The sequence below is a fragment of the Myxococcus guangdongensis genome, assembly GCF_024198255.1.
Lineage (GTDB): Bacteria > Myxococcota > Myxococcia > Myxococcales > Myxococcaceae > Myxococcus > Myxococcus guangdongensis.
In genome coordinates, this window is sequence record NZ_JAJVKW010000025.1 from 1 (window position 1) to 55,306 (window position 55,306).

Sequence of the window (55,306 nt, forward strand, 5' to 3'; positions counted from 1 at the left end):
CCTACGGCTTTTCATGGAGGAGGTTCTCTCGGAAGTGCGAACGCTCGACATCCACCGAGAGGACTCCTTCCGTAGATTGGTCCCGCTACTCCCATCGGGTCCGTAAAGGGATCGCCGATGACGAACCCTGGTTCAGGTCGCCGGTAGTCATCCGCCGACGTTGTCGTCATGGCGACATGAAGCAAAGAGCGCCGCGCCGTTGAATCGAAGGAGGGATTGAGCCATGACGAGTTGAATCCTGTCTCTTCTCCGACGTTCTTCGAGAACTCTCCGCATGCCCCCCTCCACAAAACTCCTGCTCCTGCCGCTCCTCTCGATGTTCGCCTGCGCTCCGACGGAGGGACCGCCGGACGGTGAAGCCCAGACGGGTGAGGCGGCCCAGGCGGCCGTGACGCCGCTGCGCTCGAAGGCGCTCGGGCGCATGCGGAACGCGGCGAAGTACTTCCACGACAACGTCGCGCGGCGAGGCGGCTACGCGTGGCACCACAACGCCAGCAACCTGAGCGAGCGCTGGGGGGACATCCAGCTCGACGAAGAGCAGATCATGATTCAGTCCCCGGGCACGTCGGACGTCGCCATCGCCTTCGTCGAGGCGGCGCTCGCCGACCCCGCCACGCCCGCGCTCAAGACCTACGCCCTGGACACGGCGATGGCGCTGCGCCACGGACAGGTGAAGTCGGGAGGCTGGCGCCTCTATGCGGACTTCAAGCCGACGCCGACGCTGCGGGCCTGTTACCTCAACACCACCGCCAGCTGTGGCTGCGGCGGCTGCACCACCACCGCCTACGATGACCAGGTCACCCAGAACGCGCTCATCGCGATGATGCGCGTGGACCAGCTCCTCGGGTTCGCGAACGCGGACATCTCCAGCGCCTCGGCGTACGCCCGCGCGCGGATGGAGACCTCGCAGTACCCCACGCACGGCGGCTTCCCGCAGGGGTTCTCCGCCCCCGTCGCCGCCCGGCCCGCGCTGGTGGCCAGCTACCCTCCGTCCATCGGGACCTCGTGCGGTCTGGCCCAGTGTCACGCGAACGCGTACACCACCGAGTACTGGGATGACCCGACGCTGAACGACAACCTGGCGACGGCCTTCGTCGAGATGCTGTACTGGGCCCAGGAGCTCTACCCCGCTCGGGCCGCGACGTATCAATCCATGCGCGCCGCCTTCGGCGACTTCCTGCGCCGCGCGCAGATGCCCCAGCCCCAGCCCGCCTGGGCGCAGCAGTACGACGGCCAGATGCAGCCCCGCTGGGCGCGCAGCTGGGAGGCTCCCGCCATCGCCGGACAGGAGAGCCAGGACGTCATGTGGGCCCTGCTCCGCCTCTACCAGTTGGACCCGAGCGTCTCCGCGAACCGCGACGCCGTCGCCACCGCCCTCGCCTATCTGGAGACAGTCGACTTCGCGAACGACACGCTCATCCACCGCTACATCGAGCTCGACGACACGGCCCCGTCGAACATCGGCTTCTACACGGTGAAGGCCGGCGGCTACCCGGTCCGCTTCTCCTCCGCGCCGCCCACCTACCAGAACTACGCCTGGGAGGTCCCCTCGCAGCTCGCCGCCCTCCGCGCCGAGTACGTCCGGCTGGCGAGTGACACCACCGCGATGAAGCGCTCCTGCCAGCAGCTGCGTTACGACACGGCGCAGGCCGTCGACGCCGCGGTCAACAACGAGAAGTGGCTCACGACCTACAGCCCGGGCGGACCTCGCAGCGGCGCCACGCCCGGCGACTACCTCGACACGAGCACCTTCGTGCGGAACCTGCGCACCCTCGCGGAGTTCGTCACGCGCACCACCACCGACTGCACCGCGTGGAATTACTGATGCATCCCTGATACCACGCTGGGGCCTCGGATTCTGGGCCCTGCCGGAATATTTCCGGCCCCGGAAACTTCACTGGACGCCGTCCATCCATGAGCACCCTCCAGGGCCGGTCCCCTCCAATGCGCGCTTTCTCATCGATGCCGTCGTGGCAAAGTGTCCTGCCGTGCCTGCTGTTCGTCCTGCCGACACCAGGAGCCTGGGCTGCACAGCGCAAACCGGGCGAAGTGGTCATCGAGCGCGGCAGCGTCGAACTCGAGCCGGGCAAGCGCATCGCGTACGAGATGGGCTCGCTCTACGTCCCGGAGAACCGAAAGAAGCCGGACAGCCGGCTCATCGAAGTGGGGTTCGCCCGCATCAAGGCGGCCAAACCCACGGGGGCTCCACCCGTGTTCTGGCTGCCGGGAGGACCGGGCCTGAGCGTGCTCGGCTCGCTCACCGACAACGACCCGGCCACCCGGGGGAAGGCACGCCTGTGGGCGAACTTCAGTGAGCGGAGCGCCGACGTGGTGGTCCTCGAACAGCGCGGCTACACCCGGCGTGGGGAGATGCTCGAGTCGACGAGCGACGCACTTCCCCTGGAGCAGCCAGGGTCCATCCACGCGGAGGCCCAGGCCATGCGCGCGTTGGCGAAGCGGGCCGTCGCCGAGCACTCCGGCAAGGACCTGTCTGGGTACAACGTCGGTGAGCTCGCCGCGGACGTGGACGCCCTGCGGCGCGCGCTCGGCTACAAGAAGATCAGCCTGTTCGGCGGCAGCTTCGGCTCTCAGTGGAGTCTCGCGGTGATTCGGCTGCACCCGGACATCGTCGCGCGCGCCGTGTTGTCCGGCGTGGAGCCCTTGAACAACGCCTTCGACATGCCCTCGCACGCCTTCGCCGCGCTCCAGCGAATCGCCTACGACGCGGACCAGGATGCCGGGCTCGCGCCGTACCGCCCCGCGGGCGGGCTGATGGAGGCGGTGCGCACGCTGCGCAAACGCTTCGCCCAGGAGCCGGTGCGCGTGGAGGTGCGCGACGCGGCGGGGAAGTCCCAGACGGTGGTGCTGGGACTCGAGGACCTGCAGCTCGCGCTGCTCTCCCATACGACGGAGGGCGAGCAATGGCCGGCCTTCATCCTCTCGCTGTACCACGGGCACTACGAGGCGTGGGCACGCGAGGTCATCGAGCAGCGCGCCGCGAGCAAGAACAAGCTCATCGGCCCGCTCATCGACAGCAGCCTGCGCACCACCGCCGAGCGTGAGCACCAGCTGCGCACCGACCCCGCCGTCGAGTTCCTGGGTGCGTGGAACTTCGAGGCGAACTTCGCCTCGGCGGACGACTGGCCCACCCAGGACATCGGCGACGAGGTGCGAAAGCCCATCGCGAGCCCCGTTCCCGTCCTGTTCGTGCACGGCGACTGGGACACCTCGACGCCCATCGAGAACACGCTGGGCCTCCTGCCGTACTTCCCCAACGGCCACGCCATCCTCACCCACCGAGGCGGCCACGACGGCGCCTTCTACCTCCTGCGGAGCGAGGAGGCCGCGAGCCAGGCCGTGTATGAGTTCCTCAAGACGGGGAAGATGACGGGCCTTCCGCACCACGTGACGCTGCCGCTGCCCAAGTTCCCGCTGCCCGCGTTCCCGCCTCCCGCGGGCGCGAAAGCGGGCACGGCGACCCAACGCCCCTGAGTAGAATGGGTTGATGCCGTCCGCCCTCCCCCCGGCCCTCGCGTCGCGAGCCCGGCGCAACTCGCAGAACCCCCAGCTCACCCGCGAGCGGCTGGAGCGATTCGAAGCGGGGCTTCCCCAACCCCTGCCCTCGGACTTCCGTGACGTGCTGGTCGCGTACAACGGCCTCTTCCTGGACCCTTGCGCGACGGGGCTCCGGGACGCGCTCGGGGACGAGGTGCACATCGACGAGCTGCTCGGGCTGCATGACCACGACTGGACTCCGCTCCGGCTCGGGGGCACGGACATCCCCATGGACATCCTGGTCTTCACGCAGCAGCGCGGCAGCGTCAACCGCTTCGGCCTGCAGGTCGACGACCGGCCCGACTCACCTCGGGGAACCGTCTGGTTCTTCGACATCAACGCGGAGACCGAGACCTCGGACCTCTACGTGCCGAGCGTCTGCGCGGCGTCCTTCGGTGAGTTCCTCGCCCGGCTCGTGCCCCTGCCCGAGGAGCCGCGCTTCTTCACCCCGCCCCTTAAGGAGTCGCTCCCTGCCGAATCGCTGGAGAAACTTCCAGCGGACGCCCCCACGCCACAAAGGCCCCTCGTGCTGGCCGGACATGGGCACGCCGTGGAGGCCGCGCGGCTGGACATCCGCGTCACCACGCTGCTCCGCGACGAGGGCACTCCCAGCTACCGCTATCAGCCGGACCGGGCCACTGCGCGGTACGACCTGGAGCTTCGCGTCGACTCGACCTCCGACGAAGACGGACAGCCGGCGCCGTACGCCGCTGCGATGCCGGTCACCGAGGCGAACCAGGGGCGACACCCGACGCTCGCGGAGTGGCCCGGGCTCGTCGTGGGACAGGAGGAGCCCTGGGATGCGTGGTTCGGCACGGACGCCCCCTCGCTGGGAGGCAACCGGCTGACGGTGCTGGAGCGCTCCGGCGCGGACCTGACGGTGCGCTGGGAGGCGCGCTATTCACAGGGGGGCCATGACCTCCCCTTCCTCTTCGAGGGACAGGTCCGCATCGAGGGAATCCGCTTCGACGTGGCGTCCCCCGAGGACATCGACCGCGTGCTGGCCTCCGCGTTCGGAGGCAGGCACCGGGCCGACGAATGGACCCGCATCGTCGGCGAACAGAGGGACCGGGGCCCACGCGCCCCCGAGGAAGGCCGCTACGTCTTCCCCGTCAGGCTCATCCCTCGCTGACGCGCACCACGAGCTTGCCGACGTTCTTCCCCTGGAGCATCCCGATGAACGCCCCAGGTGCGTTCTCCAGTCCGTCGACCGTGTCCTCGAGCAGCTTCACGCGGCCCTCGGCCACCCACGCCTCCATGTCCCGGCGGAAGGCGTCGTAACGCGGGCCGTAGTGGTCGAGGATGATGAGGCCCTGCGCGCGGATGCGCTTCGTCTGGAAGACGGACATCACCATCGGCAACAGGTTCGGACCGGGCGGCGGCGCCTCCTCGTTGTAGCTCGCGATGGTCCCGCACAGCGGCACGCGCGCGTGGTGGTTGAGCAGCGGCACCACCGCCTCGAACACCGCACCGCCCACGTTCTCGAAGTAGACGTCGATGCCACGCGGGCAGGCGGCGGCCAGACGCTCGGCCAGCTTCGGCTCGCGCCGGTCCAGGCACACGTCGAACCCCAGCTGCTCCACGGCGTAGCGGCACTTGTCCGCGCCGCCCGCGATGCCCACCACCCGCGCGCCCTTCAACTTCGCGACCTGCCCCACCACCGCGCCCACCGCCCCCGTCGCCGCGGCCACCACCACCGTCTCCCCCGCCTTGGGCTCGCCGATGTCGAGCAGCCCCACGTGCGCGGTGAACCCGGGCATGCCGAGCACCCCGAGCGCCAGCGACGGCTGCTTCATCGCTCCCAGCGCCACCAGGTCCTGCCCATCCGACAGCGCATGGCCCTGCCAGCCCGCGTTGCCGAGCACCAGCTCGCCGACACGGAACCTGGGATTGCGCGAGGCGACGACGCGATTGACGGTGCCGCCCACCATCGGCGCGCCCACCGCGACCGAGGCATCGGCATACGCCGGAGGGATTTCATTCATCATCGGGCGCATGTACGGGTCGAGCGACAGGTACAGGGTGCGCAGCAACACCTGTCCTTCGCCCGGCGTGGGGACGGCCGTCTCCTCGATGCGGAAGTGGCTGGGCGTCGGAAGCCCACGCGGACGCGCGGCGAGGACGACTCGACGGTTGCGGACATCGCTCTGACTCATGGCTGCGGACTCCTGGGGTGTGGCGGGGAAGACTTCGACGCGCACGAGCCCACGCCGCGGCGAGCACCGCGCGGACCGGCCGACGAGGTGAAGAGACCTAGGTGATGCCCAGCCGCCGCCGCGTGTCGGCCATCGCCGTGTCGAGCGGTGTCCGGTCGCGGGAGATCTTCGCGAGCAGCCCCGCGCCGAGCCACGTCTGGTACAGCGAGAGCGCCAGCGCCCGCGTGGGCTCCGGCGCCGACAGCGAGCCGTCCTCGCGCCCCGCGTCGAGACAGCGCTCCAGCCGGTCGATGACGCCCTTCGTGCCGCGCTCCAACGCCGCGCGCATGCTCTCGGACAAGTCACAGACCTCCGCGCCGAGCTTCACGACGAGGCAGCGGCTCGTGGCCGACGCGTCCGTCTGTGACACGAGCCAGTCCTGGAAGTACGCCATCAGCCGCTGCGCGGACGAACCCGGCGCCGCCAGCAGCGCCTCCATCCGCGACTGGTAGTCGGCGAAGTACGCGTCGAGCACCGCTTCGCCGAACGCCTCCTTGGAGCCGAAGTAGTAATAGAACGAACCCTTGGGCACCCTCGCCGCCGCCAGCACCTCGGCCAACCCCACCGCGGTGAAGCCCTTGCTCACCAGCAACGGATGCGCCGCGTCCAGGATGTGCCGCCGGACGTCCTGTGAGGCCCCGCTCGCGCTCATGCGCCCATGGCTAACGGCCAGTAGACCGGTCGTCTAGTCGTTCTTTCGTAGGGCAGGCAGCCACGAGGAGAGGCGCCAAGGGCTTGCGCTGACCGGATGACCGGATTACATATCCGGTCAATGAGTTCTGACCCACGCACCGCCATCCTCAACGCCGCCGGAGAGGTCTTCGGCCGCTACGGCTTCAAGAAGGCCTCGGTGGAGGACATCGCCAAGCGCGCCGGGGTGGGCAAGGGCAGCATCTACCTGCACTTCGAGAACAAGGAGGCGCTCTTCGAGGCCTGCGCCCAGCAGGAGGTCGCCGCCAGCCTGTCCGAGCTCCGGGCGCGGCTGCGCGACGCGAAGACGCCCGTGGAGCAGCTGCGCGTCTACATCCGCTGCCGGATGGAGCAGAACACCCGCTCCCCCACGGGCCAGCGCATCGAGATGGCCACCCTGCTCGAGCTCGGCGAGGCGGCCGCCCACATGATTCCCAAGATGATGGATGACGAGACCAGCGTCCTGGCGGCGCTCATCGAGAACGGTGTCATCCAGGGCGCGTTCCACTTGAACAACTCACGAGAGGTGGCCCGGGGCATGGTCGAGCTCATCACGTGCCTGGGCCCCTGGATGATGACCTCCGAGCCGGACGAGCAGTCCCAGAAGGCCCTCGACGCCTCCTTCGAGGTCTTCATCCGCGGCCTCACCGTCCCCCCGCTCCCCACCAGCTGAAGCCCTCCCACAGCGCCCCCCTGCCCTCGGGCGGAGTGGGCTTTCGCACGTCCACGACTGACCAGAAAACCAATCCAGTCACTCAGTGCCGGATTCCAGGGCCTCCCAGGCCCCTCGACGAGGAAAGAAGCGATGACGAAGACGACCTTGAAGGCAGCGGTGGTGGTGGCGGCGGTGGTGGCTGGAGCGGCGTGCGGTGGGGGCAAGGCCACGCCTCCGGCGGCCTCCGCGCAGGTGGTGCAGAAGCCCGTGGGCGTGCGCGCCGTGGCGCCCGCGCCGAAGCTGGAGGCGAGCGTCCTGCAGGCCACCGGCAACGTGCGCGCCCGACAGGAGGCGACGCTGAGCGCGGAGGGCACCGGCCCCCTGACCCGCATCGCGGTGGACGTGGGCGACCCGGTGAAGAAGGGCCAGGTGCTCGCGCAGCTCGACGCCACCAACGCGCGCCTCGCCGTCAATCAAGCGAAGGCCTCGCGGGCCGCGGCGGACGCGGCGATGGAGGGCGCGAAGACGGAGGTGGAGCGCGCGCGGACGCTGGCGCAGTCCGGCAGCCTGGCGAAGGCCTCGCTCGACAAGGCGGAGGTCGGCTACCGACAGGCCCAGGCGCAGGCGGAGCAGACCGCCGCGGCGCTCGCCACCGCGCAGGAGGCGCTGCGCGACGCCACGCTCACCGCGCCGTTCGACGGCGTCATCACCAGCCGCTCGCGCAACGAGGGCGACTACGTGACGCCGGGCACGGCCATCTTCGGGCTCGTCAACCCGCACGCGCTCGAGGTGCGCGCGCCGGTGCCCGAGGCCCTGGTGGACCGCGTGAAGGTGGGCACCCTGGTGAAGGGCGCGCTCAACCCGTCCGGCGCGCCGTTCGAGGCGAAGGTGCGCAGCCTGGGCGCCGTCATCGACCCGCAGACGCGCACCGTGGAGGTGCTCGCGGACGTGGTGCCCTCGAAGGGCGAGGGCCCCACGCTGCGCGCGGGCGCGCTGGTGGAGCTCGACTTCTCCGGCACGCTCGCCACCGACGAGGCGCCGGGACAGGCGGGGTTGTTCCTCCCCTCGCAGGCCGTCAACGCGCGCGGTCAGCAGGGCTTCGTCTGGGTGGTGCAGGACGGCAAGGCCCAGCGCCGCGACGTCAAGGTGGAGCGCGTGCTGCCCGGCTACGTGCGCGTGGTGCAGGGCCTGGGCATCCAGGAGCGCGTCGTCGCGGACGCGAGCCTGCCCCTGCAGAACGGCACCGCGCTCCAGGTCGTCCAGTAGCGCTCCTCTTCCCTCCCCTCTTCACCGCTCGCCACTGCCATGCTCAAGACCTTCATCAAACACTCCGTCTTCACCGTCATGCTGATGGCGGCGGTCGTCGTCTTCGGCCTGTACGCCTATCCACGCATCGGCGTGGACCAGTACCCCAACGTCGACATCCCGTACGTCACCATCACCACGCTGCTGCCCGGCGCGGACCCGGCGTCCATCGAGGAGAACGTCTCCAAGCCGCTGGAGGAGGGGCTCAACACGCTCAACGGCGTGGACGAGCTCAACTCCATCAACCTGGAGAGCGTCAGTCAGATCACCATCGGCTTCAAGCTGGGCACCAACGTGGACGTCGCGGCCCAGGACGTGAGGGACCGCGTGCAGGCCACGCTGCGCTCGCTGCCCGCCGGCATCGAGACGCCCGTGGTCGAGAAGTTCGACATCGGCGCGGCGCCCATCCTCACCCTGTCGCTCACCGGCGCGCTGCCCGTGGAGGAGCTGACGCGGGTGGCGGAGGACGTGGTGAAGCCCGCGCTCCAGAGCCAGGCGGGCGTGGGCAGCATCGACGTCGTCGGTGGCCGCGAGCGCGAAATCCAGGTGGTGGTCGACCCGCAGCGGCTGCGCGGCTACGGCCTGGCCGTGGGCGACGTGAGCCAGGCGCTGGCGGCGCAGAGCGTGGACCTGCCCGGTGGCCGCGCCACGCAGGGCGGCCGTGAGCGCATCGTCCGGCTGACGGCCGAGGCGCAGAGCGTGGAGGAGCTGGGCAACATCATCATCGCCAGCCCCAACGGCACCCCGGTGCGCGTGCGCGACGTGGCGGCGGTGGTGGACGGGGCCCAGGAGGCGCGGGGCCTGGCCCGCTCGGACACCGGCTCCGCGCTGGCGCTGGTGGTGCGCAAGCAGTCGGGCGCCAACACCGTGCAGGTGGCCGAGAGCGTCAAGGAGTCGCTCGCCGAGCTGAACGCCTCGCTGCCCCAGGGCGTGGACGTCAAGACCATCAGCGACAACTCCACCAACATCCGCTCGTCCATCAGCGCGGTGCAGTTCGACATGCTGCTGGGCGGCGCGCTGTCGGTGCTCATCGTGCTGGTGTTCCTGCGCAACCTGCGCTCCACGTTGGTGTCCGCCATCGCGCTGCCGGTGAGCGTCATCGGCACCTTCGCGGTGATGGCGATGCTCGGCTTCACCTTCAACATCATCACCATGCTGGCGCTGACGCTCTCCATCGGCCTGCTCATCGACGACGCCATCGTGGTCATCGAGAACATCGTCCGGCACCTGGAGGAGGGCAAGACGCCCATGCAGGCGGCGCTGGAGGGCACCCAGCAGATCGTCGTCGCGGTGCTCGCGGTGACGCTCGCCATCGTCGCGGTGTTCGTCCCCGTGGCCTTCATGGAGGGGATGATTGGCCAGTTCTTCTACCAGTTCGGCGTCACGGTGGCGGTGGCGGTGCTCATCTCCTACGCGGTGTCGATGACGCTCACACCCATGCTCTCCAGCCGCCTGCTCAAGGGCCACTCGCACGGCCCCACCAACAAGGTGAGCGCGGCCATCGAGCGCGTGCTGGTGGGCATGGAGAACGGCTACCGCCGTATCCTGGAGGGCGTGCTGCGTCGGCGCGGGCTGACGCTCGTCGCGGCCGTGGGCGTGCTCGTGCTGACGCTGGGCATGGCGAGCTTCCTCAAGTTCACCTTCATCCCGCCCGCCGACAACGGCGCCGTCAAGGTGACGCTGGAGCTGCCCGTGGGCGCCACGCTCGAGGACACCGAGCGGGAGCTCAATCACGTCGCCGCGCAGGTGCGCACGCTGGAGGGCGTGAAGGAGACCTTCAGCACGGCGGGCGGCGGCACGCTCGAGGAGGTGCACAAGGGCGAGGTGCTGGTGAACCTGGTGCCGCGCAAGGAGCGGGCCTTCGACCAGGAGACCTTCAAGGTCCGCCTGCGCGAGGCGCTGCCCGGGCGGTCCGGCGTGCTGACCTCCGTGCAGGACGTCTCCGACATCGGCGGTGGCAGCCGCAACCAGGAGGTGCAGTTCATGCTGCGCGGCACCGACTGGCAGCAGCTCGTCGCCTCCAGCGAGAAGCTGGTCGCCACGATGAAGACGAACCCGAACTTCACGGACGTGGACTCGACGTACCGCAGCGGCAAGCCCCAGTTCGACGTGAAGATCAACCGGGAGCGCGCCGCGCAGCTCGGCGTGCCGGCCGCCCAGGTGGGACAGGCGCTGCGCGCCTATCTGGGCCGCGACGAGTTCATGACCTACCGCGAGGGCGGTGAGACGTACGACGTGAAGCTGCGTCTGCCCGAGGCCACGCTCGCCTCCGAGGAGGCGCTGGGGCAGCTCACCGTGCGCACCTCCGGCGAACAGCTGGTGGAGCTGCGCAACGTGGCGGACATCATCCCGTCCGAGGGCCCGGTGCAGATCGACCGGCAGAACCAGAAGCGGCAGATCACCCTGCTCGCGAACCTGGCCCCGGGCTACTCCCTGGGCGAGGCCATGACCTACCTCACCGCGCAGGCCGAAGAGACGCTCCCCGCGGGCGTCGAGGCGAACTTCGCCGGCAACGCGAAGGAGATGGGCAAGACGGCCGCCGCCTTCGGCATGGCGCTGGGGCTGGGCATCCTGCTGCTCTACATGATCCTGGCGGCGCAGTTCGGCAGCTACATCCACCCCTTCACCATCATGCTGTCGCTGCCCTTCGCGCTCATCGGCGCCATCGCGGCGCTCCTGTTGTCGGGCAGCGCGCTGTCCATGTTCGCCCTCATCGGCGTCATCATGCTGATGGGCCTGGTGGTGAAGAACGGCATCCTGCTGGTCGACTTCACCCAGCAGCTGCGCGAGTCCGGAAAGAGCGCGGGACAGGCCCTGCTGGAGGCGGCGCCGGTGCGTCTGCGCCCCATCCTGATGACGACCATCGCCATGGTGGCCGGCATGGTGCCCGTGGCGCTGGCGCGCGGAGACGGCGCCGAGATGCGCGTGCCCATGGCGCTCGTCATCATCGGTGGCCTCATCAGCTCCACGGTGCTGACGCTGGTGGTGGTGCCCGTCGTCTACTCGCTGCTGGACGGGGTCGTCGAGCGATTCAAGCGCCGGGCGCCCGCCACCGACCCGGTGACGACTCCGGGCGCGGCCGGCGTCCAGTTGCTGGAAGAGGGCTCGCACTGACCTGAGCCCCTCCGCGTCCGATTGAAGGCGGAGCCCCGCTCAGGGCTCCGCCCCTTGCACCTCTCACGTTCCATCCCTCGGCTTCCTTTCCGGCGCCGCGACGCCCGTCGTGCGCCCGCTTCACCCCAGGCTCCACCATGTTCCTCCATGCTCTCGTCACCAGCGTCCTGCTGACCCAGGCCCCCGTACCGGCACCCCAGGCGGCGCCCGATGCGCCGGTGCGCTCCGCGCCCGCCCAGGAGCAGGCTCCCGCGGCCCAGAAGGCCACGCTCCCCCTGCTCTCCTTCACCGAGGCGCTCGAGCTCGCGGAGAAGCAGAGCCCCAGCCTCGACGCGGCCCGCGCGCGGCTCCAGCAGTCGCGGGAGCTGGGCAACAAGGCCTGGTCCGGATACCTGCCGAGCATCACCGCGAGCGGCTCGTACACCCGCTTCCCCATGGAGCTGACCTTCACGCTCCCGGGCGTCCCGGACCCCATCCCGCTCCAGAAGCAGAACCAGCTCGCCGGGCAGCTCAACGCGCAGCAGGCGCTGCTGGTGCCCAGGCTGTGGCCCGCCATCAAGAACGCCTACCTGGGTGAGCGCGCCGCGGAGCTGACGGCGGAGAACACCCGCCGCGAGACCCTCTTCGCCGTGGCCCAGGCCTACCTGGGCGCCGCCAGCCTGCGCGAGGCGATGGCCGTGCAGGAGCAGCTGCTCGAGGTCCGCCGGGGCTTCGAGCGCGACGCGCAGAACCGCTTCGAGGTGGGCGACGTGGAGCGGCTGGCCGTCCTGCGCGCGACGCTGGACCGCAAGGAGGCCGAGCAGGAGGTGGTGCGCAGCCGCAACGCCTACGCCACCGCGAAGAGCGCGCTGGCCGCGCTGCTCGGGCGCCCCGTGGACTTCGACGTCGCGCCGCCCCAGGAGACCGCCGTCGCGGTGCCCACCGAGGCGAAGGACGCGGCCTCCGCGGAGAAGACCGCGCTGGAGCGACGCCCGGATGTCGCCGCCGCGCGCATCAACGTGGACGTGGCGCGGGGCGGCCGCAAGCAGGTCCTGGCCGAGTACCTCCCCAGCCTGCACGCCACGGGCGCCTATTCGGCGACGAACACCGCGGGCCTCACGGGGCAGACGACCACCTGGACCGCGGGGCTGGCCCTGTCCTGGAACCTGTTCGACGGCGGGCTGCGCGAGGCCAACCTGCGCGAGTCCTCCGGCAAGATCGCGGAAGCCAACGCCGACCTGCGGGGCGCGGAGGAGCAGATTCGCGACCAGGTGCGCAAGGCGCGCGGCGAGCTGGAGACGGCCGAGGTCAACCTGGCCACGGCCGAGGAGCGGGTGAAGCTGGCCGTGGAGAGCGCGCGGCTGGCGAAGGAGAGCTTCGATGCCGGCGCCTCGACGTACCTCCAGGTGACGGACGTCAACGCGACGCTCGCCGGCGCGCAGCTCTCCTCCGTGGCCGAGGCGCTCAACGTGCAGCTGTCACGCCTGGCCCTGGCGCGGGCGATGGGCCTGTTCGACCCCACCGGCCACTCGCTGGCGAAGCCGTAGTCCGAAGACTCCAGGAAGGAGGCAGCCCGCCATGACATTCGACCCGGAGGTCGCCGCGCGCTTCAGGGCGCGCCGACGCGTCCTGAATGGCGCCATCGTCGTGACGACAGGCCTGCTGAGCCTGTCCTTCCTCCCCTGGCCAGAGGAGCACGCGTCACTGCTCGGCGCGTTGCTCATGGGCGCCATCGTGGCGACGGTGGTGCCCGTGCTCCTGGTCTGGCGCTGCCCCCGCTGCAACACATACCTGGGTGGAGCGGCGAGCGCCCGGACCTGCCCCGCGTGCGGCGTCCCGTTCGTCGCGCCCCGGGGAGACGACCTGTGAGAGAATCAGCAGTCGCCCGTCCGCCGAGCAACCATGTTCCTCACGCCCTTTCCCGACGCCCGCTTCGACCACCCCCGAGACCTCGAACACCCCCACGCATACTGGTGCGCATGGTGCTCCACCGAGGTCTCGGCAACGCGAGGCACCCTCTCCCAGGGCGTGCAGGACTCACGAGCGCTGGAGTCGCTGCTCGTCATCTGTCCCGCCTGCACGCGTCCCACGTACATCGAGAAGCCCCGCGAGCTCGCGGAGGAGGAGGTGCATCGGCTCTCCATGCAAACCCCCGCGCCCCCGCCCGGGCCGGCGCTCCCCTTCCTCCCGGCCGCCATCCAGTCTCTTTCGCCATCAAGGCCTACGCGGCCACCGAGCACTTGTGTCGCAAGCTGATGCTCCATGTCATCGACACCAGCAACACGCGCGAGGAGAGCAAGGAGCAACCCCGGGACACCGTCGGATTCATGGAGGACGCCCGCGCCCGCCTCATCGAGGAGGCAACCTCGCCCGACCTCGTGCCCTCCACGGAGGCCAGCACGGCGGCGGCGCTCGTCCACACCGCGTCGATGCTGAGGATGCTCTACCTGCGGCCCGACGGAGCGCAGTAGCCTCACGCGGAGCGGCGGCCCCAGAAGACGAAGAGCGAGAGCGCGACGAGCAGGACGTTGAAGGGCGTGCTCGCCGCCTCGCCGCGTGACACGTGGAAGACGATGGCGCTGACCTGGAGCGCCGCGCAGCCCAGCGCGGCCCAGGCCGTCAGCCTCGGGCGGATGCCGGTGAGCGAGGGCAGCAGGACGCCGAGCCCGCCCAACAGGTCCACCACCGCCGTCAGGTGGAACAACGCTCCCGGCACCTGTCCCGCCCAGGGAATCATCGCGGCCAGCTGGGAGACGGGCGTGAAGAGCTTCCAGAGCCCCGTGCCCACGAACAGCAGGGCCAGCAACACCTGGACGCTCCACAGCCCCACCGAGAGCGCCCTGGACGGCTTTCCGCCGCCGACAGCCCGAGTCGTCATGGCCTTCCTCCTGGCGCAGCGGATGACTTCCGCGCACCGGACCCAGGCTCTGTCGCATACCGTCTGGCGCCGGCCAAGGAGGCACCTTGAAGTCACCAGGTAACGGAAAGATGACCCTGAGCTACGAGGACTGCGTCGCGATGCGCGAAATCCTCAGCCTCATCGGCGACAAGTGGAGCGTGATGGTCATCGTCAACCTCTCCGAGGGCGCCGTGCGCTTCAGCGACCTCAAGCGCGCCATCGAGGGCATCTCCCAGCGGGTGCTGACCCACACCCTGCGCGGGCTCGAGCGCGATGGCCTGGTCAAACGCACCGTCCATCCCACGAAGCCCCCCAGCGTGAACTACGTGCTGACGGCGCTGGGACGCACCCTCATCGACCCCGTCAGCGCCCTGGCCCGCTGGGCCCACCAGAACCGGCCGGAAATCGAGCGCGCCCGCGAGAGCTTCGAGCGCGCGACGCCCTGACCTCACGCCGCGCGCTGCAAGCGGCGCTTGTACCGGTCTCCCCAATCGCGCAGGCCCAGGAGCACCGGCTCCAGCGAGCGGCCGAACGGGGTGAGCTCGTACTCCACGCGGTGCGGCACCTCCGGGTAGACGGTGCGCTTGACGAGCCCGTCCTCCTCCAGCTCCCGAAGCTGGAGCGTGAGCATGCGCTGGCTGCAGTTCGGCAGCCGCTTGCGCAGCTCTCCGAAGCGATGCGTACCCTTCAACAACCAGTACAGCACCACGCCCTTCCAGCGCCCACCGATGACGCCGAGGGCGGCCTCCACCGCGCAGTTCGTCTTCGAGTCATCGTCGCGCTTGCGAGCCATGGTTCCCTTTTTGTGCGTACTGACCAAACTTGTGCGTACTTGCGGAGAAATAACCCGAAACGTACGTCTGCACCATGAAGACATGGGAACTGCAGCCGAGGCCGGGGTTCGATGCACTCACGCGGGCCGAGCGCCCGTCTCAGAGCGTGGGCGCGCACGAGGTGAAGGTCCGCGTCAGGGCGGTGTCGCTCAACTACCGCGACCTGCTCATCACCCGGGGGGCCGAGAAGAACCTCACCTCCCCACGCGTGCCCGTCTCGGATGGCGCGGGCGAGGTGGTGGAGGTGGGCTCGGCCGTCACGCGCTGGAAGGTGGGCGACCGGGTGATGGCCAACTTCTTCCCCCACTGGGTCGACGGTGAGCTGAGCGACGCGCACCACGCCAGCGCGCTCGGCGGCTCGCTCGCCGACGGCATGCTGCGCGAGGAGGTGGTGCTGCCCGAGCACGCTTGGGTGCGCATCCCGAAGGGGTACTCGTTCGAGGAGGCGGCCACCCTCCCCTGCGCCGGGCTCACCGCGTGGCAGGCGCTGTTCGAGGTCACCTCGCTCCGGCCGGGTGAGACGGTGCTGCTCCAGGGCTCGGGCGGCGTGTCCGTGTTCGCGCTCCAACTGGCGAAGGCCTCGGGCGCGCGGGTGCTGATGACGTCGAGCAGCGCGGACAAGGCGGTGCGGCTGCGCGAGCTGGGCGCGGAGGAGGTCATCGACTACCGCGCGGACGCGAAGTGGGGCGAGCGGGCGAAGGCGCTCACCGGCGGCCGGGGCGTGGACCTGGTGGTCGACGTGGGCGGACAGGCCACCTTCGACCAGTCCTCCGCGGCGCTGCGCTACGGCGGCAGCATGAGCATGCTCGGCGTGCTCACCGGAGGCCGGGGTGAGGTCAACCTGGGCGCGGTGTTCCAACGGCGGCAGACGGTGCACGGCGTCTACGTGGGCTCGGTCTCCATGTTCGAGCGCTTCGTCGCCGCCCTGGAGCACAACCGCATCAAGCCCATCATCGACCGCGTGTTCCCCTTCGAAGACGCCCGCGCCGCCTGGGAGTACCTGGCCAGCGCGCAGCACCTGGGCAAGGTCGTGGTGAGCCTCCCATGAACGTCCTCATCGTCTACGCCCACCCCGAGCCGCGTTCACTCAACGGCGCGCTGAAGGACCTGGCGGTGAGCCACCTCACACAGCTCGGGCACACGGTGCGGGTCTCGGACCTGTACGCGATGGGCTGGAAGGCCACCGCCGATGCGGGTGACTTCCTGGCGCATCCCGAGGGGGAGCGGCTGGCCTACGCCCGGGCCTCGAAGGTCGCGTTCGCGGGCGGCACCCAGCGCGCGGACGTCGTGGCCGAGCAGGAGAAGCTGCTCTGGGCCCAGGCCGTCATCTTCCAGTTCCCGCTGTGGTGGTTCTCGATGCCGGCCATCCTGAAGGGCTGGGTCGACCGGGTCTTCGCCTACGGGTTCGCGTATGGCGTGGGCGTCCACGGCGGTGAGCGCTGGGGAGACCGCTACGGCGAGGGCACCCTCACGGGCCGCCGCGCCATGCTCTCCGTCACCATCGGCGGGCGGGCGCCGCACTACACGGACCGCGGGGTGAACGGCGCGCTCGACGACCTGCTCTTCCCCATCCAGCACGGCGTCATCTACTACCCGGGGATGGAGGCGCTCCCACCGTTCAGCCTCTACATGTCGGACCGGCTCACGCCCGAGGAGTGGCCCTCCGTGGAGCAGGCCTACAAGGCACGGCTGGAGGGGTTGTTCACGGACGCGCCCATCCCGTTCCGCAGGCAGAACGGCGGGCACTACGACACCCAGCAGGTGTTGAAGCCCGGCCTCGGACTCGGCGCGGCGGGCACGCGCATCCACCTGCTCCAGCCGGGGGAGCCGGAGCAGACCCGCCTCACCTCGACGATGTCTGGCTGAGCTGCGCCGACCCGTTCACGAGGAAGTCCGCGAGCGACGCCACGTCCGACGCACAGTGGCCGCCATAGAGGGGATGCCACTCGGTCTGGATTCCCCGCTCGCGGGCAAGTCGGGCCAGGCGCTCGGTGCCTTCGTAGTTGCCGTAGGCATCGTAGAGGCCGCAGGAGAGGTAGAGCTCCGGAGCGTCGGGCCCCAGTCGCGTGACCAGGTCCAGGGGCGCGACGCGGCGCCACTCGGCTTCGTCCGCCACGTACTTGCGCGCCAACAGCCAGACACCGAACACGATCTTCGGACTGGCCCCGGTGCGCGCCATCGTGGCCCGGATGGCGCCCAGCGAGGAGAACGGCGTGTCGGTGTAGACGCCCGGACACAGCGCCGCGACCTTCGCGAACCGCGTCGGATGGGTGAGGCCCGCGATGAGGACATTGAGCCCGCCCATCGACTCCCCCAGCAGGATTCGCCGCCGGGGGTGTCCCACCTGGTCCTCGAGCGCGGGCAGCCGTGACATGAAGTCCTCGAGCAGGCCGCTCTGCGCCTGCTTCCCCTTCGGCGTCAGGAGCCACGTCGGACCGTAGGACACGGTGATGACCGTGGGAGGCAAGACGCCCGCGGTCTGCCAGCGCGCCTGCAACATCCCGGTGAAGTAGGTGTCGTCGTTCCAGAGGGCCTCATCGAGGTTGCGCCCGTGGAGGTGATAGACGATGTCTCCGTTGGTCCCCCCGACGGCCGTGTTGACGCAGTAGCGCAGGGGCCCTTCCGAATCACATCGCTGACTCGCGGGCGTGAAGGAGGAGCGTTGGTCGCCACGGCTGCGCGTGAGCTCCGTCCAGGTGAACCCGAGCACGAGGGAAAGCAAGACGACGGGCAGCAGGTATCGAACCCGCCGCCCAAGGCGAGGCATGGTCATGGATGGTCATCCGGTGGGAGGGGTGCTGCTACGACGGATGCGCGTGTCCCCGCCGGGGCCGGCTAGGCCAGCGTGAGCTTCGTCTGGAGGTCGCGCGACGGCAGCGGCTTGTCGGGCGCCGCGCTCGTCGAGCCAGCCCCCTGTCGTCGCACGGGCCTCGGCAGGAGCGCGAGGCTCAGGAGGTAGCCGAGGATCGCGCTGCCGCCGTAGCCCACGAGCGGGGTCGGATGATTTCCGAGCGCGGCGGCGAGGATCCCCGCGAGCCAGGTCGCCCCGAAGGTGAAGCAGGCCGTGCGGCCGTCCTCTCCACACACACGCCGCATCATCACCGGGACGAGCAGGAGGCCCAGGCCGGCCACGACGGCGAGGCCCGCGAGGGCGTGGACCGCGAAGGAGGAGAAGAGGATCTGGTCGACGAAGGGAGTGGCCGGGAGCGCGTCGGGGCGCAGCAGCGTCACCACGAACGCCAGGAGGCTGGCCGCGAAGGCGCTGAGCGTCGACCGGTCCACACGCGTCGCCGCGACGGTCGCCAGCGCCAGGGTCATCATGGCCGCCATCGCCCGGTCGGGCTGGAGCGCCATCGCCAGCGCGGCGACGACCATTCCGAGGGTCGCGAGCGGCGTGCGCGTCCGGGAGTAGCCGACGAGCATGAGCGGCAGCAGGATGAGGCTCGGTTGCAGGAACACGCCACCGAACCCGACCCAGCGAGAGGCGCCCTCGACGCGGAAGCCGAGGAGCGAGGTCGCGAGCAGCAGGCCCGAGAGCCCGAGAATCAGCGCTCCGGCCCCGCGACCGACGGGCGCCGAGGCGCGACGGACGAGGGCCCACAGGACCAGTCCGATGACGAGCGCCCCCACGTTGCCGCCGAGGTAGCGGGCGGGCGCCCCCGCGAGCGTCATGTAGACGAGCCCCAGACAGACCGCGCCGACCGCGCAGAGCACACCGACGGCCTCCGGGCCGAGGCCACCCCGCGTGCGTGACACCCGGACGACGACGCCCAGCAGGGAGAGGAAGGGCTGAAGCAGGAGCAGGCCGATGGCACGCGGCGCCAACCCACGGAAGCTCTCCAGCGCGAACCACAGCGCCTGGGAGTCCTCGGCAATCTCCGCGAGCTCCGCGCGGATGGCCAGGCCCCAGTCGCGCTGCTTCGGTGGCAGGAGGAACTGCAAGGCGGCGCACAACAGCTCCGCCACGCGACGCTGGAAGCGGACGCTCATGTCGGCACCTCGCGAAGACCGCGGCGGGTCGCCACCTTGCCGTCCGGCGGATTGTCCCGCGCGAGCTGGACCCCTGTCTGGGTCAGGCGATAGGCGTGCCTCGGCGGCCGCCCACCCTCCTCCGGCTGCTGCCACTCGGCCTCGAGGTAGCCCTGCGCCTCGAGGCGAATCAGCAGCGGATAGAGCGTGCCCGACTTCACCTCCGCGAGCCGACACAGCTCATACCCGTGCGACCAGCCCTCCCCTGCGTCCAGCAAGGCGGCGAGCACGGCGCGGGCGTGGTTCGACAAGGCGCGGGTTCGTGGCATGCCCCTTAAATCTACCTATGTAGATTTAAAGTCAAGGCCCCCTCCCCGCCCTGGCTCATCGACCCGCGATGAAGGCCGAGACCTGGTCGACCACCCGCGCGTCCACGTGCCCTGGCCGCTGGTACTCGGCGGGGTTTGGCTTGCCGGTGCCCTGGATGAACAGGTGGTTGCTGCCTGGAATCGTCACCACCCCGGCCGAGGGCAGCCCCTTGCGCCACACCGCCAGGTCCTCCTCGACGACCTGGTAGTCGCGCTCACCGCGCAGGATGAGCGGAGGCCGCGCGAGCTTCTTCGCCATCGCGACGCCATCTCGCGATGCCCAGTCCCGCCAGTACGCGGCGGGAGCGCCCAGGAGCTTCTTGTCGCCGAGCTTCCCCGCCTTCAGCAGCGCCACGTCCTTCTCGACGCCCGCGATGAGCTCCGGAGGCTGCTCGAGGTAGCGCAGCTGCGCGAGGACCAGGTCCCAGGGCGTGCGCCCTGGAGGTGCCAGCAGGACGGCTCCAGCGACGGGGGCGGCGCGGACGGCGATCTCCGGTGCCAGCAAGGCCCCCAGGCTGTGCCCCACCACGAAGATTCGCTTCAGGTCGATGTCCGCGCGGGCCTTGAGGACCTCCACGGCGGCGACGGCATCGACGACGACCTCGTCATCCATCGAGATGCCGTTGGCGAACTGACTGGCGTACCGCAGCGTCCGCTTGTCGTAGCGCAGCACCGCGATGCCTCGCGAGGAGAGCCCCTCGGCCAGGTCCTTGAACGGCTTGTTGGGCCCCAGCGTCTCGTCCCTGTCATGGGGCCCGGAGCCATGGACCAGGATGATGCCCGGGAAGGGCCCCGCGCCCGCGGGCACCGTCAGCGTCCCCTGCAGCTCCCACGGCGCCTTCCCCACCGAGACCTCCTCGCTCCGGAAGGCCGAGGCATCGACGTACGGCGCGACGGACACGGTGGCCGGTGGCGCGGCCTGCGCGGGGACGAGGTGGATGGCGGCGACCTCCTGCGTCTCGGGGACGATGGCGAAGACGGCGTTGAGCTCGCCCCGCTCGAACTTCAGCAGCGCCACCCGGACGTCGTGCTCCCCCTTCTTCGCGCGCTGGACGATGGACCACGAAGACAATGGGCCCAGCGCCGTGAGCTGCGTGTCCCAGGCCAGCGCGAGGTTCTCCGGCGACAGCGCGGCCTTCGCCCTCGCATCCAACCTGGAGGTCGCGGCCACGAAGTCTCGACTCCCCATCGCGGTCAGGAAATCGCCCGCCGTCGTATCGGCGTCACGCATGACAGGGGCCACCACCTCGGGAGCATGTGACGACGACGAGCTCGCGCAGCCACCGAGCAGCACGCAAGCCGTGAGCATCGACCCTCGAACGCGACGCATGTTTCCTCCCCTCACAGAGACCGCGGGGTGCCTTCGTCATTCGTCGAACCGCCCTCGAGGCGACGCGAGATGACATACGAGTAGACGACCGGAATCACGACCACCACGCCCACGAGCACGAGCACCCATTCCGGCCCGGCCCCCATCAACCCCGTGACGACGAGCGCGAGGCCCGCGAGCACGAAGAGCTTCCCGCCCAACCGATGCGTCCGCAGCCAGACCTCGTCGTTCGCCAGCGTCCAGGGCGTGCGGATGCCGAAGAAGAAGTTCTTGGTGACCTTCCCCATGAAGTTGCCCAGCGTCATGAAGAGCAAGCCCGTCCCCGCGTGGAGCGCACGCGCCATGGGCACCTCCACGCCCAGCCCCGCGAGCAGCACCAGCCCGTTCACCAGGAACAGGAACGCGAGCAGCATCGCCACGACGAACTCGTAGACGGACTGGAACCGCTCCATCCGATAGCCCCGGGGTGAGATGCGGGGAAGCACGCGCATCAACAGGTACACGCCCGCCATCACCAGCGGCTGCATGAAGGGCCCCCAGGGCTTCGCCGTGTAGCCATCCGCCACGCCCTTCGCGTTCCAGTGCGTGGGGATGGAGTCTGGCAGCCGCTCGTAGAACACCGCCGCCATCGCGAACGACACGATGACGAACCCCAGACCCACTGCGTTCGCGCGGCTGATTCGCATCACGGCTCTCCGTTCTTCTTCTCGACCTTGAAGAGGTCCATCAACAGCGCCGCCACGTCCTCGAACACCGTGGTGTTGAGGGAGTAGACGATCTGCTGTCCCCGTCGCTCGCTGCGCACCAGGTCCGCCGCCTTCAAGACGTTGAAGTGATGCGACAGCGAGCCCTTCGTGATGTCGAACGCCTCCGCGAGCTCACCGGCGCTCTTCGAGCCCCCCTGCAAGAGCTTGAGCACCTTGCGCCGCGTTGGATCCGAGATCGCCTTGAAGACCTCCTGCGTCCGCATCAGGACCTTTCGATTGTTTGACGACTTTCAAAATAATGATTTCCGAACCCCTGTCAAGCCACGGAGGCACGGGCTCAGCCGGCCGATTCGGCGGAGACGACGGCGACGAGCAGCTCGGACACCTCGCGCATGAACGAAGGGTCCAGCGTGTCGGGGGTGTCCGTGGCGCGGTGGTAGTGGGGGTTGCGGAAGTTCGCGGTGTCGGTCCAGAGCACCGCCGGGCGGTCGGCCAGCCAGAACGGGACGTGGTCGCTGCGGGCCAGGTCGGGCAGCAAGCGGTAGAGCGGTCCCCACGTCTTCGCGCCCATCAACCGCAGCCCCGCCGCCGCGTCCGAGCCCAGGGCCCGGTCCACCGCGACATTGGAGCGCCCCTTCGCGAGCAGCCCGAGGAAGTCCGGCGAGCGCAGGCCCTTGGGCACCCACGGCAACGGCAGCGCCTGCGCCACGCCCGAGCGCTCGCGAAAGCCGACCATCTCCAGCACGTGCGTCGTGCCGAGCCCGCACGGCAGCGCCGGCACGCCATGGGTGACGAAGTCGTAGCTGCCCAGGAACCCGTCCTCCTCCGCGTTGAACGCGAGGAAGCCGACGCCCTCCCCCGCACCGCTGAGCGCCAGTGCGCGGGCACACTCGAGCATCACCGCCAGCCCGCTCGCGTTGTCGTCCGCGCCGGGGCAGTTCGGCACGCTGTCGTAGTGGGCGGCCACGAACGTCACCGTGCGCCCCTTCGCGCCCCGGGGCAGCGCCACCACGTTCCCGTAGCGCCCCTGGAGCTGGACCTCGAGCCCCATCCGCTCGAACGCCTTCGCCAGCGCGTCTCGAACCCAGGCGTTGTTGCGCGCGTTCACGACGAAGTGACGGGGGATGGCCAGGTGCTCCACCCACCGGAGCAACCGCGTCTCGGCCTCCACGGCCGCCCTGTCGGGAGATGGCACCACCGCTTCCGCTGCTCGCTCTCGAATGACCATGATTGACTTACAACGTAAGCTTATGGCGTAAGTCCGTCAAGCCGACATGAAGCAGACGAACAAACGAGAACCCCTTTCGAGGGAGCGAATCCTGGGCGCGGCGCTCGACATCGTCGACCGCGAGGGGCTGGAGGCCATCTCCATGCGTCGGTTGGGTCAGGCGCTGGGCGTGGAGGCGATGTCGCTCTACAACCACGTGCCCAACAAGGCGGCCATCCTCGACGGGCTCTTCGAGACGGTGCTCGCCGAGGTGCACTCCGCGAAGCGCGCGGGGACCTGGCAGGTGGCGTTGAGGGAGCGGGCCCAGGCGCTGCGCAAGGCCCTGCGCACGCACCCCAACACGCTGCCGCTGTTCGCGACACGCGCCGCCGTCACGCCCGGGGCCATCGCCCACGTGGAGGCGGTGCTCGACACGCTCCGCACCGCGGGCTTCAGTCCGGACGAGGCGCTCAGCGCGCTACAGGTGTTGATGGCCTTCGTCGTGGGCCACTCGCTCTCCAGCTACGCGCCCCAGCCCGAGGACGCGCAGTCACACCCCGCCTATCAACAGCTCAGCGAGAAGGACTTCCCACGCGTCCACGAAATCGCGCGCGTGCTGGACAGTCACGACGTGGAGAAGGAGTTCGAGCTGGGCCTGGAGGCGATGATGACCGGGCTCGAGGCAACCCAGGCGCGCCGCAAGCCCGCCCGGAGATAGCCCGCGGCCTCAGGCGCCGATGAGCCCCTGGCCGCAGACGCGCACGGTGTTGCCCGTCACGCCGTGGGCGCCGGGGCTCGACAGGAAGGTGACGAGCTCCGCGACGTCGCGCGGCTGTCCACCCTGGGACAGGGAGTTGAGCCGCCGCCCCACCTCGCGCGTCATCAGCGGCATCTTCTCCACCATGGCGGTCTCGATGAAGCCCGGGGCCACGGCGTTGGCGCAGATGCCCCGCGAGGCGAGCCCTGGCGCGAGCGCCGCCACGTAGCCGATGAGCGCGGCCTTGCTCGTCGCGTAGTTCGTCTGGCCGAAGTTGCCCGACACCCCGCTGATGGAGGACAGGTACACCAGCCGCCCCTCGTCGCGCAGCGTGCCGGTGCCCAGCAGCGCCTCGTCCATCGCGACGATGGCCGCGAGGTTGACGGTGAGCACCTGCTGCCACTGCTCGGGCGTCATCTTCGCGAGCGTGCGGTCGCGGGTGATGCCCGCGTTGTGCACGACGATGTCCACCCCACCCGAGCCTTCCCGCAGCGCGGCCACCAGCTTCACGGGCGCATCCGGCGAGGTGACATCCAACGCGAGCGCCTCCCCGCCCACGCGCGCGGCGGTCTGATTCAGCGCGTCCCCGAGCGCGGGCACATCCAGGCACACCACGCGCGCGCCCTCCTGGGCCAGCCGCTCCGCCGTCGCCGCGCCGATGCCGCGCGCCGCGCCCGTCACCAGGGCCACCTTGCCGCTCAACGCCGCGTGCAGCGGCACGGCCGAGGGCGCGCGCACGCCGCTGGAGAGGTGGAGCGCCTGGCCCGACACATAGGTGCTCCCCACGCCGCAGAAGAAGCGCACCGGGCCGGCCAGCCGCTCCTCCGCGCCGCGCGCCACGTAGGCGACGTTCGCGGTGACACCGCGGCGGCCGACCTCCTTGCCCAGGCTGCGCACGAAGCCCTCCACGCCGCGCGCCGCCGCGGAGGCCGCGGGGCTCGGGGCCGCGTCCGGCACCGCCGCCAGCACCAGCACCCGCGCGTTGCGCGCGAGCCGGGGGAGCAGCGGGTGGAAGAAGTCATAGAGGGCGCGCATGTCCTCGGGCCCGCCCAGGCCCGTGGCGTCGAAGAGGACCGCGTCCACGCGCTGGGAGGCGTCCGAGGGGGGACCATCCAGCACCCTGGCGCCACCGTCCGTGAACGCGGCCTGGGCGCTCCGCGCGGCGAAGCCACCCGGGGCCGCGCCCACCACCACCACGCGGTTCGCGAAGGGCTGCGCCGCCCAGCCCCCTTCGGCCCGCGCGAGCTGCGTGGGCTGGGGCAGGCCGAGGGCCTTCACGAGCCCACGGGTGAACGGGTTGTGGGCCAGGGACATGAGCCGGTCGGTCATGGTGAGGGGGACTCCGGAGACGAAAGAAGAAGAAGCGCCGGGGACCGTAGCAGGAGTCCCCGGGCCGAGCGGACCTCGCGCTCAGCGCTTCGGCTTGTAGCGCAGCCAGAGCAGATCGCCCGAGCGCTTCTCCACGGAGACCAGCTTCAGGTGACGCGCGCGGCCCCGCTTCCCCTCCACGTCGAACAGCGCGGGTGTGCCCACGCCGCCGTCCGCGATGGGCGCCACCAGGATGCTCAGCTCGTCGATGAGGTCCGCGGCCAGGAAGGAGCCGTTGATCTTCCCTCCCCCCTCCAGCAGGAGCTTGCGGATGCCGAACACCTTCCGGAGCTTCTTGAGCACCTTCTTCAGGTCCAGCGAGTCCTTGCCTCCGAACAGGTACGAGACGCCCTTGCCCTGGAGGAACGCCAGGTAGTCGTCGGAGACCTGCTCGGTGAGGATGGCGATGACGTGCTCGTCGTCGATGGAGCCCGACTTCCAGGTGAGCTTCCCCGACGGGTCCAGCGCGATGGCGTAGGACTCCGCGTCGCGCCGCGCGATGAAGTCCTCGCGGGGAATCGGCGCGCCCGCCTTGCGCGCGGGCACCTTCGCCTTGCCGGCGTAGGGCTCCATGGAGATGCGGCCAATCATCCACGCATCCGCGTCGTAGGTCTCCGCCGTGCGCTCGTACTCGGACATCGCCCGGGGTGGCAGCTTCCACCCCTTGGTGACGATGCGTCCGTCGAGCGACGGGACCATGTGGCAGATGACATACGGCCGCTTCGTGTCCTTCATGGTCCGTCTCCTCTCAGAGCTTGGAGGCCACGAGCTGGGAGAGCTCGATCATCCGGTTCGAGAAGCCCCACTCGTTGTCGTACCAGGCGAAGACCTTGGCGAAGCGCTCGCCGAGCACCTGGGTGAGCGTGGCGTCGAAGATGGAGGAGCGCGCGTCCCCCAGGTAGTCGCTGGAGACCAGCTGCTCCTCCGTGTAGCCGAGGATGTTCGCCATCGCCCCCTCGCTCGCGGCCTTCATCGCGGCGTGAATCGCGTCCTTCGTGAGCGGCCGGGTGCTCTCGAAGGTGAGGTCGACGAGCGAGACGTCCATCGTCGGCACGCGCATCGCCTGACCGTCGAACTTGCCCTTGAGCGACGGGATGACCTCGCTCAGCGCCTTGGCGGCCCCGGAGGACGCGGGGATGATGTTCTGCGCGGCGGCGCGCGCCCGGCGCAAATCCCCCTTGCGGTGCGGCACGTCGAGCAGCGCCTGGTCGTTGGTGTACGAGTGCGTCGTCGTCATCAGGCCGCGCTCGAGCCCGAAGCCGTCCAGCAGCACCTTCGCCACCGGCGCCAGGCAGTTCGTCGTGCACGAGCCACACGAGATGACGTGGTGCTTCGCCGCGTCGTAGTCCTGCGTGTTCACGCCCAGGACGATGGTCGCGTCGTGGCCCTTGGCCGGCGCGCCGATGATGACCTTGCGCGCCCCGGCGGCCAGGTGCGCGACGGCCTTCTCCTTGTCCGTGAACAGCCCCGTGCACTCGAGCACGATGTCCACGCCCAGCTCCTTCCAGGGGAGCTTGCCCGGGTCCTTCTCCGCGACGACGCGAATCTCGCGGCCCTGGATGACCAGCTTCCCGTCCCGCGCCTCGGCCCGGTGCGTGGCCCGGCCATGGACGGTGTCGTAGTTGTACAGGTGCGCGAGCGTCGCGGCGTCCGTCAAATCATTGAGCGCGACGAGCTCCAGGTCCTTGATGCCGCGCTCGAACATCGCGCGGACGATGCAGCGGCCGATGCGGCCGAAGCCGTTGATGGCGAGTTTCCGGGTCATTGCGTCAGGTCTCCTTGCAGGATGGGGGAAGAGGGCGTTCACCGAACGCGGCGAAGAGCTTCCGGGCGATGCGGTCGAAGTCCTGGAGGTCGCGCGCGTCGAGCACCCCGACGACGCGCGCCGCGAAGCGCCCGCGCGCCTGTTCGACCTTCCGGCGCATGCGCTGGCCGCTCGCGCCCAGCCCGAGCAGGTACTCGCGGCGGTCCTCGTCGCTGCGCGCCCGCTTCACCAGCCCCCGCTGGATGAGCGTGCGCAGCAGGCGTCCCGTCAAGGTCGGGGCCATGTCCATGGCCCGCGCGAGCTCCACCTGCGAAATCCCCCGGTGCTGACCGATGTACCGGAGGAACCGCGCCTGGGCGCTGAAGAGCTTCTCGTCCGCGTAGGCCTCGTCCGACAGCGCCATCAGGCAGCGCCACAGGCCGGCGAAGGTCTCGATGAACTCGATGGGGTCACGGCCAGGGCCGGGAGCAGCCGACATGATGCACCCGGTATAACAACGATGCTGCACCCGGTATATCAATCGGGCGGACGTGGGCCGGGGACGTGCCCGGAATCGGACGGAGACCACCCGCCCCGGGGCCACACGGCAGGGGCTCCCCCAGGAGGGGGAGCCCACCGCCGGGCTCACGAGGCGACCTTCGCTACTCCGTGGCGCGGACCCAGTGCTGGGTGCGGCCCAGGAGGGACATGCCGATGTAGCCGCGCACCTTCAGCTTCTTGCCACCGTCCTCGACGGCGACCTTGCACTTGTAGGTCTTGCCGTTGGCCGGGTCGAGGATGGTGCCGCCCGTCCACTCGTCGTCGTCCTTCTTCAGGTTCTGGAGGATGGTCATCCCGATGATGGGCTGGTCCTTGAGCGAACCCTGGCACTTGTCACAGAGGGGGTTCTGGTCCTCGGTCGGCTCGCGGAAGACCTTCTCGATCTTGCCGAACAGCTTGCCGTCCTGCTCGGTGATGACGATGACGGACTTGGGCTTCTTCGTCTCGTCATCGATGGTCGTCCACCGGCCCGTGGGACCGGTCGCCGGGGCGGCGGCGGGGGCCTTCGCGGCGGGCGCGGGAGCCTCGGCGGCGGGGGCCGCGGCGGGAGCCGCGTCCTGGGCCAGGGCGTTCGAGGCCATCATCAGACACAGGGAAGTGAGTCCGAACCACCGGGTTGCTTTCATGTCTTGAGGTCCTTGCGCGCGGGGCTCACGTCAGCGGGGGCTTGCGCTCGAGCGTCCCACCAGCCCGGTTGTACTCCAACGTCACACCAGGAGGCAGCCCCACGTGACGCGCGCGGATGCCGCTGTGCGGCATCGACACCTGGCATGAGGTGCCACCCGTCAAGCCCAGGGCCTACCCCCCAGGGGTGAGCGACAGTCTCCAGGCGCGCGCCTATTCAAGAACCCAGGCGCAGCACGAACCTGGAGGACGTTCACGGCGATGCACTTCACGTCGAAGGAACTCGAACTGAGGGAGAGAATCATCACCGCGCTCCACAGCTCCCTGTCGCTCCCGCTGGTCCTGGAGGCGACGCGGGCCCCGCTGCTCGAGCTCACCCCCGCGGACCACATGGGCCTGTGTGTGATGACGCCGGGGCCGCCCCTCGACTACCAGTGGCTGGTCCCCGGCCACCGGCTGACGCTGCTGGACGAGTACCCCAAGTGGGCCGACTCGGACTTCGTGCGCGCGCCCATCTTCGCGCGGCCCAACGTGGTGCTCCGGGACACGCAGATGCTGGCGCGCAGGGAGCTGGAGGAGAGCGCGCTGTACCGGCGCAGCCAGGAGCTGGACCTGCGGCTGGAGCACGTCATGGCCGTGCTGCTGCCCGCCCGGGAGGACTTCCTGGGCGCCTTCACCCTGTACCGGGACCGCCGGATGGAGTTCTCCGAGCACGACGCCGCGCTCCTGACCAGCCTCACGCCCCACCTGGCCAACGCGATTCGCAACTGCCGCGACATGCAGACGGCCAGGAGCGGCGCGAGGCTCCTGGAGGAGCTCTACAACCGGCCGGACGCGGGCTTCCTGGTGGTGCTCCCGCCGAGCCGCGAGCTGCTGCGCTCGGAGCGCGCCAGGGTGCTGCTGGACAAGTGGTTCACCCCGTCCGACCTCCACGCGTCAGGCATCCCGGGCGTGCTGCTCGAGCGTCTGCACGCCCTGACGCGCATGCACCCGGATGAGCGGCTCAAGCACAACCCGCTCGTGTCGCTGCGCGGCGAGACGTACTTCGTCGTCCGCTTCATCGAACTCCCCCAGGCCGAAGGCCCCGCCCAGTGGGCCCTGTCCATGAACGAGGTCCCCATGTCGATTCCCCTCCCGCAGAACATGCGCCAGCAGCTCACGACCCGGCAGGTCGACATCGCCCAGGGCATCCTGCGCAACTGGTCCAACGAGCAGATCGCCGAGCACCTCGGGCTGTCCGAGGACACGGTGAAGACGCACGTGCGCGACATCTTCGGCCGGCTGAAGGTCGACAACCGCGCGGACTTCATCTACCAGGCCTCGCACCTCAACCGGCCCATCTGAGCCGTCGCCCCTAGAAGCGCGGGAGCGTGAGCAGGTTGTCGGTGGAGATGCCGTTCGCCTTCGTGCGCAGGTACGGAGGCGTCGCGTCGACGACCTCCACCTTCACGTCCATGGGCCTGTTGCGCACGCGCGCGTCCCCGCCCTTCTGGACCCACAGCACCAGGTCCGCGCGGCTGCACTCTCCCGCCTGGGTCGCCTCGACCCAGCGCAGCCGGGTGATGTGCTCGTGGAGCGTGCCTCCCTCGAGTCGTATCTGGGTGATGTAGCGCATGAGGTCACCTCCGGTTCGAATGCCACGGTTGAGTGGCGGAGGATCGCCGTCCAGGCGGTAGGTGTCTCTACCTCCGCGGAGGTAGAGGGCCGCATCAGCCCTCGCGGAAGATGCCCGGGTAGAGGGTGCGCGTGGTGCGCGCGGAGAGGACCACCGCGGCCTGCTCCTCGGGGTCCGTCAGTTCGCGCAGCACCGTGTTCATCTCCGCCACGTGGCCCTCATCCAGCGCGCCGTGGCTGCGCAGGAACGTCACCGACTCACGGATGCGGGGGATGGCGTCCACCGCGAGGAGGCGCTCCACCGCGCCGCTCGCGCGCGTCTGGGAGAGGTACTCCAGCACGTACGCCGTGCCCAGCACCGCCGTCGGCACGCCTGAGCGGGACGTGAAGAAGTTCCAGCCGTTGTACGCCTCCACGGCGGGCGTCTTCACCGCGCGCTCGACGCGCTCCGCCCCGACGCCCAGGTTGCGCAGGTCCGACAGGAGCCACTTCTCGTGCCCGCGCTCCTCGTCCGCCTTCTGCAACAGCAGCTCCGCCAGCCACGGGTGCGTGCCCAGCCGCCGCAGCCGGCGCCCGGCGTCGCCCAGCATGGGCGTGCTCCAGCGCGCGTAGTGGTACGTCTGGACGAGGTAGTGGATGTAGCCCGCCTCGTCCAGGGTGCCGTCGAAGAGCCGACGCGCGTCCGGGTGCGCGTCCAACACCGCCACCAGCGCCCTCGCCTCCTGGTCCAAGAGCTCCACCCACCCCATCGGGACCTGCGTCTGCGTCTGCACGTGCGTCTCCTCTCCGAGCCACATCCGGCCGTCCATGCACTCCTTTCGTGGCCAGGGCCCGGAGTGCGCCGGCCGCCCTTCCACTTTCAGTACGAGACACACTGAGGGTGCGTGCGCTATGGGGGGGCCGCGAGAAAGAAGGTGGAGCCCAACCGTGCGCCGAACGTCCAACATCCTCCGAGTCCTGCTGGGAATCAGTCTCTGTCTGTCCATCGCCTGTGGCGAACCGAAGTCCACGGAGGTCCTGCGCCCTCCCCCGCCCCCTCCGGGTGAGGACATCGGCACCGACCTGGTGATCCTCGTCGAGCGCCAGGTGGAGAGGGACGGTCCCTACGTCGCGGGCGCGACGGAGCACTTCAAGGTCGTCGCCTCGAACGAGACGCTGAAGTCCGTCCAATGGAGCACGAGCGCCGGGAGCATCGCCCCGAGCTTCGAGCGCGTCGCGTGGACCCTGCCGACGACGGCGGGCAGCGCCTCGCTGTCCGTGTCGGTGGAGACGGAGTCGGGGAGGAAGACCCAGGGCTCCTTCACCTTCAACGTCGTGGCGGCCCCCGTGGCCGCGGAGACGGACATCGACCCCACCCCGGACGAGACGGGCCGCTTCTGTGAGCTCGCGTTCGACAACTCCGGCAAGGCGCACCTGCTCTACTCCAACGACACGCACCGCACCCTCTGGTACGCCACGTTGGACGGCACCACGTGGACGCGGGAGCAGGTCGACGGCCCCGGGCCCGGCGCCGAGACGAACTTCACCTGGAACGCCGCGATGGCCCTCAACCCCGTCACCGGCGTGCCCCACATCGCCTATTTCAAGGGGCTGGGAAGCGCGGATGGGGCGGCGAGCGTGCGCCCCTGGTACGCCACCCGCGTCAATGGCGCGTGGACCACCGAGAACGTCGAGACCCTCGCCCGCACCGTGTCGAGCACGGTGAGCATCGCCCTGAACCCGGCCAAGGACCAGCAGCCCACCCTCGTCATCGGAGACAACCAGACGACGACGCTCCCCGTGTCGGTCCGCACGGGCCCCAACGCCTGGAACAACACGAAGCTGTCATTCGCGTCGGGCGCCAAGACGCTCAAGGGCGACATCCGGTTCGACGCGGCGGGGACGCTGTACATCCCCTTCGTCTTCTCCCTGGGCACCGCGCTCCAGTTGGGGGCGTTGAGGGAGGGTCAGCCCTTCGAGTACCTGCAGATCGAAACCTTCACCTCCGCCACCACCTGGTTCCCCACGGCCATGGGGCCCGGCAACCACCTGCTCCTCATCAAGAGCGGCAGCGCGGACGCGTCGCCCGGTGGCTACACGGACGTCACGCTGGGCACGCCCCTGTCCACCAGCGCCTCCGCCCGCTCGCAGCTCGTCTACGAAAACGACGCCACGGACATCGCGTACGCGAATGGAATCTTCATCGCCAACCGCCACGAGACGAGGCTCGAGCTCATCACGAGCAACGCACGCAACCTGTGGGACTACACCCAGTGGGGCTCGGTGCAGGCCGGGCCTCGCCCCAGCATCGCGGTGCGCCCCACGGACGGGACGCCCCACGTCTGCTACCAGCGCGGCGGCAAGGTGAGCTTCCAGTAGGAGCCCGCCCCACCCGGCGCGGCTACACCGCGCCGTCCTGGTAGTGCTGTTCGTACTGCTGACGGAGCACGAACTTCTGGGCCTTGCCGGTGGACGTCTGCGGCATGGCCTCCAGCAGGACGACGGACTTGGGCACCTCGAAGCCTCCGAGGTGCTGACGGCAGTGGGTGATGATGTCCGGCGCCGTGGCGGAGGCGCCGGGCTTGAGCACGACGAAGCCGGTGACGGCCTCCGCCCAGCGCGCGTGCGGCAGGCCCACCACGGCCACCTGAAGGACGGCGGGGTGGCGCAGGAGCACCTCCTCCACCTTGATGGACGGGACGTTCTCCCCACCCGTCTTGATCATGTCCTTCTTGCGGTCCACGAAGAGCAGCTGGCCGTCGGCGTCGAACATGCCGAGGTCCCCGGTGTGGTGCCAGCCGAACGCCCGCGCGCGCTCGGTGGCCTCCGGGTCCTTGTAGTAGCCGAGCATCACGTTCGGCCCGCGGTGGACGATTTCGCCCACCTCGCCGCGGCCCAGCAGCCGGCCCTCGTCATCCATGATGGCCGTCTCGTTCGTCACCACCGAGTCGCCCCAGTACGAGCCGAACCGCTTGAGCTGCTGCTCGGCCTTGAACATGGTGGTGGCCGGGTACATCTCCGTCTGCCCCGACGCGAGCGCGAACCCGCCCGGACAGAACTTCTCCAGCAGCTCCACGAGCATCGTGCGCGCCATGGGCGCCATGACGTACAGACACATGCGCAGGCTGGACAGCTTCGTCGTGGGACGCGCCGGGTGCGCCAGCATGGCGCCGTACATGATGGGCAGGCCCAACAGGAAGGTGACGCCGCGCCGCTCGATGGTGGCGAGCATCGCGCCGGGCTCGAACACGCGCCGCACGATGACGGTGGCGCCCGCCATGAGGAACGACACGGAGACGGCGTGCTGCGCGCAGTGGAACATCGGCAGCACGCACAACGTCACGTCGCTGGGACGCAGCTCCAGCTCGAACAGGTTTCCGCTGAGCGCCGAGTGGATGGACGCGTGCGAGTGCATCACGCCCTTCTGCTGGCCGGTGGTGCCGCTGGTGTACATGATCTGCGCCAGCTGCGTGCTCTCGATGTCCACCGCTGGCGGCGTGCCGTGCTGGCCCTTCAGCGTGTCCAGGAAGGTGACGGTGTTGCCTCCGGGCGAGGCCTGTCCCTCGGGGACACAGACGATGAGGCCCAGGCCCCGCGCCTCCAGCATCGCGCGCAGGTCCGGCTTCGCGAGCAGCTCCAGGTCGATGACCACCCGCGACACCTCGGCGTGCTCGAGGATGTAGCCGATGGCCTCCACCGAGAGGCCCGTGTTGATGGGCACCCAGACCAGGCCCGCCTTGTAGATGCCGAAGAAGGCGGTGACCATCTGCGCGGAGTTGCCGCAGAGCATGGCCACGCGCGCGCCCGGCGCGAGCCCCTGTCCGAGCAGGTGGTGGGCGAACGCGTTGGCCCGCCGGTCCAGCTCCGCGTAGGAGAGCTCCAGCTCACCGTCGATGAGCGCCGTGCGCTCCGGCCAACGCAGCGCCGAGCGGCGGATGACGTCTCCCAGCGAGACGCGGCTGATGTGCTTGTAGACGGCTTCCGGGGTCTGTCCCATCGTGTGCTCCTTCCCGCCCGACTCGGGCGCGCGAGTGGTCCCCCCCGTCGAACACCTCAGCCCCGCGACTTGCGAGGCAGGGTGCCCATGGCCTTGCTGATGATGCCGAGCATCACCTCGTCGGCGCCGCCGCCGATGGACCCCAGGCGCAAGTCGCGGTGCGCGCGCGCCAGCGGGTTGTCCCAGGTGAAGCCCATGCCGCCCCAGTACTGCAGACAGCCGTCGACCAGCTCCCGGGCGAGCCGCCCCGACTTGAGCTTGCACATGGAGGCGAGCTTCACCACCTGCGGGTCGTCCTTGTTCTCGATGTACAGGGCGACGGTGCGGTAGATGAGCGCGCGCAGCGCCTCCACCTCCGTCTGCAGCTCCGCGAGCCGGAAGTGCACGGACTGGTTGTCGAGGATGGACTGGCCGAAGGCCTTGCGCTCCCGCGCGTACTCGGCCGTCTGGGCGATGAGCCGGTCGAACGTCACCAGGGTGCTCGCCGACACGAAGAGGCGCTCCTCCTGGAACTGCTGCATCTGCATCGCGAAGCCGCGGCCCTCGTCGCCGATGCGGTTTCTCACCGGCACGCGCACGCCGTCGAAGAAGAGCTGCGCGGTGTCGGACGCCCACATGCCCAGCTTGCGAATCTTCGCGCGGGTGATGCCGGGCCGGTCCATGGGGACGATGATGAGCGACTTGTTCGCGTGCGCCGGGCCGTCCCCCGTGTTGGCGAGCAGGCAGACCCAGTCCGCCTGCATGCCGTTGGTAATCCACATCTTGCCGCCGTCGATGACGTAGTCGTCGCCGTCGCGGCGCGCGGTGGTCGTCACGCTCGCCACGTCGGAGCCGGCGCCGGCCTCGCTCACCGCGATGGAGCACACGCGCTCCCCGGCGAGCGTGGGCGCGAGGAACTCCCGCCGCAGCTCGTCACTGCCGAAGCGGGCGAGCGCGGGCGTGGCCATGTCGGTGACGACGCCGATGGCCATGGGCAGCGCGCCGCAGGTGCAGTGGCCCAGCTCCTCCGCGAAGGCGACCGAGAACGAGGCGTCCAGCCCCAGCCCGCCGAACTCCGTGGGCTTGGTGATGCCGAGCAGCCCCAGCTCCCCGAGCTTCTTGAACACCTCCCGCGCCGGGAAGAGCTCCGCGTCCTCCCACGCGTCCACGTGCGGGTTGAGCTCCTGCTCGACGAACTTGCGGACCGTCTGACGGATGGCGCGGTGTTCCTGGGTCTCGTGCATGCGCTGCCTCGGTGGCTCGGAGCCGGAGAAGGGTCAACGAAGAGAGGGCGCCACCCTGGCGCGGCGCGATGCGCGCATCCAACGAGCGTCCAACACCCTCCCTACCGATGAGACCCGAGTCTGCATCCCGCCCTCCTAAAAAAGCAAGCGTGCTTGCTTTTTTCGAGAACCAGACGAGCGGACATCCCAACAACCCTCCAAGAACTCCTCCCTCGCGCCTCTTCGGCTCACCGCGTCATCCATCGAGGCTCGTGGCTCGCGCGTGCACGGTGGCCCACGTCGCAGGCCCACGACGGGTGCGAACCCTGCGGGACGAGGAACATTCCGAGGCGCCGGGACTCAGCGCCCCGGAGGCCCTGCCTTCGCCAGCAGCTCCACGAACGAGGTGACGTGGGGCGCGGACTGCCCCACGCGCGGCCACACCGCGTGCCAGTGCCGGAGCCGGCGGACCTCGACGCGGCCCTGGCGCGGGCCGAAGCCCGGGGACGCCCCCGCATCATCCAGGGACATGGCGGCGTGTCCCCCGCGAGCACCCTGCGCGCCGCCCGACACTCCCTGCGCGCGCTGGAGCACGCGGTGCGCGAGGCCCGGGAAAACCCGGAGCGGATTCTCGCCATCGAGTTGCAGGAATGTCTTCCCACGGGTGCGCCGGGGGCCAACACCGAGGCATTCTTCCACCGGCGGAATCTGGACGTGGTCCTCGCGCGACATCCGTGGAGTGGACGGTCACCGTGATGTGACTTCGGACGGGCCTCTCCGTCGCCGCGCTCGATTCGTCGCGACATTCTCCCGGACGGGACGTTGACGAGGACAACGCCCTTGGGCGCCCCGCCCCGGAGAGCCAGGCATCATGCGAGCATTCATCATCCTGCTGACAGCGACGACCCTCGTCGGCTTCTCGGCCGTGGGCTGCGGTGGAAAGTCCTCCGAGGACACCCCGGGCCCCGGCGATTTCGTCCCCTCCGACGCGGGCTCCCGCGATGCGGGCAAGCCCGAAGAGCCCGACGCGGGTGAGACGGACGCGGGCACCACCCCGGATGCCGGAGCCCCCGACGCGGGCGCACCGGACGCGGGCCGCGCCGATGCCGGAACACCTGACGCGGGCCGGAGTGACGCGGGCACCGCGACGCTGACCGCGCCCACCGACGTGACGGCCACGGCCGGCATCCGCGAGATGACCGTCGCGTGGGGCTACACGCCGTCCACCACGGGCAGCGCGCTGGCCTCCTTCGAGGTCGCCACGTCGCCCACGAACCTCAAGCTCACCGTGGGCGCCGCCGCCAGGACGGCCGTCGTCACGGGCCTGGCCAACGGCACCTTCTACCGGTTCACCGTCACGGCCATCTACGCCGACGGCACCCGGCAGATCTCCAACCAGTCCGCCTCGGTGCGCACGCCCGACGTCCCGGCCACGCCGTCCTGGACCCGTCAGAAGGGCGGTCCCCAGCAGGTGGAGCTGGAGTGGAGCCTGCCGGCGGACGGGGGACGTCCCATCCAGGGCTACAGCCTCACCGTCGCCCCGGGTGGCCAGGTCATCAACATGACCGAACGCTCCGCGCTCGTCACCGGGCTCACCAACGGCACCAGCTACGTCTTCACGTTGGTGGCCACCAACGCGGTGGGCAACTCCCCCGCCACCACCAGCTCCGCCATCCGCGCCGCCGCCCTGCCGAACGCACCCCAGAACGTCACGGTGACGCCGTACATCCGCGCGGCGGAGGTGCGGTGGACCGCGCCCGTGAACAACACCGGCGCCCTCATCACCGGCTACGTCGTCACCACGAATCCGACGGGCGCGACCCAGACGGCGTCCTCGACGGCGACGAGCCTCTACGTGACGGGCCTCGCCGATGGCGCCACCTACAGCTTCAGCGTGGCCGCGCAGAACTCGTCGGGCGTAGGCACTCCCGCCACCACCGCCTCCGTGACGCTCGCCGCCCCTCCTTCGGCCCCCGTCAACCTCACCGGCGTCTACCACGCGGGTCAGCTCGAGCTGGACTGGCAGCCGCCCGCCAATGACGGCGGCAGGCCCGTCACGGGCTACCGGCTCATCTCCACCCCCGCGGGCGTGGACCAGAGCCTCCCAGCCTCTCCCACAGTGGCCCGTCTCTCGACGCTCACGCCCGGCGCCACCTACACCTTCACGTTGACCGCACGGAACGACGCCGGCTCGGGCCCGGCCACCACCTCCGCGCCCCTCCTGCTGCGCGCACAGCCGCGCGCGCCCACCGACGTGCGCGTGCACTCCTCCACCGCGGGCGCCGTCGTGCGCTGGAACCAGGCCTCCGCGCCCGCCACGGACCCCGTCACCGAGTACGTCGTCACCGCCACGCCCGGCGGCGGCTCCGTCACCGTCCCCGCCAGCGCCCGCGTGGCGACGGTTCCCGGGCTGACCACCGGCACCCGGTACCTGTTCCAGGTGAAGGCCCGCAACAGCGCGGGCGACGGACGTCCCTCCGCGCCGGCGTACCACCGCCACGTCGTGCCCCTGGCCTGCACGACGCCGTCCTTCGCGCCCGTGTCCCAGTTCCCCTACTCCCCCAGTGCCCAGTTCCTGGGAGCCGGTGACTTCAACGGCGACTCGCGCCAGGACGTCCTGGTGGGCAACCTCTTCGACCTCACCGTGCTCACCAGCGGCCCCGGACGCAGCTTCACGCGGCTGGCCAACTCCACCAGCGCCGGCAACATCCTCAGCACGGAGCCGCCCGTCGTGGCGGACTTCAACAACGACGGGAAGCTGGACGTCGCCGCCATCCTGGGAACCGACAGCACCAACAAGACGGGCGGCTTCACCGTCTACCTCGGCCGGGGCACCGGCACGTTCCAGGCCCCCCAGTCGACGCCCCTGGGCACCAACGTCACCACCAGCTTCAACTGCCTCACCGCCCGCGACTTCAACGCCGACGGCATCCTCGACCTGTTCGCCCACGTCCACATCGGGCGCACGCTGCTCTACCGCGGCAAGGGCGACGGCACCTTCCAGGCCCCCACCACCATCGTCTCCGCCGACACCCATGACTGCCCCGTCGTGGCCGACTTCAACGGGGACGGGTACATGGACTACGCCCGGCTCGACACGGCCAACAACCGCATCATCCAGGCCAACGGCACCGGCACCGGCTCGTTCCGGGTCCCCGTGTATGCCCCGTGCACCAGTTGCTACGGTACCTTGGTGGCGGGTGACTTCGACCACGATGGCGCGGTGGACGACCTGGCCCTGCTGCACCCGGAGAAGGTCCGCGTCTTCAGCCCCTCGGGTGGAACGCTGGCGCAGGTGTCGGAGACGGTGTTCACCCGCCCCTTCGGCGAAACCATCCGGCGACCCATCCTGACGGACGTGAATGGCGACGGGCTCCAGGACCTGTTCTGGACGAGCAGCCCGGGAGGACAGCTCAACATCCTGCCGGGCAGCACGGGGCCCACGCCGTTCTCCAAGCCTCGCAGCCTGGGCTACAACGGCGACCACTACGCGCCCGCCGCGGGTGACTTCGACGGCGACGGACGCACGGACGTGGCGTTCACCGGATACATGGCCATCCAGATGTTCTGGGGCTCGGACTCGCTGACGGAGAGCCTCCAGCTCGATGGCGCCCCGGGTGGGCTCGCCAGCGGCGACTTCAACGCGGACGGCTTCGTCGACCTGGCGGCCGGCAGCAACGAGAAGAACGCCATCCTGCTGTCGCTGTCGGGCAGTCCGGAGCGGAGCACCTCCGTGCTCTCCCCCGTGTTCGTGCCCCCCGCTGGGAAGAACGTCACCGGGGGCGTGCAGGACCTGGTCTCCGTGGACCTGGATGGCGATGGTCGGGAGGACCTGGCCGCCCTCACCACGTCCCTGACGCCGTCCACGGGCGTGCTGCCCCAGTTGGTCATCTTCAAGCGCCTGCCGGGCGGAGGCTTCGCGCCCGCCGAGCGCTATGACGAGGACTGGTCCCAGACCGAGCTCATCGCGGTGGACCTCAACGAGGATGGCCGCTTCGACCTGGTGACGACCGAGCGCTTCACGTCCTCGAAAATCCAGCTCGGCGTGTGGCTCAACCTGGGCAGCGGGAAGTTCGCGCCCGCCACCACCGTGGAGGTGAGCGCCAACTACGAGGTGCACACCCTGGTCTCCGCGGACCTGGACCGGGATGGCCACATGGACCTGGCCCTGCTGCGTCCCGGCAACCCCAATCTCGACAAGGGCGAGGTGTACGTCATCTGGGGCAACGGCGACGGTACCTTCACCGGACAGACGAACTTCACCGGCGAGTACACGCACCGCGCCATGGGCCGCGCGGACCTGGATGGCCAGGGCAACGTCGGCCTGCTCATCGACCGGGGCGAGGTGGGGCTGCTCACCTACGACTCGGCCCGTCAGCCCACGCTGACGCCCAAGCACAGCCTGGGCATCCGCGCCGGCAACGGCATCCTCACCGCGGACTTCAACGCCGATGGCCTCACCGACACGTTCTCGTTCGAGCCGTTCGGGGCCAAGGTGGTGATGCAGACCGCGCCCAACACCTTCGCCCTGGGCCCCGTGCCCGGCTGGGGGCTCACCGCCCGGGACGGGCTCGTCGCCGACTGGAACGGGGATGGCCTGCCCGACCTCGCCTTCAGCAGCGTGAACGCCAAGGCGGCGACGATGGTGCACAACGTCTGCCTGCCTCCCTGAGCGGACCCGCCTTGACACCGGGGCGGGCCACGAACTACGGGTTGGTTGAGCCTCCGCTCGATAACCCCATGGCCCGCCCCGTCTCCATCCGCGACGAAGACATCCTGGACGCCGCGCGAGAGGTGTTCCTGGCGCACGGCATCCGAGCAACCTCGGCGATGGTGGCCGAGCGGGCGCGTGTGTCGGAAGGCATCATCTTCCGGCGCTTCAAGACCAAGGAGGGGCTGTTCCGGGCCGCGCTCGACGTGGACCTCAAGACCCCTCCGGAGGTCGCCGAGCTGGTGGAGCGCGCCGGCACGGGCTCCGTCGTGGAGAACCTCCATGACACGGGCGTGGCGCTCGCCAGCCTGCTCCGGGTGAACATCCCCCTGTCGATGCTCGCGCTGACCAATCCGGACACCCAGGACAGCCAGCAGGGCCACACACGGAACCGGCAGACACGGGAGAGCTACTTCAAGCTCATCGAGGACTATGTGCGCGAAGAGGTCGCCCTGGGCCGCCTGCGCGCCGTGGCCCCGGACGTGTTCGCCTTCGCCTACGTGGGTGGCATCAAGGACTACGTCGTGGGGAAGATCTTCCGCGCCCCCGCCCCCCAACAGCCGTCGACGCCCGCCTTCGTCCGCGCCCTCCTGGACCTGCTGCTGCACGGCGCCCATCCCCAGGCCACCACGCCCCCTCGCCGCTGACCCTGGCGCCCACACCCTTCCCCACTTCGCGCGCGGAATTAGTGAGTATGAAATCAATAACCGTGGGCGCCAGGTTATCTCATTGGATTCTTCCGCTGACTCCGGCCACCCTGCTGCTCGGGTTGCTGTCGCTGTCACCCCCTCTTCAGGAGGACTCACCCCCTCCACCCCAGGTCCGGCCGGAGACCGACATCGCGGAGCGCGCCGTGGCCCGGGAGCGCACCGCCCCTCCAGGATTCCCGCTCACGTGTGGCCCGGGCGTCGTCGACGCGCCGCTGAAGTGAGCCCGCCGCGGCACCTGCCCGGCCCTTCTCGCTGAACCCTCACACCACCGGCACCCGACCTCTCCGCATGTCCATCTCGCGCGAGCAATTAGTGAGTAGAATCTCAATAATCTGGTTCATCACCTGCGCCTCGGCGTTGACGCCCCGGGGCGCCCAGGCGCTCCAGCCCCTGGCCGCCTTCGTGGAGTCCTCGCGCGGGGGGAGCCCGGACAACCAGGAGGCGCGGGCGCAGGCCGAGCAGCAGCGGGCCCAGGCCCAGGTGGCGCTGGGGGGCGCGCTGCCAGGCCTCACTGCGCGCGGGACCTACACCCGCAACCAGGCCACCGCGGAGATCAACCTGCCGTTGGACCCCAACGGTCCGCCCATCCGCGCGGTGCTCACGCCCGCCAACCAGCTCGAGGCGCTCGTCACCTTGAACGTGCCGTTGGTCGATCTGGCGCGCTTCCAGCGAATCGCCGCGGCGCGCACCAGCGCTCGCGCGGCCGAGCACCAGGCCCGGGCCACCGCGCTCCAGGTGGAGGCCGACGTGGTGCAGGGCTACTACCAGCTCGTCGCCAACGCGGCGCTGGTGCGCGCCTCACACCAGGCGCTCGACGTGGCCCGCGCCAGCCTGACGCTCACCCAGGACCGCCAGGAGGCGGGCACCGTGTCCGCGCTGGATGTGGACCGGGCCCGGGCGGAGGTCGAGCGACAGGTGCAACAGCTGGCTTCGTCGGAGCTGGCCCTGGCGCTCTCCGTCCGCGCGCTCGAGTCCCTGTCGGGCCTGGCGCCGGAGCTGGACGGGTCCACCGGGGCGACGGTGGCCACGACGCTCCAGGACGACGACCTGCAGCCCGAACCCGGGCTGGAGACCTACCTGCCCCAGGAGCCGCGCCTGCCCTCGCTGGCGGCGGCCCACGAGAGCACCCGCGCCGCCGAGCAGCAGGCCCGCGCCCAGCGCCTCACGCTGCTTCCCTCGCTGGCCGGCAGCATCACCGAGCGCATCAGCAACGCCGCGGGCTTCGCCGGCAACAACGCCGCCTACACCGCCAGCCTCTCGCTGAGCTGGGCGCTGGACTACACCTCGTTCGCGAACCTCCGGAGCCAGGACGCTGCGCTGGCGGTGGCCCGGGCCCGGGAGGAGCGCGCCCGGCGTGGCGTGCTCGACACCGTCCACCGCGCCTGGAGCCAGGTGGCCGCGAACATCGCGAAGAGCCGCTCCGCGCGGGCCCAGGTCCAGGCGAGCCACCGCGCCGCGGAGCTGGCGTTGGACCGCTACCAGGTGGGCGCCACCACGCAGCTCGACCTGCTCCAGGCCCAGCGGGACGCCTTCACATCCGAGGTCTCCCGCATCCAGGCCGACGCCGAGCTGGCCAACGCGCGCGCGCAGCTGCGCATCGCGGCGGGCCAGTCCCCGTTCGCCTCCCCCAACGATTCCGACTCCTGAACCCGAGCCTCGTCATGAAGATTGCCTTCTCCACCGGCAGCGCGCTCGTCCTGCTGTCGCTGTCCGCCTGCTCCCGCAAGGAGGCCGAGCCGCCCGCCGCGCCGCCTCCCGCCGCCATCCACGTCGACACCGTCACCGTGCAGGCGCACCCCATGCCCCGCACACTGCCGCTGACGGGCTCGCTCGTGTCCCACCAGAAGTCGGATGTGGCCGCGAACGCGTCCGGCGTCGTCATCAAGACCTTCGTGGAGCGCGGCGCCCTCGTGAAGGAGGGCCAGCCGCTGGTGCAGCTCGACACGCGCGGGGCGGAGCTGTCCCAGGCCGAGGCCCGGGCCAACCTGGGCAACCTCCAGGCCCAGCAGGAGCTGGCCCAGTCCCAGTGCGAGCGCTACGAGAAGCTGCTCGACAAGGGCGCCATCAGCCGAGACGAGTGGGACAAGATCGCCAGCCAATGCAAGGCGGCCGCTGGCAGCACCGAGGCCGCGCGGGCGCGGATGGAGCTGGCGAGGAAGACGCTCAGCGACGCCATCGTCCGGGCGCCTTTCGCGGGCCGGGTGGACGAGCGCCACGTCAGCGTGGGCGAGTACGTGCAGCCCAACTCCAAGGTGGCCTTCATCGTGGAACTGGACCCGCTGCGCATCCAGCTCTCCGTGGGCGAGTCGGACATCCAGCGCATCCAGGAGGGGCAGCAGGTGGCCTTCGACGTGTCGGCCTTCCCGAAGGAGCGCTTCCGGGGCACCGTGAAGTACATCGGCCCCACGGTGCGCGCCGACAGCCGCGACCTGGTGGTGGAAGCGGTGGTGGACAACCCGGACCGCAAGCTGCGCCCCGGCATGTTCGCCACCGCGCACCTGCAGCTCCCCGAGCAGTTGCTGCCCTCCGTACCCAGGACCACGCTCGTCACCCAGGGCCAGGTCACCCGCCTCTTCGCGGTGGTGGACGGCCACATCGAGGAGCGCGTGGTGCGCACGGGCCCCGAGTGCGACGGGCTGGTGGCGGTGCTGGACGGGCTCCAGCCCGGCGAGCGCGTCGTCAATCAGCCTGGCCCCCAGGTGAAGGACGGCACGCCCGTCGACTGACGGAGCCCCCGCCTCGCCCCACTCCCTCAAGGACCTCCCGTCATGCAATGGCTCGCCAATCTCGCCGTGCGCCGCGCCGTCTTCGCGTCGGTGCTGATGATCGCCATCCTCGTCGTCGGCGTCGCCGGCTACCTCAACCTGGGCGTCGACGCCTTCCCCAAGGTCGACGTCCCCGTCATCACCATCACCACCCGCCTGGACGGCGCCTCGCCCGAGGTCGTCGAGTCGGAGCTCACCGAGAAGATAGAGCAGTCGGTCAACACCATCTCCGGCATCGACGAGCTGCGCTCGGTCTCCAGTGACGGCGTCAGCCAGGTCACCCTCGGCTTCACGCTGGAGAAGGACATCGACGTGGCGGCGCAGGACGTGCGCGACCACGTGGCGGTGGTGCTCAACGAGTTGCCGAGCGGCGTGGACCCGCCCGTCATCACCAAGATGGACCCGGATGCCTCCCCCATCCTCTACATCGCGCTGAAGGGCCCCCCGGGCGCCACGCCGCGGGAGGTCACGGAGCTGGCCGACAAGCGCCTCCAGCGCGAAATCGAGAACGTCTCCGGCGTGGGGGAGGTGAACATCGTCGGTGGGCGGGAGCGCCAGGTGAGCGTGTGGCTGGAGAGCGAGGCCCTGCGCGCGCACGGCATCACCGCGGCGGACGTGCAGCGGGCGCTGGCGAGCCAGAACCTGGAGGCCCCTGGAGGCACGCTCCAGACGGGCCCTCGGGACTTGAGCCTGCGCGTGCAGGGCCGGGTGGAGTCCATCGAGGCGCTCGGCCGCATCGTCATCCGCAACGTGGAGGGGCGCCCCCTGCGCATCCAGGACGTGGCGCGCGTGGAGGACGGCGAGGTGGAGGAGCAGACGGCGGCGCGGTTGGATGGCGCGCCCACCGTGGTGCTGACGGTGCGCAAGCAGAGCGGCGAGAACACGGTGGCGGTGGTGAAGTCCGTGCGCGAGCGGCTGGGGCGGGCACAGGCGCTGTTGCCCCAGGGCTACACGATGGAGGTGGTGCGCGACACGTCTGGCACCATCCAGACGCAGGTCCACTCGGTCATCGAGCACCTGATTCTCGGCGCGCTGTTCTCCGCGCTCGTCGTGCTGTTGTTCCTGGGCAACGTGCGCTCCACCCTCATCGCCGCGCTGGCCATCCCCATCTCCATCATCGGCACCTTCGCGCTGATGTGGCTGCAGGGCTTCACGCTCAACATCATCACCCTGCTGGCCCTGGCGCTGGCGGTGGGAATCGTCATCGACGACGCCATCGTCGTGCTGGAGAACATCGTCCGCTTCATCGAGGAGAAGAAACTCAAGCCCTTCCCGGCCGCCATCCTCGCCACGCGGGACATCGGCCTCGCGGTGCTCGCCACCACGCTCAGCCTGATGGCGGTGTTCGTGCCCGTGGCGTTCATGACGGGCATCGTCGGGCGGTTCCTCAAGGGCTTCGGCCTCACCATGGCGTATGCCATCGGGGTGTCGCTCATCGTGTCCTTCACCCTGACGCCCATGCTGGCGGCCCGGTGGCTGGACCCTGCCCCCGAGAGCGGGCACTCGAAGAAGACGGTGCTCCAGAAGCTGGTGGACCGCTTCTACCTGCCCATCGAGAACGCCTACATGGCCATGCTGCGCTACGTGATGCGCCACCGCTGGCTCGTCGTCGTCGTGTGCGTGGCGACGCTCGGCTCCTGCGTGCCGCTCTTCAAGGCCGTGCCCGTCAGCTTCCAGCCGCCCAACGACGAGGCGAACTTCGCCATCAACCTGCGCACGCCCGAGGGCACGAGCCTCCAGGCCACGCTCATCGCCGCCGAGCGCATCGCCCGCGAGACGCGCCGCATCCCCGGCGTGGCCCACACCCTGACCACCATCGGCAACAACGCCCAGCGCACGCCCAACGTGGCCAACATCTACGTGCGACTGGTGGACCCCGTCGAGCGAGCGCAGAGCCAGCAGGAGCTGGCCGCGCGGGTGCGGCGGGACATCGTCTCCAAGCAGCCCCCGGGGCTGCGCATCGACATCTCCGACGTGAGCGCCTTCTCGGGGGGCTCGAACAAGTCGGTGCAGTACATCCTCAACGGGCCGGACCTGGAGAAGCTGGGCGAGTACAGCCAGCGCATCGTGGAGCAGCTGCGCGAGTTCCCCAGCGCCGCGGACGTGGACTCCAGCATGGTGCTGGGCAAGCCCGAGGTCCGGGTGCACGTGCTGCGCGACAAGGCGGCGGACCTGGGCGTCCAGGTGTCGGACATCTCCAACACCCTGCGGCTCCTGGTGGGAGGCATGGACGCGTCCACCTTCCAGGACGGCGGCGAGGACTACGAGGTGCGGCTGCGCGCCCAGGCCTCGGACCGCGACGACGTGGAGCGGCTGCTGCTGATGACGGTGCCGTCCAGTCGGCTGGGCGCGGTGCCGCTGCGTGACGTGGTGGAGCTGACACAGCAGACGGGCCCGTCCGAAATCGCCCGGCTCAACCGCCGTCGGCAGGTGACGGTGTCCGCCAACGTGCAGCCCGGCGTGGGACAGAGCGTGGTGACCCGGCGCCTGGAGGAGATCGTCCAGACGCTGGAGCTGCCGGCGGGCTACTCGGCGGCGGCCACGGGCCAGTCGCGCGAGATGGGGCGCACGATGACGTCGTTCCTCACCGCCTTCGCCCTGTCGTTCATCTTCATGTACCTCATCCTGGCGGCGCAGTTCGAGAGCTGGCTGCACCCGTTCACCATCCTCTTCTGCCTGCCGCTCACCATGCCGTTCGCCCTGCTGTCGCTGCTCATCTTCGGGCAGACCTTCAACCTGCAGTCCGCGCTGGGCCTGCTGGTGCTCTTCGGCGTGGTGAAGAAGAACTCCATCCTCCAGGTGGACCACACCAACAACCTGCGCGCCCAGGGGATGCCCCGGGCCGAGGCCATCCTCGAGGCCAACCGGGACAGATTGCGGCCCATCCTGATGACGACCATCGCCTTCGTCGCGGGCATGGTGCCGCTCGTCACCTCCCAGGGCATCGGCGCGGGCATCAACCGCGCCACCGCGGGCATCGTGGTGGGAGGCCAGACCCTCTCGCTGCTGCTCACCCTGCTGGCCACGCCGGTCCTCTACTCGCTGCTCGACGACGCGGTGGAGTGGTGGCGCGCGCGGCGGTCCGGGCGCGGCGCCGTGGACCGGGGGGAGCAGGAGCTGGCCCATCTGGAGCGGCGGGAGCACGCGGCCCCAGCACATCCCGTGGCCTCGGCCTCCCGTGGCACCTGAGACGCGGAGCGGGATTGAACCTCGCGGGCCCTGGCTCGCGCTCGAGCACACCTTGGATGTCGGAAAGCACCTGAGCCCGGAGACCCTCCACCATGTTCGTATTCTCGCTGCTCATGCTGTTGCCGCAGGGGACACCTCAGGACAAGAAGCCTCGCCGGGGCGCCGGGCCTTCGCCCCGCGGCACCTCGACGCGAGGCGCGACCTCGAAGAGGCGGGGCGCGGCGACGACGAGGGCGCCCCACCCGCCGACCCGACCCAAGGCGCATGGGGGGCGCGTCGGCCGATGAGCTTCGACGCCTCCCGAGCCCTCCCCGCCAGGGGCCTGCTCCTCTTCGCCCTGCTGGTGACGAGCACCGCGAGCGCGCAGACCTCCGACGACCGTGCCTATGTGGGCTTCACCACCAAGCGGGGCACGTCCATCGGCTCACATGGCGTGAAGCTGGAAGAGCAGCTCCAACTGGAGCTGCGTCCGATGCTGCCGTCCTTTTCGCTGGGACACGCGCGGCTCGTCCCCATCCTGGGCTTCGAGACCCGCTGGATGGGGATGCAGCCACGGACACCGCCCCTCATGGCGCAGGAGGACCAGATGCATGGGGCGCTCCATCGCTTCCAGCTCGGGCTCACCCTGGTGCAACCGCTCGCGCCGCGCTGGCTGCTGATGGTGGGTGCGACCGGGAGCGCGCGCACGGACTTCTCGATGGACTTCGACTTCGAGAAGGACACGTCCTGGGCGGCCTTCGTCATGGCGAACTATTTCCTCGGCGGGGACCCGAGGATGACGCTCACGCTGGGGGCCGTCGCCCAGTATCCGTTCGAACAGGTTCCAATCTTCCCGCTGGTGGGCTTCGCCTACCGCAAGGACCCGTTCATCCTGGAGCTGGGCGTGCCGCGCGCCACCCTGCTCATGAAGTGGGGGAGCCGGCTGGAGCTGGGGTTCACCGGCGCCTTCGAGCGGCAGATCTTCCGCATCGACCTCCCGGGCGACCTCGAGCAGCTGGGCGCCCACTATGCCCAGGAGACCAGCCTGCGCTTCGGCCCGACGATGAACGTGCGGCTGGGCTCCGGACCGCTCTGGCTCAGCTCCTCCGTCGGCCTCGACTTCATGAATGACTACGCGCTGCTCGACCGGGACCGAGAGCGCATCGCGCCCGACATCGCCGCGCCGACGAAGCCCGCGCCCTACCTGCGCTTCCAGGTGAGCTGGCGGCCTCCCCACCGCCCCGCGGCGGATGCGCGCCCGGCCGGGGTGCCCGCTCCCGGGGTCGAGAAGCGTTGAGCGAGCACCCGGAGGCGCGTCAGTGCGACTCGGACAAATGGCTGGTGGCGGTCCAGCGCTTGCCATCGAAGCGATAGAACCAGGTGGCGTTGCCCTCGCCCCAGTCCACGAGCGCATCCCGGCTCGTCGCGGGCACGCCATGCAGGCCGGGCTTCTTGTTCGGGAGATAGAGCTGCAAGCAGCTCACCTCGCGAGGCAGCGACTGGACCTCACGCACCAGGCCCTTGCGCGTGAAGAGGATGCGCACGGGCACCGAGCCGTTGCACGAGAAGCCCTTGCCCGGGAACGCGTAGTCCGGCGCCCCGTCCTTGTCGAAGTCACCCCGGATGCAGGGCACGCCACTCGTGCGGAGCACCTGCGCATCCAACCCGAGCTCGCGCAAGGTGGACTCCGCCGAGCCCACGCTGCCCACGCAGAGACACTGCCGCGCCTCCACCGGATTGCAGCTCGGGTCCTGATAGGACAGCTCCACGCGCCGCGAAGCCTCCGGCGCGGGGGCCCCCTGGGTGCTCGGGGTCACCACGGCTTGGGACGACGCCTCGGCATAGCCGAGGGCAACCAGCGGAAGAGTCCAGCCCAGCATCCAGCGCACACCCATGATGTATCGGTTCCTTCCAGGCCCAGGGATGAAGCGGGCACCCGCCTATACGGCGGGCAGCGCGCGCTATTCAATGCGCCCGCTCACGAAGCGCGTTTCCCGCCGGCGCGAGGCGTCTGACGGGCCCGGGCGGCGAGGATGCGCGACAGGTTGTCCTCGATCCAGAGCGTCAGCCCCTCCACCTGCTGGGCCACCTCCTCGCCCAGCGGCGTGAGGCTGTACTCCACGCGCGGCGGCACCTCCGGGAACACCTCGCGCGTCACGAAGCCGTCGGCCTCCAGGGCCTGGAGGGTCTGCGAGAGCATCTTCTCGCTCACGCCGGCCACCTTGCGCCGCAGCTCGCTGAAGCGGTGCGTGCCTTCCTCCAACAGGGCCACGAGCGCCAGCACGCCCCAGCGGCTCGTCACGTGCTCGAGCACGCCTCGCGAGGGACACATCGGGGCGTACACATCACCTCGCGACGGGCCCTGGGCCTGCCCGCTCAACCGCTTCAACACTTCCGTGTTCCGCTTCCGCGTCGCCATGATGGGTAAGTACCTTACTTCAAGGTGGGTACTTACCAACAGAAAGCAAGGTCGTTAGGGTGACTCGCGTCATCTCACCCCCATTCGGGAGGACCCCTCATGATTGCTGTCACCGGAGCCACCGGCCACCTGGGCCGCCACGTCATCGACCAGTTGCTGCGCAAGGTCCCCGCCACCCAGGTGGTCGCGGTCGTCCGCTCGCCCGACAAGGCCAAGGACCTGGCCGAGCGGGGCGTACAGGTGCGCCAGGGCGACTACGAGAAGCCCGCGACGCTCGACGCCGCGTTCCAGGGCATCGACTCGCTGCTGCTCATCTCCTCGAACGAGGTGGGCAAGCGGCTGTCCCAGCACGAGGCGGCCATCGCGGCGGCGAAGAAGGCGGGCGTCAAGCACGTCGTCTACACCAGCCTCCTGCACGCCGACACGTCCGGCCTCTCGCTCGCGCCAGAGCACCTGGGGACGGAGAAGGCCCTCCGCGCCTCGGGGCTCGGCTTCACGCTGCTGCGCAATGGCTGGTACCTGGAGAACTACACCGAGAACCTGGGCTCCGCGCTCCAGCACGGCGTGCTGCTGGGCGCCGCGAAGGAGGGCCGCATCGCGGCCGCCGCCCGCGCGGACTTCGCCGCCGCCGCGGTGGCGGTGCTGACCACGCCGGGGCACGAGGGCAAGGTGTACGAGCTCGCGGGGGACGCGCCCTTCACCATGGCCGAGCTCGCCGCGGAGGTGGCGCGCCAGTCCGGCAAGCCCGTGGCCTACAACGACCTGCCCCAGGACAAGTACGAGGAGACCCTGCGGGGCTTCGGACTGCCGGGGCCGGTGGCGCAGATGCTCGCGAGCGCCGACGCGGGAATCGCGCGCGGTGAGCTGGATGACCGAAGCGGGGAGCTGCATCGACTCATCGGCCGGGACACCACGCCCCTGGCCCAGGCCGTGAGCGTGGGCCTGAAGGGCGCCTGAGCGCCCTCGGGACTCAAGACCACACGAGCGTCTGCGTCGCGGAGAGGCTCGACAGGCCCTCCTCCGTGTCGCAGGCGCCGTGCTGGAGGCTGGCGTAGACGAACGTCCGGACGGCGGTGGCGCCCTGGAACCTCCCGGACATCACCGTGCCCGTCTGGACCACGGTGATGAGGGTCGGCTCGGGGGCCACCGTGACGTCGGTGAGCACGAAGGGGGGACGTCTCCCCCGTGTTCCACGTCAGCGTCGCGGTGACAGGCAGGGATTTGAACCGCGTGGCGCACGAGTCGTCCGGGACGACGATGGTCGACGCGTTGCTCGCGGACGTCACCGGGTCTCCCATCACGGTGACGCAATTGCTCGAGCGACCCTGCGGGGCGGCTCCACCTCACCCTCGTCTACATCACCGGCCACCGGGGCACGCTCTGGGTCGGCCAGGGGAAGACGTGGAAGCGACTCCAGGACGGAGGGCTCCTCGTGTCGGAGCTCCATGACAGCGCGCGATTCGCGGGTGCGCGCTACCGTGGAACCCATCAGGGCCTGTGGGTGAAGGCCCAGCAAGGACGGCTGCGACCCGTGCGCGAGGTGGACTCGAGGATGAAGGCGAACGTGGCGACGTGCTCCGGCCGCATCGGAATCCGCCCGGATGGCACGCGGATGCGGAGCGCGAGCCTCCGAGGCGCCGCCCTCTTCGATGGCGGGCGCTGGACATTCTCGTTCCAGACTTCCCGCACCTCCAGGGTCCCACGGCGCAAGATGGCCCCTCGGAGGAAGCCATGAAGCACCCCACCCGTCCCCATACACGCCACCCGAAGCCTCGGGGCCACTCGCGCGGCCTGCCGAGCCTCGGGCTTGGACTCGCGATGTCGATGACCGCGTGCCGGTCCTCCTCACAGACGATGGACGACAGCGCCGCGCAGCTCGTCTCGTCGGAGTCCGCGCCCTTCGTGGCGGCCCCGGCCCAGACGCCCTCGTGGCTCGGTGTCCCCGCGGCCGACTCGCGGGTGCAGGTCATCGGGCGTGCGTACCGCTCCGGGACTCGCGTCGTCTTCTCCCACCCCGGCGTGACGATTCGCGTGCGGTTCTGGGGAGATGCCCTGCGGATGCGCCTCGACGACGCGGGGCTGGGTGGCGACACGAAGACCAACTACTTCGACGTCATCGTCGACGGGGGCGCGCCCCAGAAGCTGGAGGTGAAGGGCGGCCCGGCCACCTACCCGCTCGCCACCGGACTCCCGCTGGGGCTCCACACGGTGGAGGTCCTCAAGCGCACCGAGACCTCGGTGGGCGTCACCACGCTCGAGGCCCTCGAGGTCCACGGAGAGCTCCGGGAGCCGCCGCCTCGCGCGCCGCTGCGGATGGAGTTCGTCGGAGACTCCATCACCTGCGGCTACGGCACCGACGTCTCCATCATCCCGCCCTCCCCCTCGTGGCGCGCGCCCACCTTCACCTCCAAGAACGAGAACCCCACGCGGACCTACGCGTGGCTCACGGCCCGACAGCTGGGCGCGGAGGCCTCGCTCATCTGCCACTCGGGTCACGGCGTGTACCGCAACCTGGACCTGTCGACGTCGGGGCTCCTGCCCGCCCTCTATGAGCTCGCGGTCCCCGGCCACAGTGCACCTTGGGACTCCTCCGGTGAGTCACCCCACGTGATTGTCATCAACGCGGGGAGCAACGACACCCTCGCCGGTTACGGCACGGAGGTCTTCCTCCCGGATGAAACGGCCTTCAAGTCTGCCTATCGGACGTTCCTCACCCGCTTGCGTGCGCTGCATCCGCAAGCACACCTCGTGTGCACGCTGGGCAGCATGACGGATGGCTACAAGCAGCAGGAACAAGGCGGCCCTTCCGTCCACGTGGGCGACTGGCTCACCGAGCTGGTCGCCGAGCGGAATCAACAGGGCGACGCGCGCGTCCACCGCCATGTCATGGCCGTGCAGAACCCGTCCGTGGACGGAGTCGCCGAGGACTGGCATCCGTCCGCCGGCACCCACGCGAAGATGGCCGAAGCATTGAGCCGCTTCATCCAGGACGTCATCCGCCAATAAGACATTTGCCAATAAGCAAAGCCGTGGACAGGAGAATGCTCTGTCCTCACTGAACGACACACGTGTCCAACGGCAGATGGAGCAACCTGACAGGCCATTGGGCACACTCCCTCGGTGTGCCATGCTTTGGTCATGGCGGACATGCTCGAGTCAGAAGCCCCCGTTTCCGAGGGATTGGACCGGCGTCGCTTCCTGACGTGGGTCGTCGCCTCGCCCACGTTGATGATTGCGGCCCGACTGGGGCTCGACGTGCCCGAGGCCGAGGCCGCGCAGCCCGAGGCAGCGACGGCGATGAGCCTCTACCTGACGCTCCAGGAGGACGGACGCGTCAGCACCACCCTCCCACGCACGGAGATGGGCCAGGGCATCACCACCGCCGTGGCGATGCTCGTCGCGGAGGAGCTCGACGTCGCGCTCGACGCGGTCGACATCCACAGCGCGGACGTGGACGCGCGCTGGTTCACCCAGCTCACCGGCATGTCCTCCACGATGCGCCTCGTGTCCGGGCCGCTTCGCGCCGCGGCGGCGGACGCGCGGGCCCGGCTCGTCACGGCGGCGGCGCTGCGCTGGCGGGTCCTCGCGCCCACGCTCACCACCGCGCGGGGCGTGGTGAGCGCGCCCGATGGTCGCCGCGCCGGCTATGGCGAGCTGGCGCAGGACGCCGCCCGGGTGGTGCTGCCCCTGGTCTCCACGCAGCCCAAGCCGGTGAGCCAGTACACGGTGGTGGGCAAGCCCACCGGGCGCATCGACGCGCGGGACATCGTCACGGGGGCGACGCGGCACTCCATGGACGTCGACCTCCCCGAGGCGCTCCCCACGGTGGTCGCGAGGCCTCCCACGCTGCGCGGCACCGTCCGCACCGTCGACGCCACGGCGGCGCGAGCCATGGGCGGCGTGGTGGACGTGGTCTCGCTGGGCACCGGCGTGGCGGTGGTGGCCCGGACCTTCGGACAGGCGCTCGCGGCCCGCGCGGCGCTGCGCATCACCTGGGCGCCCGGCCCCGCCAGCGCGCTGTCCGACGCGGACATCCGCACGCGCCTGCGCGACGGCATCGGCGCGCGGCCCCTGCCGCCGCTGTTCACGACGCGCACGCTGGAGGGGAGATTCGACTTCCCCTACCTGGCGCACGCCCCCATGGAGACGCAGGGCTGCGTGGCGCGCGTGCAGGGTGGGCAGGCGGAGGTCTGGGTGGGGACGCAGGACCCGAAGCATGCCCAGCGCGAGGTGGCTCGGGCGCTCGGCTGGGACCTGACGCCGTGGAAGGTGACGGTGCACACCACGCGCGCGGGCGGTGGCTTCGGTCGCAGGTTCTTCAACGAGGCGGCGGTGGAGGCCGCGCTCGTGTCGAGGGCCCTCGGCAAGCCGGTGAAGCTGATGTGGAGCCGGGACGACGACATGCGCCACGGGCGCTTCCGTCCCGCGAGCCACCACCGCATCCTCGCCCACCTGGGTCTGGGCGGGCGCATCCTGGGCTGGCACCACCGCGCCGCCATCCCCACCCTGGAGGTGCCGCACGGCTTCGGCGACGTCATCACCGCGCTCGTCGGAGAGGCCCTCCCGGAGGTCACCGGCGCGGTGTTCTTCGCGCTGTCGCAGAAGCTCCCCTATTCGTTCGGACAGGTGAGCCACGAGCTGCGCGACATCTCCCTCCCGATTCCCACCGCGTCCTTCCGCTCGGTGTTCACCAGCCAGGTCGGGGTGTCGAACGAAGTCTTCGTCGACCAGCTGGCGCGCGAGCTCCAGGTGGACCCGGTGACGCTGCGTCGCGAGCGGCTCGATTCGAGCCGGCTCAAGGCGGTGCTGAACAAGGTGGTGACGGAAGGACAGTGGGGGCGCGCGCTGCCGCCCGGGGTGGCACAGGGGGTGGCCGTGCTCGAGGAGTGGGGCAGCGCCATCGCGCACCTCATCGAGGTGGACGTCACGGGAGAGACGCCGCGGGTGCTGCGCATCGTCATCGCCGCGGACGTGGGCCTGCCCATCAACCCCAAGGGCATCGAGGCCCAGCTCCAGGGCGCCGCGGTGGACGCGATGTCCACCACGCTGAGCGCGGGCATCCACATCGACGCGGGCGCGGTGCGTGAGAGCAGCTACGCGAACTATCGCTGGATGCGGATGAAGCACGTCCCGGCCGACATCCAGGTGCACCTGGTGCGCTCGGATGACCGCGTGGGCGGCGTGGGAGAGCTGGGCTACCCCAGCGCCGCGGCCGCGCTGACGAACGCGATTGCACGAGCCCAGGGCACGATGCCCACCCGCTTCCCCATCCTCGACGAGGGAGTCTGAGCATGCCGGCCCATCAGTTCATCCTCAATGGCCAGACGGTGTCGGTGGAGGCGCCCGAGGACCTGTCGCTCCTGTGGGTGCTGCGCGACGTGCTGGGCGTGACGGGGCCCAAGTATGGCTGTGGCGTGGGCGTGTGCGGCGCGTGCACCAGCCACCTGGACGGGGAGGCCTTCCGGCCCTGCATCCATCCGGTGGGCACGCTGTCAGGCCGCGAGGTGATAACCATCGAGGGCCTGGGCGCGCAGGGGCTGCACCCGGTGCAGCAGGCGTGGATGACGGAGGACGTGGCCCAGTGTGGCTTCTGTCAGCCGGGGCAGATCATGGCCGCCGTCGCGCTGCTGAAGAAGAACGCCCACCCGTCCGACGCGGACATCGACGCGGCGATGAGCGACAACGTCTGCCGGTGCGGCACCTACGTCCGCATCCGGGCCGCCATCAAGCGCGCCGCCCTGCTCCTGCGCAGCGGCGCGGTGGGTGGGTGAAGGCTCGTGGGTGGACGCCCACGAGCCTTGCGAGCGCTCAGCCGAGCTTCTTGCGCAGCCAGGTGTCCAGGGCGAAGCGGCCGGGCCCCACGGTCATCAGCAGCACCGCGATGACCAGGTAGAGCAGGGGCAGCTCATAGCTGCCGGCGTGGCCGACGAACGGGTCGCCCTTCACCACGGCGTGGACGTGCGTCGCGACGGCCATCGTGAAGAAGAGGCCCAGCGACGCCAGGGGCACGAGCAGGCCCAGCACCCAGGCGAGCCCGCCGCCGAACTCGGAGAGCGCGGCGAGCGCCTGGAGGATTCCCGGCACGGGAGCCTCGGCGCCCATCCAGGCGAACGGGTTTTGAATCTTCGACCAGCCGTGGAACATGAACGCGATGCCGGCGACGAGGCGCAGCAGCAACAGGCCGACGCTGGGCGCCGTCGGCAGGGGCGCGGGGAACAGGGAGGCGAGCTTCATGGTGATTCCTTCGAGGAGTCCGGGTTTGACCTGGCGCGAGACATAATCCAGGACGTCCCCCGTTGGGAGCCCTCGCCAATGGATTGGCCCATGACCCCTGAACAAGAAATGCAGGCACGGGAAGAGGCGTGGACGTATCAAGAGTGGGACCTGTCCGCCGATTCGCAGCATCCCGGCTGGAGCGCCGTCGGGCGGTTCTTGAAGACCACCCTGTCCTCCACGAGGCCCGCGGCGCTCGCCCGCTTCGAGTTCGACCGGCGCACGGGCACCTATCAGCAGCCCCAGCCCCCCGTCGTCGCGGCGAGCGAGGACTTCCAGCCCTCCGACATCCTGGACGGCCTCCGTGGCGACACGTTCATGGTGCTCATCCTCCACACCCCGCTGGAGATGAAGGACGTGTTCCCCGAATACGTCCTGTGCACCGAAGGCAGCCTCGTGCCCAGCAAGAGCGAGCGCGTCTTCCACGCCCCGCTCATCGGGCTCGAGGAAACGCTGAAGCTGGGACGACATGCCCTGGTGGTTTCACACGATGGTGACCCGCTGTACTGGATTTCCTCGCCGTCCACCGCTCGGTGAAGTGCGCTCCGGCTCCGTCCGTGGCGCGACACCCGGGGCGGACGTCGTTGGTTTCGCGAGGGGCGCGGGCT

The 55,306-nt window shown here is 70.0% G+C and carries 54 protein-coding genes; 28 read left to right on the plus strand and 26 right to left on the minus strand.

What is annotated here, in order from left to right; translation table 11 throughout:
• The first annotated feature begins 274 nt into the window (after positions 1-274).
• The 3 genes from LXT21_RS42955 to LXT21_RS42965 all read left to right on the plus strand — a co-directional run bounded on the left by LXT21_RS42955 (position 275) and on the right by LXT21_RS42965 (position 4,687).
• On the plus strand, positions 275-1,825 hold the full coding sequence (locus LXT21_RS42955) for a pectate lyase (protein ID WP_254044059.1): 1,551 nt from the start codon (positions 275-277) through the stop codon (positions 1,823-1,825).
• A 137-nt stretch (positions 1,826-1,962) separates the two neighbouring features.
• Entirely contained in the window at positions 1,963-3,492 is a 1,530-nt protein-coding gene (locus LXT21_RS42960) for an alpha/beta hydrolase (protein WP_254044060.1), read from the plus strand.
• Between the two features lie 13 nt (positions 3,493-3,505).
• Complete coding sequence (locus LXT21_RS42965; RefSeq protein ID WP_254044061.1) at positions 3,506-4,687, plus strand: SMI1/KNR4 family protein; 1,182 nt, start codon at positions 3,506-3,508, stop codon at positions 4,685-4,687.
• Here the strand turns inward: LXT21_RS42965 and LXT21_RS42970 are convergent.
• Positions 4,674-5,711: an NADP-dependent oxidoreductase gene (locus LXT21_RS42970; RefSeq protein ID WP_254044062.1), complete on the minus strand. Its 1,038-nt coding sequence runs from the start codon at positions 5,709-5,711 to the stop codon at positions 4,674-4,676. The genes LXT21_RS42965 and LXT21_RS42970 overlap by 14 nt on opposite strands.
• Before the next feature lie 97 nt (positions 5,712-5,808).
• Positions 5,809-6,402, minus strand: a complete 594-nt coding sequence (locus tag LXT21_RS42975; RefSeq protein ID WP_254044063.1) for a TetR/AcrR family transcriptional regulator — start codon at positions 6,400-6,402, stop codon at positions 5,809-5,811.
• A 120-nt stretch (positions 6,403-6,522) separates the two neighbouring features.
• On the opposite strand from LXT21_RS42975, the gene LXT21_RS42980 reads away from it, so the two are divergent.
• The 6 genes from LXT21_RS42980 (at position 6,523) to LXT21_RS43005 (ending at position 13,964) form a co-directional block, all read left to right on the plus strand.
• Entirely contained in the window at positions 6,523-7,113 is a 591-nt protein-coding gene (locus LXT21_RS42980) for a TetR/AcrR family transcriptional regulator (RefSeq protein ID WP_254044064.1), read from the plus strand.
• A gap of 132 nt (positions 7,114-7,245) precedes the next feature.
• Entirely contained in the window at positions 7,246-8,361 is a 1,116-nt protein-coding gene (locus tag LXT21_RS42985; protein ID WP_254044065.1) for an efflux RND transporter periplasmic adaptor subunit, read from the plus strand.
• Between the two features lie 39 nt (positions 8,362-8,400).
• Positions 8,401-11,514: an efflux RND transporter permease subunit gene (locus LXT21_RS42990; protein WP_254044066.1), complete on the plus strand. Its 3,114-nt coding sequence runs from the start codon at positions 8,401-8,403 to the stop codon at positions 11,512-11,514.
• Positions 11,515-11,651: 137 nt separating this feature from the next.
• On the plus strand, positions 11,652-13,040 hold the full coding sequence (locus tag LXT21_RS42995; protein WP_254044067.1) for a TolC family protein: 1,389 nt from the start codon (positions 11,652-11,654) through the stop codon (positions 13,038-13,040).
• A 31-nt stretch (positions 13,041-13,071) separates the two neighbouring features.
• Positions 13,072-13,362, plus strand: a complete 291-nt coding sequence (locus tag LXT21_RS43000; protein WP_254044068.1) for a hypothetical protein — start codon at positions 13,072-13,074, stop codon at positions 13,360-13,362.
• A 386-nt stretch (positions 13,363-13,748) separates the two neighbouring features.
• Positions 13,749-13,964 carry a hypothetical protein gene (locus LXT21_RS43005; RefSeq protein WP_254044069.1) on the plus strand — a complete coding sequence of 72 codons (216 nt, stop codon included), beginning with the start codon at positions 13,749-13,751 and terminating at the stop codon, positions 13,962-13,964.
• Between the two features lie 2 nt (positions 13,965-13,966).
• Here LXT21_RS43005 and LXT21_RS43010 read toward each other — a convergent pair whose 3' ends face one another.
• Entirely contained in the window at positions 13,967-14,371 is a 405-nt protein-coding gene (locus tag LXT21_RS43010; RefSeq protein WP_254044070.1) for a DoxX family protein, read from the minus strand.
• A gap of 86 nt (positions 14,372-14,457) precedes the next feature.
• Here LXT21_RS43010 and LXT21_RS43015 point away from each other — a divergent pair, with 86 nt between their 5' ends.
• A complete protein-coding gene (locus tag LXT21_RS43015; protein ID WP_254044071.1) occupies positions 14,458-14,838 on the plus strand; it encodes a winged helix-turn-helix transcriptional regulator in 381 nt (126 codons plus the stop codon).
• A gap of 2 nt (positions 14,839-14,840) precedes the next feature.
• On the opposite strand, the gene LXT21_RS43020 is transcribed toward LXT21_RS43015, so the two are convergent.
• Positions 14,841-15,185, minus strand: coding sequence for a winged helix-turn-helix transcriptional regulator (locus LXT21_RS43020; RefSeq protein WP_254044072.1), 345 nt, complete (start codon positions 15,183-15,185; stop codon positions 14,841-14,843).
• 74 nt (positions 15,186-15,259) lie between these two features.
• Between LXT21_RS43020 and LXT21_RS43025 the strand changes: the two genes are divergently transcribed.
• On the plus strand, positions 15,260-16,273 hold the full coding sequence (locus LXT21_RS43025) for a zinc-dependent alcohol dehydrogenase family protein (protein WP_254044073.1): 1,014 nt from the start codon (positions 15,260-15,262) through the stop codon (positions 16,271-16,273).
• Positions 16,270-17,091 carry an NAD(P)H-dependent oxidoreductase gene (locus tag LXT21_RS43030; RefSeq protein WP_254044074.1) on the plus strand — a complete coding sequence of 274 codons (822 nt, stop codon included), beginning with the start codon at positions 16,270-16,272 and terminating at the stop codon, positions 17,089-17,091. The genes LXT21_RS43025 and LXT21_RS43030 overlap by 4 nt, the downstream gene beginning before the upstream one ends.
• On the opposite strand, the gene LXT21_RS43035 is transcribed toward LXT21_RS43030, so the two are convergent.
• The 7 genes from LXT21_RS43035 to LXT21_RS43065 form a co-directional block, all read right to left on the minus strand.
• The gene (locus tag LXT21_RS43035; RefSeq protein ID WP_254044075.1) at positions 17,069-17,998 is read right to left on the minus strand and encodes an alpha/beta hydrolase-fold protein; all 930 of its coding nucleotides are present in this window, start codon (positions 17,996-17,998) and stop codon (positions 17,069-17,071) included. The two genes, LXT21_RS43030 and LXT21_RS43035, sit on opposite strands and share 23 nt — an antisense overlap.
• Positions 17,999-18,060: 62 nt before the next feature.
• Complete coding sequence (locus tag LXT21_RS43040; protein ID WP_254044076.1) at positions 18,061-19,215, minus strand: putative peptidoglycan glycosyltransferase FtsW/RodA; 1,155 nt, start codon at positions 19,213-19,215, stop codon at positions 18,061-18,063.
• A complete protein-coding gene (locus LXT21_RS43045) occupies positions 19,212-19,523 on the minus strand; it encodes a PadR family transcriptional regulator (protein WP_254044077.1) in 312 nt (103 codons plus the stop codon). The genes LXT21_RS43040 and LXT21_RS43045 overlap by 4 nt, the downstream gene beginning before the upstream one ends.
• 55 nt (positions 19,524-19,578) lie before the next feature.
• Complete coding sequence (locus LXT21_RS43050) at positions 19,579-20,793, minus strand: alpha/beta hydrolase family protein (protein WP_254044078.1); 1,215 nt, start codon at positions 20,791-20,793, stop codon at positions 19,579-19,581.
• A 110-nt stretch (positions 20,794-20,903) separates the two neighbouring features.
• Positions 20,904-21,578, minus strand: coding sequence for an SdpI family protein (locus LXT21_RS43055; protein WP_254044079.1), 675 nt, complete (start codon positions 21,576-21,578; stop codon positions 20,904-20,906).
• Positions 21,578-21,862 (minus strand): autorepressor SdpR family transcription factor, encoded by a 285-nt coding sequence (locus LXT21_RS43060; RefSeq protein WP_046711902.1) that lies wholly within the window; start codon positions 21,860-21,862, stop codon positions 21,578-21,580. The genes LXT21_RS43055 and LXT21_RS43060 overlap by 1 nt, the downstream gene beginning before the upstream one ends.
• Positions 21,863-21,936: 74 nt before the next feature.
• Positions 21,937-22,827, minus strand: coding sequence for a M28 family peptidase (locus LXT21_RS43065; protein ID WP_254044080.1), 891 nt, complete (start codon positions 22,825-22,827; stop codon positions 21,937-21,939).
• Between the two features lie 46 nt (positions 22,828-22,873).
• Here LXT21_RS43065 and LXT21_RS43070 point away from each other — a divergent pair, with 46 nt between their 5' ends.
• Positions 22,874-23,524 (plus strand): TetR/AcrR family transcriptional regulator C-terminal domain-containing protein, encoded by a 651-nt coding sequence (locus LXT21_RS43070; RefSeq protein WP_254044081.1) that lies wholly within the window; start codon positions 22,874-22,876, stop codon positions 23,522-23,524.
• A 9-nt stretch (positions 23,525-23,533) separates the two neighbouring features.
• On the opposite strand, the gene LXT21_RS43075 is transcribed toward LXT21_RS43070, so the two are convergent.
• The 6 genes from LXT21_RS43075 to LXT21_RS43100 all read right to left on the minus strand — a co-directional run bounded on the left by LXT21_RS43075 (position 23,534) and on the right by LXT21_RS43100 (position 28,025).
• The gene (locus LXT21_RS43075; RefSeq protein WP_254044082.1) at positions 23,534-24,892 is read right to left on the minus strand and encodes a 3-oxoacyl-ACP reductase; all 1,359 of its coding nucleotides are present in this window, start codon (positions 24,890-24,892) and stop codon (positions 23,534-23,536) included.
• Between the two features lie 81 nt (positions 24,893-24,973).
• Positions 24,974-25,666 (minus strand): RibD family protein, encoded by a 693-nt coding sequence (locus LXT21_RS43080; protein ID WP_254044083.1) that lies wholly within the window; start codon positions 25,664-25,666, stop codon positions 24,974-24,976.
• A 13-nt stretch (positions 25,667-25,679) separates the two neighbouring features.
• Entirely contained in the window at positions 25,680-26,696 is a 1,017-nt protein-coding gene (gap, locus tag LXT21_RS43085) for a type I glyceraldehyde-3-phosphate dehydrogenase (protein WP_254044084.1), read from the minus strand.
• Positions 26,697-26,700: 4 nt separating this feature from the next.
• The gene (locus LXT21_RS43090; RefSeq protein WP_254044085.1) at positions 26,701-27,174 is read right to left on the minus strand and encodes a MarR family winged helix-turn-helix transcriptional regulator; all 474 of its coding nucleotides are present in this window, start codon (positions 27,172-27,174) and stop codon (positions 26,701-26,703) included.
• 163 nt (positions 27,175-27,337) lie between these two features.
• Positions 27,338-27,862 (minus strand): DUF2147 domain-containing protein, encoded by a 525-nt coding sequence (locus LXT21_RS43095; RefSeq protein ID WP_254044086.1) that lies wholly within the window; start codon positions 27,860-27,862, stop codon positions 27,338-27,340.
• Between the two features lie 25 nt (positions 27,863-27,887).
• Positions 27,888-28,025: a hypothetical protein gene (locus tag LXT21_RS43100; protein ID WP_254044087.1), complete on the minus strand. Its 138-nt coding sequence runs from the start codon at positions 28,023-28,025 to the stop codon at positions 27,888-27,890.
• Positions 28,026-28,121: 96 nt separating this feature from the next.
• Here LXT21_RS43100 and LXT21_RS43105 point away from each other — a divergent pair, with 96 nt between their 5' ends.
• On the plus strand, positions 28,122-29,204 hold the full coding sequence (locus tag LXT21_RS43105) for a LuxR C-terminal-related transcriptional regulator (protein WP_254044088.1): 1,083 nt from the start codon (positions 28,122-28,124) through the stop codon (positions 29,202-29,204).
• A gap of 10 nt (positions 29,205-29,214) precedes the next feature.
• Here LXT21_RS43105 and LXT21_RS43110 read toward each other — a convergent pair whose 3' ends face one another.
• Positions 29,215-29,475, minus strand: coding sequence for a DUF3892 domain-containing protein (locus LXT21_RS43110; protein WP_254044089.1), 261 nt, complete (start codon positions 29,473-29,475; stop codon positions 29,215-29,217).
• Between the two features lie 94 nt (positions 29,476-29,569).
• On the minus strand, positions 29,570-30,283 hold the full coding sequence (locus tag LXT21_RS43115; protein WP_254044090.1) for an iron-containing redox enzyme family protein: 714 nt from the start codon (positions 30,281-30,283) through the stop codon (positions 29,570-29,572).
• A 118-nt stretch (positions 30,284-30,401) separates the two neighbouring features.
• On the opposite strand from LXT21_RS43115, the gene LXT21_RS43120 reads away from it, so the two are divergent.
• Positions 30,402-31,832 carry a hypothetical protein gene (locus LXT21_RS43120; RefSeq protein WP_254044091.1) on the plus strand — a complete coding sequence of 477 codons (1,431 nt, stop codon included), beginning with the start codon at positions 30,402-30,404 and terminating at the stop codon, positions 31,830-31,832.
• Between the two features lie 22 nt (positions 31,833-31,854).
• On the opposite strand, the gene LXT21_RS43125 is transcribed toward LXT21_RS43120, so the two are convergent.
• From LXT21_RS43125 to LXT21_RS43135, 3 genes are all read right to left on the minus strand, one after another.
• The gene (locus LXT21_RS43125) at positions 31,855-33,450 is read right to left on the minus strand and encodes an AMP-binding protein (protein WP_254044092.1); all 1,596 of its coding nucleotides are present in this window, start codon (positions 33,448-33,450) and stop codon (positions 31,855-31,857) included.
• 56 nt (positions 33,451-33,506) lie between these two features.
• Complete coding sequence (locus tag LXT21_RS43130; RefSeq protein ID WP_254044093.1) at positions 33,507-34,673, minus strand: acyl-CoA dehydrogenase family protein; 1,167 nt, start codon at positions 34,671-34,673, stop codon at positions 33,507-33,509.
• A 339-nt stretch (positions 34,674-35,012) separates the two neighbouring features.
• A complete protein-coding gene (locus LXT21_RS43135) occupies positions 35,013-35,183 on the minus strand; it encodes a hypothetical protein (protein ID WP_254044094.1) in 171 nt (56 codons plus the stop codon).
• A 6-nt stretch (positions 35,184-35,189) separates the two neighbouring features.
• Here LXT21_RS43135 and LXT21_RS43140 point away from each other — a divergent pair, with 6 nt between their 5' ends.
• The 8 genes from LXT21_RS43140 (at position 35,190) to LXT21_RS43175 (ending at position 47,303) form a co-directional block, all read left to right on the plus strand.
• Complete coding sequence (locus tag LXT21_RS43140) at positions 35,190-35,408, plus strand: hypothetical protein (RefSeq protein WP_254044095.1); 219 nt, start codon at positions 35,190-35,192, stop codon at positions 35,406-35,408.
• A gap of 115 nt (positions 35,409-35,523) precedes the next feature.
• Positions 35,524-39,324, plus strand: coding sequence for an FG-GAP-like repeat-containing protein (locus LXT21_RS43145; protein ID WP_267145448.1), 3,801 nt, complete (start codon positions 35,524-35,526; stop codon positions 39,322-39,324).
• 68 nt (positions 39,325-39,392) lie between these two features.
• On the plus strand, positions 39,393-40,010 hold the full coding sequence (locus tag LXT21_RS43150) for a TetR/AcrR family transcriptional regulator (protein WP_254044096.1): 618 nt from the start codon (positions 39,393-39,395) through the stop codon (positions 40,008-40,010).
• Positions 40,011-40,057: 47 nt separating this feature from the next.
• On the plus strand, positions 40,058-40,294 hold the full coding sequence (locus LXT21_RS43155) for a hypothetical protein (protein ID WP_254044097.1): 237 nt from the start codon (positions 40,058-40,060) through the stop codon (positions 40,292-40,294).
• Positions 40,295-40,361: 67 nt separating this feature from the next.
• Positions 40,362-41,720 carry a TolC family protein gene (locus LXT21_RS43160; protein WP_254044098.1) on the plus strand — a complete coding sequence of 453 codons (1,359 nt, stop codon included), beginning with the start codon at positions 40,362-40,364 and terminating at the stop codon, positions 41,718-41,720.
• Positions 41,721-41,734: 14 nt separating this feature from the next.
• Positions 41,735-42,799: an efflux RND transporter periplasmic adaptor subunit gene (locus tag LXT21_RS43165; protein WP_254044099.1), complete on the plus strand. Its 1,065-nt coding sequence runs from the start codon at positions 41,735-41,737 to the stop codon at positions 42,797-42,799.
• Between the two features lie 42 nt (positions 42,800-42,841).
• A complete protein-coding gene (locus tag LXT21_RS43170; RefSeq protein ID WP_254044100.1) occupies positions 42,842-46,027 on the plus strand; it encodes an efflux RND transporter permease subunit in 3,186 nt (1,061 codons plus the stop codon).
• Positions 46,028-46,310: 283 nt separating this feature from the next.
• Positions 46,311-47,303, plus strand: coding sequence for a hypothetical protein (locus LXT21_RS43175; RefSeq protein ID WP_254044101.1), 993 nt, complete (start codon positions 46,311-46,313; stop codon positions 47,301-47,303).
• 19 nt (positions 47,304-47,322) lie between these two features.
• On the opposite strand, the gene LXT21_RS43180 is transcribed toward LXT21_RS43175, so the two are convergent.
• On the minus strand, positions 47,323-47,901 hold the full coding sequence (locus LXT21_RS43180) for a hypothetical protein (protein WP_254044102.1): 579 nt from the start codon (positions 47,899-47,901) through the stop codon (positions 47,323-47,325).
• 83 nt (positions 47,902-47,984) lie between these two features.
• Entirely contained in the window at positions 47,985-48,425 is a 441-nt protein-coding gene (locus tag LXT21_RS43185) for a winged helix-turn-helix transcriptional regulator (protein WP_254044103.1), read from the minus strand.
• Between the two features lie 99 nt (positions 48,426-48,524).
• Here LXT21_RS43185 and LXT21_RS43190 point away from each other — a divergent pair, with 99 nt between their 5' ends.
• On the plus strand, positions 48,525-49,382 hold the full coding sequence (locus LXT21_RS43190; protein ID WP_254044104.1) for an SDR family oxidoreductase: 858 nt from the start codon (positions 48,525-48,527) through the stop codon (positions 49,380-49,382).
• A gap of 13 nt (positions 49,383-49,395) precedes the next feature.
• Here the strand turns inward: LXT21_RS43190 and LXT21_RS43195 are convergent, their stop codons facing one another.
• Positions 49,396-49,590 (minus strand): hypothetical protein, encoded by a 195-nt coding sequence (locus tag LXT21_RS43195; protein WP_254044105.1) that lies wholly within the window; start codon positions 49,588-49,590, stop codon positions 49,396-49,398.
• A gap of 566 nt (positions 49,591-50,156) precedes the next feature.
• Between LXT21_RS43195 and LXT21_RS43200 the strand changes: the two genes are divergently transcribed.
• From LXT21_RS43200 to LXT21_RS43210, 3 genes are all read left to right on the plus strand, one after another.
• Entirely contained in the window at positions 50,157-51,431 is a 1,275-nt protein-coding gene (locus LXT21_RS43200) for an SGNH/GDSL hydrolase family protein (RefSeq protein WP_254044106.1), read from the plus strand.
• Positions 51,432-51,563: 132 nt separating this feature from the next.
• Positions 51,564-53,714 (plus strand): xanthine dehydrogenase family protein molybdopterin-binding subunit, encoded by a 2,151-nt coding sequence (locus LXT21_RS43205; RefSeq protein WP_254044107.1) that lies wholly within the window; start codon positions 51,564-51,566, stop codon positions 53,712-53,714.
• 2 nt (positions 53,715-53,716) lie between these two features.
• Positions 53,717-54,196, plus strand: a complete 480-nt coding sequence (locus LXT21_RS43210) for a (2Fe-2S)-binding protein (protein WP_254044108.1) — start codon at positions 53,717-53,719, stop codon at positions 54,194-54,196.
• Between the two features lie 37 nt (positions 54,197-54,233).
• Here LXT21_RS43210 and LXT21_RS43215 read toward each other — a convergent pair whose 3' ends face one another.
• Positions 54,234-54,659, minus strand: a complete 426-nt coding sequence (locus tag LXT21_RS43215; protein ID WP_254044109.1) for a DoxX family protein — start codon at positions 54,657-54,659, stop codon at positions 54,234-54,236.
• Between the two features lie 90 nt (positions 54,660-54,749).
• Between LXT21_RS43215 and LXT21_RS43220 the strand changes: the two genes are divergently transcribed.
• Entirely contained in the window at positions 54,750-55,235 is a 486-nt protein-coding gene (locus LXT21_RS43220; protein ID WP_254044110.1) for a hypothetical protein, read from the plus strand.
• Positions 55,236-55,306: the final 71 nt, after the last annotated feature.

What these genes read in the sequence shown, in the direction of transcription:
- LXT21_RS42955 (WP_254044059.1), top strand. Translation starts at nt 275, where the DNA reads ATGCCCCCCTCCACAAAACTCCTGCTCCTGCCGCTCCTCTCGATGTTC.
- LXT21_RS42960 (WP_254044060.1), top strand. Translation starts at nt 1,963, where the DNA reads ATGCCGTCGTGGCAAAGTGTCCTGCCGTGCCTGCTGTTCGTCCTGCCG.
- LXT21_RS42965 (WP_254044061.1), top strand. Translation starts at nt 3,506, where the DNA reads ATGCCGTCCGCCCTCCCCCCGGCCCTCGCGTCGCGAGCCCGGCGCAAC.
- LXT21_RS42970 (WP_254044062.1), bottom strand. Translation starts at nt 5,711, where the DNA reads ATGAGTCAGAGCGATGTCCGCAACCGTCGAGTCGTCCTCGCCGCGCGT.
- LXT21_RS42975 (WP_254044063.1), bottom strand. Translation starts at nt 6,402, where the DNA reads ATGAGCGCGAGCGGGGCCTCACAGGACGTCCGGCGGCACATCCTGGAC.
- LXT21_RS42980 (WP_254044064.1), top strand. Translation starts at nt 6,523, where the DNA reads ATGAGTTCTGACCCACGCACCGCCATCCTCAACGCCGCCGGAGAGGTC.
- LXT21_RS42985 (WP_254044065.1), top strand. Translation starts at nt 7,246, where the DNA reads ATGACGAAGACGACCTTGAAGGCAGCGGTGGTGGTGGCGGCGGTGGTG.
- LXT21_RS42990 (WP_254044066.1), top strand. Translation starts at nt 8,401, where the DNA reads ATGCTCAAGACCTTCATCAAACACTCCGTCTTCACCGTCATGCTGATG.
- LXT21_RS42995 (WP_254044067.1), top strand. Translation starts at nt 11,652, where the DNA reads ATGTTCCTCCATGCTCTCGTCACCAGCGTCCTGCTGACCCAGGCCCCC.
- LXT21_RS43000 (WP_254044068.1), top strand. Translation starts at nt 13,072, where the DNA reads ATGACATTCGACCCGGAGGTCGCCGCGCGCTTCAGGGCGCGCCGACGC.
- LXT21_RS43005 (WP_254044069.1), top strand. Translation starts at nt 13,749, where the DNA reads ATGCTCCATGTCATCGACACCAGCAACACGCGCGAGGAGAGCAAGGAG.
- LXT21_RS43010 (WP_254044070.1), bottom strand. Translation starts at nt 14,371, where the DNA reads ATGACGACTCGGGCTGTCGGCGGCGGAAAGCCGTCCAGGGCGCTCTCG.
- LXT21_RS43020 (WP_254044072.1), bottom strand. Translation starts at nt 15,185, where the DNA reads ATGGCTCGCAAGCGCGACGATGACTCGAAGACGAACTGCGCGGTGGAG.
- LXT21_RS43025 (WP_254044073.1), top strand. Translation starts at nt 15,260, where the DNA reads ATGAAGACATGGGAACTGCAGCCGAGGCCGGGGTTCGATGCACTCACG.
- LXT21_RS43030 (WP_254044074.1), top strand. Translation starts at nt 16,270, where the DNA reads ATGAACGTCCTCATCGTCTACGCCCACCCCGAGCCGCGTTCACTCAAC.
- LXT21_RS43035 (WP_254044075.1), bottom strand. Translation starts at nt 17,998, where the DNA reads ATGACCATGCCTCGCCTTGGGCGGCGGGTTCGATACCTGCTGCCCGTC.
- LXT21_RS43040 (WP_254044076.1), bottom strand. Translation starts at nt 19,215, where the DNA reads ATGAGCGTCCGCTTCCAGCGTCGCGTGGCGGAGCTGTTGTGCGCCGCC.
- LXT21_RS43045 (WP_254044077.1), bottom strand. Translation starts at nt 19,523, where the DNA reads ATGCCACGAACCCGCGCCTTGTCGAACCACGCCCGCGCCGTGCTCGCC.
- LXT21_RS43050 (WP_254044078.1), bottom strand. Translation starts at nt 20,793, where the DNA reads ATGCGTGACGCCGATACGACGGCGGGCGATTTCCTGACCGCGATGGGG.
- LXT21_RS43055 (WP_254044079.1), bottom strand. Translation starts at nt 21,578, where the DNA reads ATGCGAATCAGCCGCGCGAACGCAGTGGGTCTGGGGTTCGTCATCGTG.
- LXT21_RS43060 (WP_046711902.1), bottom strand. Translation starts at nt 21,862, where the DNA reads ATGCGGACGCAGGAGGTCTTCAAGGCGATCTCGGATCCAACGCGGCGC.
- LXT21_RS43065 (WP_254044080.1), bottom strand. Translation starts at nt 22,827, where the DNA reads ATGGTCATTCGAGAGCGAGCAGCGGAAGCGGTGGTGCCATCTCCCGAC.
- LXT21_RS43070 (WP_254044081.1), top strand. Translation starts at nt 22,874, where the DNA reads ATGAAGCAGACGAACAAACGAGAACCCCTTTCGAGGGAGCGAATCCTG.
- LXT21_RS43075 (WP_254044082.1), bottom strand. Translation starts at nt 24,892, where the DNA reads ATGACCGACCGGCTCATGTCCCTGGCCCACAACCCGTTCACCCGTGGG.
- LXT21_RS43080 (WP_254044083.1), bottom strand. Translation starts at nt 25,666, where the DNA reads ATGAAGGACACGAAGCGGCCGTATGTCATCTGCCACATGGTCCCGTCG.
- gap (WP_254044084.1), bottom strand. Translation starts at nt 26,696, where the DNA reads ATGACCCGGAAACTCGCCATCAACGGCTTCGGCCGCATCGGCCGCTGC.
- LXT21_RS43090 (WP_254044085.1), bottom strand. Translation starts at nt 27,174, where the DNA reads ATGTCGGCTGCTCCCGGCCCTGGCCGTGACCCCATCGAGTTCATCGAG.
- LXT21_RS43095 (WP_254044086.1), bottom strand. Translation starts at nt 27,862, where the DNA reads ATGAAAGCAACCCGGTGGTTCGGACTCACTTCCCTGTGTCTGATGATG.
- LXT21_RS43105 (WP_254044088.1), top strand. Translation starts at nt 28,122, where the DNA reads ATGCACTTCACGTCGAAGGAACTCGAACTGAGGGAGAGAATCATCACC.
- LXT21_RS43110 (WP_254044089.1), bottom strand. Translation starts at nt 29,475, where the DNA reads ATGCGCTACATCACCCAGATACGACTCGAGGGAGGCACGCTCCACGAG.
- LXT21_RS43115 (WP_254044090.1), bottom strand. Translation starts at nt 30,283, where the DNA reads ATGGACGGCCGGATGTGGCTCGGAGAGGAGACGCACGTGCAGACGCAG.
- LXT21_RS43125 (WP_254044092.1), bottom strand. Translation starts at nt 33,450, where the DNA reads ATGGGACAGACCCCGGAAGCCGTCTACAAGCACATCAGCCGCGTCTCG.
- LXT21_RS43130 (WP_254044093.1), bottom strand. Translation starts at nt 34,673, where the DNA reads ATGCACGAGACCCAGGAACACCGCGCCATCCGTCAGACGGTCCGCAAG.
- LXT21_RS43135 (WP_254044094.1), bottom strand. Translation starts at nt 35,183, where the DNA reads ATGTCCCTGGATGATGCGGGGGCGTCCCCGGGCTTCGGCCCGCGCCAG.
- LXT21_RS43145 (WP_267145448.1), top strand. Translation starts at nt 35,524, where the DNA reads ATGCGAGCATTCATCATCCTGCTGACAGCGACGACCCTCGTCGGCTTC.
- LXT21_RS43150 (WP_254044096.1), top strand. Translation starts at nt 39,393, where the DNA reads ATGGCCCGCCCCGTCTCCATCCGCGACGAAGACATCCTGGACGCCGCG.
- LXT21_RS43155 (WP_254044097.1), top strand. Translation starts at nt 40,058, where the DNA reads ATGAAATCAATAACCGTGGGCGCCAGGTTATCTCATTGGATTCTTCCG.
- LXT21_RS43160 (WP_254044098.1), top strand. Translation starts at nt 40,362, where the DNA reads ATGTCCATCTCGCGCGAGCAATTAGTGAGTAGAATCTCAATAATCTGG.
- LXT21_RS43165 (WP_254044099.1), top strand. Translation starts at nt 41,735, where the DNA reads ATGAAGATTGCCTTCTCCACCGGCAGCGCGCTCGTCCTGCTGTCGCTG.
- LXT21_RS43170 (WP_254044100.1), top strand. Translation starts at nt 42,842, where the DNA reads ATGCAATGGCTCGCCAATCTCGCCGTGCGCCGCGCCGTCTTCGCGTCG.
- LXT21_RS43175 (WP_254044101.1), top strand. Translation starts at nt 46,311, where the DNA reads ATGAGCTTCGACGCCTCCCGAGCCCTCCCCGCCAGGGGCCTGCTCCTC.
- LXT21_RS43180 (WP_254044102.1), bottom strand. Translation starts at nt 47,901, where the DNA reads ATGGGTGTGCGCTGGATGCTGGGCTGGACTCTTCCGCTGGTTGCCCTC.
- LXT21_RS43185 (WP_254044103.1), bottom strand. Translation starts at nt 48,425, where the DNA reads ATGGCGACGCGGAAGCGGAACACGGAAGTGTTGAAGCGGTTGAGCGGG.
- LXT21_RS43190 (WP_254044104.1), top strand. Translation starts at nt 48,525, where the DNA reads ATGATTGCTGTCACCGGAGCCACCGGCCACCTGGGCCGCCACGTCATC.
- LXT21_RS43200 (WP_254044106.1), top strand. Translation starts at nt 50,157, where the DNA reads ATGAAGCACCCCACCCGTCCCCATACACGCCACCCGAAGCCTCGGGGC.
- LXT21_RS43205 (WP_254044107.1), top strand. Translation starts at nt 51,564, where the DNA reads ATGGCGGACATGCTCGAGTCAGAAGCCCCCGTTTCCGAGGGATTGGAC.
- LXT21_RS43210 (WP_254044108.1), top strand. Translation starts at nt 53,717, where the DNA reads ATGCCGGCCCATCAGTTCATCCTCAATGGCCAGACGGTGTCGGTGGAG.
- LXT21_RS43215 (WP_254044109.1), bottom strand. Translation starts at nt 54,659, where the DNA reads ATGAAGCTCGCCTCCCTGTTCCCCGCGCCCCTGCCGACGGCGCCCAGC.
- LXT21_RS43220 (WP_254044110.1), top strand. Translation starts at nt 54,750, where the DNA reads ATGACCCCTGAACAAGAAATGCAGGCACGGGAAGAGGCGTGGACGTAT.